Raw genomic sequence first — 57,020 nt, forward strand, 5'->3', positions numbered from 1 at the left:
GAGCGGTACTGGGAGCTGTCGTTGCACACGGCCGAATTTGCGCGAACCCTGGCGCGCTTGCTCGATCTGGATCAGGAGCGCTGCTACTGCGCCGGCATGCTGCACCGTCTCGGTGATCTGGCGCTGCTTCGGTGTTTGCAGGAATGGAAGCAGGCCGGGGGTGAGCTGGATGAATTGGAGGAGGTCGGCGAGTCGCTGGCCAAATTCGGCGCAGCCTATGGTTCGGCGCTGCGCACCCGTTGGCGTCTGCCGTTGGAGTTGCGCGAGTTGATTGCAGCGGCCTACCAGCTCGGTGGCGGGGTTTACTCGCGCGAAGCGCTGGTGATGAACATGGCGGCGCAGCTGGCGCGTCTGACCGAGCACGAGGGCATCGAGGCGCTGGCGAAGAGCCGGACGGCGCGGTTGCTCAAGATCGGCTTGCCGGAGTTGATGCGGTTGCGCAAGAAGTAAGTTTCACGCGAATTTTTGTGGGCGCGAGCCTTGTGGCGAGGGGCCTTGCCCCCGTTCGGTTGCGGAGCAGCCGTAAAACCAGCAAATGCGATTGTTCTGAAAATACCGGATCGCTCCCTCGCCACAGGTGTGAATCTTCAAAAAACAGTCAGGCCGTGACAATCCGGTTCTTGCCCTCATGCTTGGCCTGATACATCGCGGCATCGGCACGGGCAAACAGGCTCTCCACGTTCTCATCCTCGGCAATGAGGCTGGTCAGACCCTGACTCACGGTAATGCCGAATGTCTGGCCCTCATGACTGAAGCTCAATCCCTGAATCTCCCGTTGCAGGCGTTCGGCGACGTGCAGGGCCATCTGAGGCGTGCAGCCGGGAAACACCGCAGCAAACTCCTCCCCGCCAATGCGCCCGAACAAATCGCCACGCCGCAGGGCTGCACGGCCACTCTCGGCAATGCGTTGCAGCACGTTGTCGCCTTGCTGATGGCCGTAGGTGTCGTTGATCGTTTTGAAGTCATCGATGTCGAGCATCAGAAACGACAAGGGTTCGCCCTGTTGCCGTGCGTGCTCGAACGCTCGGTGGGCGCACTCGAAGAAGTGCCGGCGGTTGCTGCTTTGGGTCAGGTCGTCGGTGGTCGCCAGTCGATGCAGCTCGGCTTCCATCTGCTTCTTGTCGGTGATGTCTTCGGCGATGCCGACGATGATCACCGGTTGCCCGGGTTCCGGCTGGCGATTGATGAAGCATTTGTCGCTTATCCAGCGGACCTGGCCGTCGGGGGCGACAATTCGATATTCGCGATCTTCGACAGCGCCCCTGACCAGAACATCGGCCAGGCTGCGTTCTGCATAGTCCAGGTCATCGGGGTGGATGCTGTCGCGCCATTGATTGCTGTCGGCCAGCAGCAGATCGGCCGAGCGCCCCACGATCCGCTCGTAAGCGGGGCTGACATACAGCACCTGGCGGGTTTCCCAGTCAAACGCCCAAAGTACCGCGTTGACGCTCACCATCAGCGTACTGAACAGCTGCTCACGTTCGTTCAGGCGTGCGACTTCACCTTCGGCATGCATCAATGCCATGAGGGTTTGCGCAGCCTCGGGCCATTGCGAGGGGGATGGGTCTTTCAGGTTGTTTTTGACCATCGACACAAATCTCAAAGGACGTGCGCCGCTTGAGGTTCGACAGCGGCTACAACGAAGCCCGCCTGGAGGGCGAAGTGTTTTTGAGATAGGGGATTTGAAGCGAAGTTCCCGCTTGTTGTGGCGAGGGAGCTGGCTCCCGCCGGGCGGTACTGATGGCGGTTTCAGTCAGGTCGCAAACCAATGTGGGAGCGAGCAGGCTCGCTCCCACAGGTTTTTTGGCTCAGACAGCAGCAGGGCGCAGGGAGTAGGTTTTCAACTGGTCGGCAAAGTCACGCAGGGATTGAATCCCGCTGGCTTCTGCCTCGTGAATCCATTCCTTGATGGCGGCCAGCATGTCGTGACCATTTGAGCTGGTCTTGACCCAGATCTGCTGCAAGGCCAGGCGTTTCTCGTAAATTACCGTCAGTGCCTGGCTGTGTTCGAGCATGTTCTGAATGCGCGCATGGTGTTTGTCATCCAGCAGGCTGGTTTCACGCGAGAGCAGGCGTTTGGCCCGGCGGAACTGGTGACGGACCGAGTGATCGACCTTTTCCAGCTCTTGCTTGACCAGTGGGCCGATCACCAATTTGCGGTACTGGGCCATGATCTGGAAGCGGTTGTTGAGGATCGCCATCGCGGTGTCCATGTCCAGGTTGCCCTTGCCTTCGACGCGGTGGGCAATCGGCGCGACCCGCTGGACCTTGGCCAGACGCAGGAAGCTGAACACTTGAATCCAGGCCCAGCCCAGGTCGAATTCCCACTTCTTCACCGACAGTTTTGCCGAGTTAGGGTAGGTGTGATGGTTGTTATGCAGTTCTTCACCGCCAATCAGGATGCCCCACGGCACCAGGTTGGTCGCGGCGTCGCGGCATTCGAAGTTGCGATAGCCAACGGCATGGCCCAGGCCATTGACCACGCCGGCGGCCCACACCGGGATCCACATCATCTGGATGGCCCAGATGGTGATGCCGATGGTGCCGAACAACAACAGGTCGATAACGCCCATGATGGCGATGCCCAGCAGCGGAAAGCGGCTGTAGAGGTTGCGTTCGATCCAGTCTTCGGGGCAGTTCTTGCCGTAGATGCGCAGGGTCTCGGGGTTTTCCGCTTCGGCGCGGTACAACTCGGCGCCTTTGCGCAGGACCGTGGACAAACCCTTGATGACCGGGCTGTGCGGGTCATCGACGGTTTCGCACTTTGCGTGATGCTTGCGGTGGATGGCCGTCCACTCGCGGGTGTTCTGCGCCGTGGTCAGCCACAGCCAGAAACGGAAAAAGTGCTTCAGGCCGGCATTCAGCTCAAGGGAGCGATGGGCTGAGTAACGATGCAGATAAACCGTGACGGCAATGATCGTGACGTGGGTCATCAGCAGGGTGACTGCCACCAGTGACCAGGGCGACAAGCCAAGAAAACCTTCGTACCACATAGGCTGTAGGGCCCTCGATAAAGAAAAAACAGCCGTTGCATTATCACTAAGCCCACAGAGAAAACCAGTCGCCCTTTCAGATAAGAGTGGCTGGATGTGTCTTTAAACTATAATTCCAACCTTTTTGTAGGGACATGGATCGCCTAATGTCTGTCACCTATCGCGATGCTCTGCGTGCAGCGCTGCTTTATCTAGTGTTTTCTGCTGCCTGGCTGCTGCTGAGTGGCTATTTATTGAACAATTTCTTCGATGATTCTCTCGAGCGTCTGCGATGGCAACTGATCAACGGTTACGTTTGGGTGCTGCTCAGCGCCGGCTTGATCTTTATCGCCCGGGCGCGGCTGCTCCGCTGTCTGGGCATCGGCGCCAAGCTGCGTGAGCGTAACGCTGATCGCGAGCGTCTGCGCCAGGCTGCTGCGGTGTTCGATTGCACGCGCGAAGGGGTGTTGGTCACCAACCTCGAAGGCTTGATCGTCCACGTGAACCGGGCATTCATCGACATCACCGGTTACCACTGCAAGGACGTGCTGGGTCAAAGGCCCAGTCTGTTCAAGTCGGGGCGGCATCCCCCTACTTTTTATCAGGCCATGTTTGCCGCACTCCACAGCGTCGGAGAGTGGAGCGGGGAAATCTGGAACCGGCGCAAGAGCGGCGAGATTTACCCGCAATGGCAGACGATTCGCCTGACTCACGACGACGAAGGTCGCCCCAGTCATTACGTGGCGGTGTTTTCCGACATCAGTGCAATCAAGAAATCCGAGCACGAACTGATGCACCTGGCGCACCACGACCCGCTGACTGACTTGCCAAACCGTCTGCTGTTCACCGACCGCGCCGAACAGGCCTTGGCGTCGGCGCAGGTTCACAAGCGCGGCTGTGCGCTGCTGATGATCGATCTGGATCATTTCAAAATGATCAACGACAGCCTCGGGCATACCATCGGCGATCAATTGCTCAAGGCCGTGGCCGAGCGCCTGAGCGCCATGTTCGGTCCGGGCATTACCCTGGCGCGGCTGGGCGGTGACGAGTTCGCCGTGCTCGCCGAAAGTTGTCCGCAACTGGTTCAGGCCGCCGCGCTGGCTCAGCGAATCATCGATGGGCTCAAGAAGCCGTTCGTTATCGATCGCCATCAGTTGTTTATCAATACCAGCATCGGCATCAGTCTGTTTCCCGGCGATGCGCTGAGCGTCGAGCAATTGTTACGCAACGCCGACTCGGCCTTGTTCAAGGCCAAGAGCGCCGGCCGCAACGGCTATGCCCTGTACACCGAAGAGCTGACGGCCCACGCTCAGCAGCGGGTCGAAATCGCTTTCGAGCTGCGTCGCGCCCTGGACCAGCAGGAGCTGCGGGTGTATTACCAGCCGGTTCACGACCTCAAGACTTCTCGCCTGATTGGCGTCGAGGCGCTGGTGCGATGGGAGCATCCGCAGCGGGGTTTGGTGTCGCCGGCGGAATTCATTCCCGTCGCCGAGCGTACTGGTTTGATTGCCGAAATCGATGCCTGGGTCATGGGGCAGGCGTGTCGGCAGATGTGTCAGTGGCATCAGGACGGAGTGGCGTTGTCGTTTGTGGCGGTCAACGTTTCGTCGCGCCTGTTCGCCCGCCGCGAGCTGTACCAGCAGGTGGCGCAAGTGCTGCATGAAACCGGACTGGATCCGGCGTATCTGGAGCTGGAAGTCACCGAAAGCGCGGTGATGGAGGACCCGGAAGTCGCGCTGGAGCAGATGCATCGCCTGCGCGAGTTGGGTGTGCGCCTGGCCATCGATGATTTCGGCACCGGTTATTCGTCACTGTTGCGACTCAAGCGTTTGCCGGTGCAGAAGCTGAAAATTGACCAGGGCTTCGTGGCCGGATTGCCATGGGACGAGGATGACGCGGCCATTTCGCGGGTGATCGTCGCCCTGGCCCAGAGCATGGGCATGCAAGTGCATGCCGAGGGGATCGAACAGGTTGAGCAAGCGGCTTTCCTGCTTGAGCACAGTTGCGATCTAGGGCAAGGCTACTGGTTTGGGCGGCCGGTGCCGGCAGGGCAGTTGAATTGGACGCATGCGCCGATCATCGCCTGACTTACAAAATCCCTGTGGGAGCGAGTGTGCTTCCACAGGTTTTTTGTGTGCTTGAAAGTGGGCGGTTCATCTCAAGTCCTTGTCCCGTCAAACAATGTTTTTTGGTTATATAAACATTCTTAAATAGTCTTTTTAAGAATATCCGCGCCTCTCTACTATTGGCTTCACGCCGCAAGCAGTGCCGCCACTGCCAGGCAAACCTCTCAGTTGAAGGAGCAGCCCCATGAGCGCATCCCTGCGTAGTGTCGACGGTCAAGACGAAACCACCATCCTGCGTGAAATCCAGAGTGCATTGCGCGACCTGCGCTTTGGCGCCGTGGAAATCACCGTGCATAACGCCCAGGTGGTGCAGATCGAGCGCAAAGAAAAATTCCGTCTGCAGCAGCCGGCCCACAAGCCGGGCTGAAGAAGTTCGCAGCCTGCGCCAGCTCCTGCAGAACACGCGATCACCTGCAGGAGCTGCCGAAGGCTGCGATCTTTGAACCGGCAACGCGATTCCAGAAATCCATAAAAAAAGCCAACAAACCAAGAATTCCAGGAGCTTTCACCATGTCGTCGATTCGTCATTTCGCTTTGGCCGCCCTGGCCAGCGCCCTTTTTGCCGGCTCCGCTGTTGCCAAGGACTACGAGCTGCTCAACGTCTCGTATGACCCGACCCGTGAGCTGTATCAGGACTACAACGCTGAGTTCATCAAGTCCTGGCAGAAGGATCATGCTGGCGACACGGTGAAGATCCAGCAGTCTCACGGCGGTTCGGGCAAGCAGGGCCGGGCGGTCATCGACGGCCTGCGTGCCGACGTCGTAACCCTGGCCCTGGCCGGTGACATCGACGAAATCGCCAAGCTCGGCAAAACCCTGCCGGCGGACTGGCAAAAACGCCTGCCGCAAGCGAGCACGCCGTACACCTCGACCATCGTGTTCCTGGTGCGCAAGGGCAATCCTAAAGGCATCAAGGACTGGGGCGATCTGGTCAAGAACGACGTCTCGGTGATCACCCCGAACCCGAAAACCTCCGGTGGCGCTCGCTGGAACTTCCTCGCGGCCTGGGCTTATGGCCTGAAAGCCAATGGCGGCGACGAGGCCAAGGCCAAGGAATACGTGCAGACCCTGTTCAAGCACGTGCCTGTGCTGGACACCGGTGCGCGTGGTTCGACCATCACTTTCGTCAACAACGGTCAGGGCGATGTATTGCTGGCCTGGGAAAACGAAGCCTTCCTGGCGCTGAAAGAAGAGGGCGGCGCCGAGAAGTTCGACATCGTCGTGCCTTCGCTGTCGATCCTCGCCGAGCCACCAGTGGCCGTGGTCGATAAAAACGCGGAGAAAAAGGGCAACACCGAGATCGCCGAGGCATACCTCAAGCACCTGTACAGCCCGGCTGGCCAGGAAATCGCGGCGAAAAACTTCTATCGTCCACGTGACAAGGATGTGGCCGCCAAGTACGCCCAGCAGTTCCCGAAACTGGAGCTGGTGAGCATCGACAAGGACTTCGGCGGGTGGAAAACCGCGCAGCCGAAATTCTTTAACGACGGCGGTGTGTTCGACCAGATCTACCAGGCGCAGTAATCTTAAATAGCCATCAACGAGCCCCGGATACGACTCCGGGGCTTATTGCGTTCTCAACCAAGGACTTTTATGTCGCGTCGTATCTCCCCCGTCATACCCGGCTTCGGGCTGACGCTGGGCTACACCTTGGTGTACCTCAGCCTGATTGTGCTCATACCCCTGGCGGCGATGTTCGTGCACGCCGCTCAACTTACCTGGGAACAGTTCTGGGCAATCATCTCGGCGCCCAGAGTGCTGGCGGCGTTGAAGCTCAGCTTCGGCACCGCCCTGTGTGCCGCGATCATCAACGGCATCATCGGCACGCTCCTGGCCTGGGTATTAGTGCGCTATACCTTCCCTGGACGAAAAGTGATCGATGCAATGATCGACTTGCCGTTCGCATTGCCCACTGCCGTCGCGGGTATCGCACTGACCGCGCTGTACACACCTACCGGTCTGGTCGGTCAATTCGCAGCGGATTTGGGTTTCAAGATTGCCTATGCCCCCTTGGGCATCACCCTTGCCCTCACTTTTGTGACACTTCCATTCGTAGTACGTACCGTACAGCCAGTATTGGCCGATATTCCCCGTGAAGTGGAAGAAGCGGCCGCGTGCCTCGGTGCCAAACCGTTGCAGGTATTCCGCCATATTCTGGTTCCGGCACTGCTTCCGGCGTGGCTGACAGGGTTCGCCCTGGCCTTTGCCCGCGGGGTCGGCGAGTACGGTTCGGTGATTTTCATCGCCGGCAACATGCCGATGAAAACCGAGATCCTGCCGCTGCTGATCATGGTCAAGCTCGACCAGTACGATTACACCGGCGCTACCTCCATTGGTGTACTGATGCTGGTGGTTTCTTTCATTCTGCTGCTGCTGATCAACTTGCTGCAGCGACGCATCGAAACCCCATAAGGAGGCGGCACCCATGTCCCAATCGTCTATTGCTGCCGCGTCCTCGAACGCTGCCCGTCGTGGCAGTGCAACGTCGCGGCGAGTCCTGATCGGTCTTGGCTGGCTGATTTTTGCGCTGTTCCTGTTGCTGCCGCTGTTCATCGTGGTGTCCCAGGGCCTGAAGCTCGGCCTCGGTGCGTTCTTTTCCGCGATCTTTGAACCGGATGCGTTGTCGGCACTGAAACTCACGGTGATTGCCGTACTGATCTCGGTGCCGCTGAACCTGGTGTTCGGTGTCAGCGCCGCGTGGTGCGTGAGCAAGTACTCGTTCCGCGGCAAGAGCATGCTGGTGACGCTGATCGATCTGCCGTTCTCGGTATCGCCGGTGATCGCGGGTCTGGTCTATGTGCTGATGTTCGGCGCCCAGGGTTTGTTCGGGCCTTGGTTGCAGGATCACGACATCCAGATCGTCTTCGCCCTGCCGGGCATTGTGCTGGCGACGATTTTCGTCACCGTGCCGTTCGTGGCCCGTGAACTGATCCCGCTGATGCAGGAACAAGGCACCCAGGAAGAGGAGGCCGCGCGCCTGCTCGGCGCCAACGGTTGGCAGATGTTCTGGCACGTCACCGTACCCAACATCAAATGGGGTCTGATCTATGGCGTGGTGCTGTGTACCGCGCGGGCCATGGGTGAATTCGGTGCGGTGTCGGTGGTGTCCGGGCACATTCGCGGGGTGACCAACACCTTGCCGCTGCACGTCGAGATCCTCTACAACGAATACAACCACGTGGCCGCGTTCGCCGTGGCGAGCCTGTTGCTGATCCTGGCGCTCTTCATCCTGCTGCTCAAGCAGTGGAGCGAAAACCGTATTAACCGCCTGCGCGCCAGCGCCGCGGAGGAATAATTCATGTCGATCGAAGTGCGTAACGTCAGCAAGAATTTCAACGCGTTCAAGGCGCTGGACAACATCAGCCTGGACATCCAGAGCGGCGAACTCGTCGCGTTGCTCGGCCCGTCCGGTTGCGGCAAGACCACGCTGTTGCGGATCATCGCCGGCCTGGAAACCCCGGATCAGGGCAACATCGTGTTCCACGGTGAAGACGTCTCCGGCCACGACGTGCGTGATCGCAACGTCGGTTTCGTGTTCCAGCACTACGCCCTGTTCCGCCACATGACGGTGTTCGACAACGTCGCGTTCGGCCTGCGCATGAAACCGAAAAACCAGCGCCCGAGCGAAAGCCAGATCGCCACCAAAGTGCACGAACTGTTGAACATGGTGCAGCTGGACTGGTTGTCGGATCGCTACCCGGAACAGCTCTCCGGTGGTCAGCGTCAGCGCATTGCCCTGGCCCGAGCGCTGGCGGTTGAGCCTAAAGTGCTGTTGCTCGACGAACCTTTTGGCGCCCTCGACGCCAAGGTCCGTAAAGAGCTGCGCCGCTGGTTGGCGCGCCTGCACGAAGACATCAACCTGACCTCGGTGTTCGTGACCCACGACCAGGAAGAAGCCATGGAAGTGGCCGACCGCATCGTGGTGATGAACAAGGGCGTGATCGAGCAGATCGGCTCACCGGGCGACGTCTACGAAAACCCGGCCAGCGATTTCGTCTATCACTTCCTCGGCGACTCCAATCGCCTGCATCTGGGTGGTGACGATCACGTGTTGTTCCGTCCGCATGAAGTGTCGCTGTCGCGGCATGAGCTGGAAGATCACCACGCCGCTGAAGTGCGTGATATTCGACCGCTGGGGGCGACGACGCGGGTGACGTTGAAGGTCGAAGGTCAAAGCGATCTGATCGAAGCCGAAGTGGTCAAGGATCACGACAGTCTGGTGGGGTTGGCGAAGGGCGAGACGTTGTTCTTCAAGCCGAAGGTCTGGCAGAAGGTTGCCAACATCTGACTCTGGTCGAAGGAAACCCTGTAGGAGCTGGCTTGCCAGCGATCAATGACAACGCGGTGTGTTAGATGCACCGCTATCGCCGGCAAGCCGGCTCCTACAGATCCGTTCAGGCCGCCGCATTTTTGCGACTGACCCGAACACCCCCTGCCCGCGCCTCGATCTGCTCTTTCAGCTCATGCCGCATCCCCAGCATGAACGCCAGTTCGGCCACCACAAACAACGGCCCGACAATCAACCCCGTCACGTCATCGACGAACGCCGGTTTGCGTCCTTCGTAATGATGGCCGACAAACTGAATCGCCCAGCCAATCACAAACATCGCCACACCGCTGCTCAGCCACACCAGCGTGCTTTGCTGTGCAAGCACATGGCCGGTCCACACGGACAACCCGAGCAACACTGTCATCAGCACGCCCAGGCGCAACTCCAGCCGCAGGTAAAACCACGCCGACGCCAGCGCCACCAGCACCGCGGGCGAAATCCACACGCCACCCAGCGACCATTCCGGCCGGGACAGCAACACCGCGACGGCCACCACGATCAGGGGAATACCAATGAAGTGCGTGGCAATGTTGCGCGGGTCGCGGTGGTACGCGGCGTATTGACTGAGGTGGTCGACGAGGCTTTTCATTGTTGTTCTCCTGTAGGGTGATGAGATCATGCCCCGGCGCCACGTTGCGCTCTGTCAGCCAGGCGACAATCTCTAGGAGTTTTCATGGATATGCAGGACTGGCGTCCACGCCTGATGCGCGGTCAGTGGTTCAGTCAATTGCCTGTTTCCCTACAGGATAGTCTGCTGTCGGCCACCAAGGTACGACGCCTGACGCCGGGCCAGCGGCTGTTCAAACGCGGCGATCCACCCTGCGGCCTGTATGCGGTGCTGGAGGGGGCGGTACGCATCGGCGCCGTGAACGAGCAAGGCAAAGAGGCGCTGCTGAGCCTGGTGGAAGCGCCGCACTGGTTCGGTGAAATCGGTTTGTTCGATGGTCAGCCACGGACCCACGACGCATTTGGCGTGGGCCAATGCACCTTGTTGCACATCCCGCAAAACGTCCTGCTGGCCTTGCTCGACCAACAGCCGCTGCACTGGCGGCCACTGGCGCTGCTGATGAGCCATAAGCTGCGCCTGACATTCATCAACCTCGAACAACTGAGCCTGATGCCAGCCCCGACCCGGCTGGCGCACCGCTTGCTGATGATCGCCGCAGGCTACGGCGGCGAAATCGACGAACCGCGTCGCATCCTGCAACTGCCGCAGGAACAGCTTGCCGCCATGTTGTCGCTGTCGCGCCAGACCACCAACCAGATCCTCAAGGATTTGCAGGGCCAGGGGATCATCGGGCTGAGTTACGGCGAAATTGAAATCCTTGATGCCGGGCGGTTGCGGGTGTTGGCGATGGTTTGATGCCTGATAACGCGTCAGAAAATGTAGCTGGACTTCAATCATGATCTGCACTAAATACAATGCATAATTGTCTTTTTTATAAAATATGCACTGTATACGATGCATGGTGGTGAAATGGAAAACCTTGGCAAGCTGATCCGAACGTTACGCAAGGAGAGAAAACTCTCCCAGCAGGCATTGGCACAGCAATACGGAATGAGCCGGGCAACGATCTCCGGCATCGAAAACAACACCCTCCCCGAAATTGGCCTGCGCAAGGTCGAGGCGATCCTCAATGGTCTCGGTTATGAGCTGACGGCTGTGCCGCGACAGTCGAAGCGGCCGACGCTGGACACCCTGAAAAAGGTGGATTTCCATGGATGAGCCGCAGGAAAAGGATCGACTGGCGATCAGTGTTTCCAACAGTGCAGTGGGAATCCTTGGTCGCGGTCAGCTTCCTGTTGATACCGTGTTTGCTTACGCCGAAAACGCGTCAGAGCAAGACGCCGTCTCGTTGACCATGCCGGTGCGGCTGGAGAGTTACGCGTGGGAATCGGGCGTTCCACCGGTTTTTGAAATGAATCTGCCTGAAGGCGCCCTGCGTGATGAATTGACTCGTCGCTTCAGCAAGGCCGTCCGAGGGTTTGACGATTTTTCGATGCTTGCCATCGTCGGCCCGCACCAGCTCGGAAGGGTCGGCATTTCAAAAGCCCAGGGTCCGGGTGACCAGCCACCTGAAACCAGCCTGGCGGACCTTCTTGTGCATGATGGTGCGCAAGGTCTGTTCGAAGACCTCTTGCAGACCTATGGCCAGTATTCGGGGGTTTCCGGAGTGCAGCCGAAGGTACTGGTACGTGACAGCGCGTCAACCATCGATCGGCTGTCCCATCGGGGGGCCACGCATTTGGTCAAGGCCTTTCGTCCTGAGCAATACCCGGAGCTCGCTGCCAATGAATACTTCTGCATGCGGGCGGCGTTGCATTCGGGTCTTGAAGTGCCGAAGTTTGAACTCAGTGAGCATGGCAAGTTTTTGATCGTTGAACGCTTCGACCTGAATGAAAAAGGTTACCTGGGGTTCGAGGACTTTTGCGTGCTCAATGCGTGGCCATCAAAAGCCAAATACGATGGTTCATACGAAGGTGCGGCCAAGCAGATCAAGGCCTTTGTTTCTCCTCCTTTGCTCAATCAGGCATTGGAGTCGTTTTTCAAAATCGTCGCGCTTTCATCGGGTCTGAAGAATGGCGACGCGCACCTGAAGAACTTCGGTGTTTTGTACGAAGATTGCGGTGTCGATGCGGCAATCAGCCTGGCACCTGCCTACGACATCATCACTACGTCGGTCTACATCAAGGCCGATAGCATGGCGCTTCTATTGGGCGGATCGAAGGCGTGGCCGAAGTACAAGATGCTGATGCGGTTTGGCCGTTCCGCCTGCAATTTGACCGAGGGGCGTTGCAATGAATTGCTGCAACAGGTCATGCATGGGATGGCAGTGGCGATGGGCGAGATGGGCCAATACATAAAAACAAGCAGTGCCTTTTCCAAGGTTGGAGAGGCAATGCTGGAGCAGTGGAACGAGGGTATGACAAGCAGCCTGGTCAAAGGCTGATCACCGCAACCCATCCCGAAACTGCCCCGGCGTCATTCCCGTCCAGCGCTTGAAGGCGCGGCTGAAGCTGCTGGTGTCGGCAAATCCGAGCAAGTAACTGATCTCGCTCAGTGACACCTGCAGGTCACGCAGGTGCAGCAGCGCGAGGTTTTCGCGGCTTTCGTTGAGCAGGGTGTCGAACCGGCAGCCTTCGTCGGCCAGGTGCCGTTGCAGGCTGCGCAGGCTCAGGTGCAACGTCTGGGCGATGTGTTCGGCGCTGGGTTCGCCTTCGGGCAGTTGTTCTTCAATGGCATCGCGGACTTTGCGTTCCCACGTCAACGGTTTGAGTTGCGCGAGGGTACGCCTGAGCACGGTTTCGTTGTGCTCGGCCAGTTCCGGGTTGGCGTCGTCGAGGTGGCTGTCGAAGTCGGTGAGGGCGAACTCCAGTCGGTCCTCATCGGCGCCGAAGTGCACAGGCGAGCGAAAGACTTTATGCCATTGCTGTGCATCCGCAGGCTCCGGGCGGCGCAGGTACGTCGCCAGTGGCGCATAGTCGCGGCCGAGGCGATTGCGGCAGGTGCGCACGTAAATCGCCATGAACGCATCGATGGCTTCGAAGGCCGGCGGTGGATTACCGATCGGCATCTTCAGGCGAAAGTGGTAGCGATCCTCGGCCCGGCTCAGCTCCAACTCCAAAGCATCGCTGACCACCTGGTGATAACGCACGATCCGCTCGAACACTTCTCGCAGGCTGCCGCTGGCCACCAGCGCATAACCCAGCGCATGAAACGTGGTGGGGCTGACAAAACGGGAAACACGCAAACCAATCGCCGGATCACCGCTGACCTGCACCGCCAATTCCCACAGGCGCGTGGTGCCCGACAACGGGTAACGGGCGTTCGGGTCGTCCATCAACTGCGGGTCGAGCCCCGCTTGCTGGCACAGGCTGGTGCTGTCGAGGCCCAGGGCGTCGAGTTGCTTGCGCAAGGCGCGGGTCCAGCTGGCGAGGGAGGTCGGTTCAGTCATGCTGATTGGCGCTTCCAGTCAACAGGTTGGCGTTCTCGGCTACCGCGTTGCGAGGCTTCGCAAGGCAGGATGCAACCATCAATAACCAGAGGATGGAAGCATGGACGGTACTTCTGCAAGTCCCCAGCGACTGAATGCAGCTCAGCGATCAGCACATATTCGCCAAGTGGTGCTGGCCAGAGGGGTTGAGCTGCGTGAGCGTTACCCGATTCTCAAACATCAGGATGCCCTCGGTGCGGGCATTCTGGCCTTGGCGCTGACCGGCATGATCGGTTCGGCGGCGCTCTACATCACCGGGCACATGGCCTGGTGGGCGTGCCTGTTGCTCAACGCTTTTTTCGCGTCGTTGACCCATGAGCTGGAGCACGACCTGATTCACAGCATGTACTTCCGCAAACAGAAGGTGCCGCACAACCTGATGATGGGGTTGGTATGGCTGGCGCGACCGAGCACGATCAACCCGTGGATTCGCCGCCATCTGCACCTCAATCACCACAAGGTTTCCGGTACGGAAACCGACATGGAAGAGCGGGCGATCACCAACGGCGAGCCTTGGGGAGTCGCCCGTTTGTTGATGGTCGGTGACAACATGATGTCGTCGTTCATCCGCATGCTTCGCGCAAAAACATGGGCGCAAAAGTACAGCATCATTTACCGCACGCTGAAGGTCTACGCGCCGCTGGCGCTGGTGCATTGGGGCGCGTGGTACGTGTTTCTCGGTTTCCACGCCGCGAACGGCATCACGCATCTGATGGGCACGCCAATCGAATGGTCGGCGACCACGTTGTCAGTGATGCAGGTGATCGATATCGCGGCGGTGGTGATCATCGGCCCGAACGTGTTGCGCACGTTCTGCCTGCACTTCGTCAGCTCGAACATGCACTATTACGGCGACATCGAGCCGGGCAATGTGATGCAGCAATGCCAAGTGCTGAACGCATGGTGGTTGTGGCCGTTGCAGGCGTTCTGCTTCAACTTCGGCAGCAGCCATGGCATCCATCACTTTGTGGTGAAGGAACCGTTTTACATCCGCCAGTTGACCGTGCCGGTGGCGCACAAGGTGATGCGCGAGATGGGCGTGCGGTTTAATGATTTTGGGACGTTTGCGCGGGCGAACCGGTTTGTGCGCAGGGAAGAAGTACAGGGGCAGACTGTGGAGAGTGCGCGCGCTTGATGGCCGCATCGCTGGCAAGCCAGCGCCTACAGGGTTTGTCGGTGTGAATGCGATCGTCGTATCACATCGATCATTGTAGGAGCTGGCTTGCCAGCGATGGCGGTAGATCAGGCTGAGTCAATCCGGCTGAAACGGCGACTCGCTCAAGATCACCCCGGTCTCATCCACATACCGCTGCCAATGCTCGATCAGGGCACTGAGCTTTTCCGGCTGACTCAATGCCAAGTCATGAATTTCCCCCGGATCACTGTCCAGGTCATACAACTGCCAGGTCGCCGGCCCTACCGGTCCCGGGATGTAGACCGCCTTCCATTGCCCCTGCCGAATGGCCCGCCGCCCAAACAATTCCCACCCGGTGACGGTGTGCTCGTCATGCACCTGTGCGGTCTCGCCCGACAGGAACCCCAGCCACGATTTCCCGCGAACTTGCGCCACGGGTTTGCCGTGCCATTGCTTGCCAGGATGGCGCACACCGGCCAGGTCCAGAATGGTTGGCGTGATGTCCATCACCGTACCAAATCCATGGCTGATCTGGCCCTTGAGCGGCAGTTGCGGATAGTGCACCAGCGCCGGAACACGGATCCCGCCTTCGGTGGTGAAGGCCTTGAACAGCCGCGACGGTGCAGTGGCGACCTGCGCCCAGTTCGGCCCGTACCAGACGTAGGAATTGGCGCGGCCAATGTTGTCCAGGCTGTTGTCGTAATGCTGGTTGAGGTAGGTCAGCAATTGCGGGCCGAATTTCGGGAAAGCCTCCAGCAGCGCGCCTTCGGCACCGTTGTCGGACATGAACAGGATGAACGTGTTGTCCAGTTGACCTTGCTGGCGCAGGTAATCGACGACGCGCCCGATGTTCCAGTCCATGCGCTCGACCATCGCCGCGTAAACCTCCATGGCCCGGGCGGAAATCTGCCGCTGCTCATCGCTCAGGGCATCCCATTGCGCGGTCAGCTGGATCAGTGGATGTGGCTCTACGTCGGCCTCGATCAACCCCAGTTTCTTGAGTTTTTCCAGGCGCTCCAGGCGCAGCACTTCGGGGCCTGCGTCATAACGGCCCCGGTATTTTTCGACCACATCGGCCGGCGCCTGCAATGGCCAGTGCGGCGCGGAAAACGGCAGGTAGGCGAAGAACGGCCGAGTCTGGTCGCGCTCCTTGAGGTATTGCAGCAGCTTGTCGCCGAAGGCGTCGGAGGAATAGAAATCCTTCGGCAGTTCATCGATGAATTGGTCGTCTTCGATGTACAGCGCCGGGGTGGATTTCAGCAGGCGTGGCGTTGTTTCATCGTAGGTCGGTTCGAAGCCGTAATGGTTGGCGGCGCCGGGCAGCAGCGAAAACGAACGCTCGAATCCCCGGGCGTGAGGCGCCAGTTCTGCGGTCAGGCCCAGGTGCCATTTGCCGCTCATCAAGGTTTGGTAACCGGCCTCGCGCAACAGCTCGGGCAGGGCGACGACGCGGTCGTTCAGGTGCCCTTCGTAACCCGGTTTGCCGATCAGGTCCGGGGTCAGTGCTTCGGCCATGGTGCCGATGCCGGCGATGTGATGATCGGTGCCGGTCAGCAGCATCGAACGGGTCGGCGAGCAGGTTGGCGCGGTGTGAAAATCGGTCAGACGCAGGCCGTTATTGGCCAGGGCATCGAGGTTTGGTGTGTTGATCTCGCCACCGAAGGCACCGAGATCGGAAAAGCCCAGGTCATCGGCCAGAATCACCAGAAAGTTGGGACGTTGCGGCATCAAAAATTTCCTTTTTCAGTAGGCAATGAAAGACAGCGGCAGGTCGCGGACCTGCACCGGGATGGGCGGCTGGTAGTGATCGTCGCTGGTGAGTTCGTGCAGCAGTTCTTCGCGCAGTTGGTGGAAGTCGAAACTGCTGCGCTGGCGCGGATGGGGCAGGGCGATGTCGACCACTTGCTTGATCCGCCCCGGACGCGGCTCCATCACCACCACGCGGTCGGCGAGAAAGATCGCTTCCTCGACATCGTGGGTGACCAGGATGGTGGTGATTTTTGCCCGGGCGCGGATCGCCAACAGTTCGTCCTGCATCTGCTGGCGGGTCAGCGCATCGAGGGCGCCGAAGGGCTCGTCCAGCAGCAGAATCCGTGGGCTCGCCACCAGACCGCGAGCAATCGCCACGCGCTGGGCCATGCCGCCGGAGAGCTGATGCGGATAGGCGCGGGTGAAGTCGCTCAGGCCCACCAGGTCGATGAAATCATCGATGCGTTTTTTCTTTTGCGCGGCACTCAACGGCTCATTGACCAAACCCAGGCCGATGTTGTCGGCCACGCTCAGCCACGGGAACAACCGATGCTCCTGAAAGACGATGCCGCGTTCGCCGCCGATGCCGCTGACGGCTTTTCCGTCCACGGTGATCTGCCCGCGAAACTGCGTATCGAGGCCCACCAACAGCCGCAGCAAAGTGGATTTGCCGCAACCGCTGGAGCCGACGATGGCGACGAACTCGCCCTCGGCAATGTCCAGGTTGAATTCGCGAATGGCTTCCAGTTCGAAGCCGTCGACGTCGAAGGTTTTGCCCACGTGATTGAAACTGACAATCGGTGCGTTCATGCGTGTCTCCAGCGGGTGGCGCGGATTTCCAGGCGTTGGCCAATGAGGTTGAGCAGGGCGCCGGTTAGGCCCACCAGCAACATGCCGGCCATGATCAGGTCCATGCGCAGCAGTTGTTGAGCGCCGATCATCTGGCTGCCGATGCCGCCGTTGGATGGCATGAAGTATTCGGCGCCGATGGTGCCGAGCCAGGCGTAGATCAGGCTCAACCTGAGCCCGGCGAAAATCCCCGGCGCGCTGCCCGGTAGCACCAATCGGCGCAGACGTTGGCGCAGGTTCAGACGCAGCACCTGAGCGGCTTCGTTGAGTAGCGGTGAGAGGTTGGCGACGCTGCGTTGAGTGGCGATAAACAACGGGAAAAAAGCGGCAAGGGCGACGAACACCCACTTGGCCAATTCGCCGAGACCGAACCATGCGGTGAGCAACGGCACCCAGGCGAAAATCGCAATCTGCCGGATGGCGGCGAGGGTCGGGCCGAGCACGCGTTCACTGATGCGCGACAGTCCCAGCAGCAGTCCAAAGGCAAAGCCGAGCCCGCCACCGAGCAGTAATCCACCAAGGGTTCGGCCCAGGCTCAGGGCCATGCCACCGATCAACGTGCCGTCGAGCAAACCGCTCCAGGTGGTCTGCAGGACCGCCAGCGGGCTGACCAGAATGTTTGCATCGACCCACTGCTGATCCGAGGTCAATTGCCACAACGCCAACAGCGCCAGCGGCAGCAGCCACGGTTGCAGGCGTTGCCAGCCTTGATAACGCGGGCCGCGACGGATCTCGGCGGTGGCCGGGTGCGGCCAGTGCACCAGTTTCCTGTCCAGCAGGCCGATGCCACGGTCCATCGCCACGCCGATCACACCGATCACCACGATGCACACGAAGACAATGTCGAGCATGAAAAGCTGTCGCGCCCAGACCATCAGGTAGCCGATGCCTTCGCTTGAGGCGAGCAGTTCCACGGCGAGCAACGACGTCCAGCCCGCTGCCAACGCAAGTCGCACACCGGCCATGAATGCCGGCAAGGCCGCAGGCAGTACCAGTCGCCGGATCAGCAGTCGCGGCGGCAAGCGCAACACGGCGGCGGCCTCGCGCAGTTTCGGTTGCGCATCCCGCACGCCGACCAGCGTGTGCAAGGTCACCGGCACTACGATGGCCTTGATCAGTACCACCAGTTTCAGCACTTCGCCGATGCCGAAAAACACCATGAACAATGGAATCCAGGCCAGCGTCGGGACCTGCGCCAACCCGGCGAACGTCGGGAACACCAGGCGCTCCAATCGAGGACTGAAACCCAGCGCCGCACCCAGCACAGCGCCGGCGCTGATCCCGGCCAACAGCCCCCAGAACAAGCGTTGCAGGCTGATCCATAAATGGCTCCACAACTCGCCTTGGGACAACTCAACGGCGCTGCTCCAGACCAGTGACGGTGCGGGCAGGATCTGCTCGCTCATCCAATGATTTCGACTGGCCAACCACCACAGGCTGAACAGGGCGGTTGGCAACAACCATGGCAACAAACGTTGGCCCAGGCTCGGCCACGTTCGCTGGTGTTTGAGCGATGGCGCAGGCAGCGGCAGGCTGAGAAGAGAAACACGGGCCATGGGTGACCTCCGTTGTCGGGTGAAGATCAAAAGATCGCAGCCTTCGGCAGTCCTACAGCGATCGACACCCCCTCTGTAGGAGCTGCCGAAGGCTGCGATCTTGGCGATTTCGTTTTTGTTTAACGGTTATATAAATAATCTTATCAATGCTATTTGGAGATAAGAGAGCCCATTTATGGCTTGCCATTACGCTCGTATCCAATGCATTCGAAGAATATTTTTAATGCCGGTTACGCATACCTGGTCGAGAGGCCCGGAAGCATTGATATAGATCGTAATGATCTAAAAATGTGAATTATTAGTATTTTAGTGTGTGGTTCATATCAGCCTAGTTTCAGCTCCTCAACGCCCGTTGCCCCAAGGAGCTGCACCCATGAACCTTCCTTTCAAACGCGTTATCAGCCTTTTCGCCGCACCGGCCCTGGCGGGTTTACTGGCCTTCACGGCCAATGCCGGCGAACTCAAGGAAATCCGCATCGCCGTGCCGGACCTCAGCGCCGGTACCCAGCACAGCGGGGGTGGAGTCGTGGACGTTTTGCGAGATCAACAGATCTTCGAAAAGGCCTTCGCCGAACAGGGCATCAAGATTCAATGGAGCTTCTTCAAAGGCGCGGGACCGGTGATCAATGAGGCGTTCGCCAACGGCCAGGTCGATCTGGCGTACCTCGGTGATCTGGCGGCCATCATCGGCAAGTCCAATGGTCTGGACACCCGGTTGCTCAGTGCGACCGCTCGGGACGTGAAGCACTATCTGGGCGTGGTGCCGGGGTCGGGGATCAAGACCCTGCAAGACCTCAAAGGCAAACGTGTGGCGATTTTTCGTGGCACCGCCAGCCAGCTGTCGTTTGATGCGGCGCTGGCCAGTCAGGGCTTGAGCGAGAAAGACGTGAAAGTCATCAACCTCGATTTCAATGCAGCAGTCGCGGCACTGGCGGCGAAGCAGATCGATGCGTCCTGGAGCGGTTCGGGCCTGACGGCGCTGCAAGCCAAAGGCCTGGCGGAACTGCCGCTGAACACCAAGGACCTCGGCGGTGCCGGCAGTGTGCAGGCGGTTTTGTTGGGCACCGGGAAGTTTGTCGATGCACATCCTGAGGTCGTGGCGAAACTGCTCAAGGCTCAACAGCAAGCGGTGGAGTGGCTGACCCAGGACAGCAACAAGGATGCCTACATTCAGTTGGTCTCGGGATTGGCGAGTTATCCACCGGTCATTCTTTCTCAGGACTTGAAGGATCAGAAACTGAGCGAGGTTTTCCAGTCGTCGCTCGATCCGGTGTTCCTCGGCAAATTGCAGGATTCGGTGGATTTGGCTTCGCAGCAGAAGTTGATTCGCAAGCCGTTCAAGGTCAGTGATTGGGTGGCGCCGGAGCTGGCGGCGGCCAAGCTCTGAATCTTTAGCGCCCATTCGGCCGCTTTCGCTGGCAAGCCAGCTCCCACAGGTGTTTCTGGTGTTCACAAAATTTGCGCTCACTGGAGCTCCCTGTAGGAGCTGGCTTGCCAGCGATGAGGCCCTAAACCGCAACAGCCATCTGCTGCCGATCCACCGCCACCAACGTCTCAATCATCGCCCGCGCCGCCGGCGACAACCGGAACCCGGAGCGGCTGACGATCCCGCAACGCGCATTCATGCTCTCAATGTTCTGCGGCAGATTGCGCCAGTGCAGCAACACCAGTGAACCCTGGGCAATGTCCTCGACAAACGCCTCTTCGGTGCCCACGCCAATCGCATTCGATTGCAGCACGATTTTCACCAGTGCCGGGAAGTGCTCGGTCTCGATGCTCGGGGAAAAATCCACCCGCCCACTGAGGTTCGCCAGCAACTTGCGAATGCCCGGCGGGATCATCGTGGCCGCCAGCGGATAGTCGAACATGTCGTTGGTCGACAGGCTCTCCTTGGCCAGCAGCGGATGCCCCGGCCGGCAGAAAAACACCCCGCGCTTGGGCGTCAGTGCCTGGGTCTGGAAGTTCGGGTCGGACTCGAAATGGCGGATGTCGGCGATGAAGAATTCGATCTCCTCGCGGCTTAGGGCACGGCTGAGTTTTTCCCAGTTATCCACCTCAAAACAGGTGCGCACTTTCGGGTGTGCATTGATGAACTGCGCCACGGCATCCGGTACCAGTTTGACTGCCGGCGCCGGGCCGCAACCGAAGCGCAGTTCGCCGGCATCGAGCTTGGTCATCTGCGTCACTTCAGCGCTGAGCAGCGCCGCGCCTTGCACCAGGCTGCGGGCGTGTTGCAGCACCATCAAGCCTTCGGGCGTGGGTCGCAAATCCTTGTTGCCACGGTCCACCAGGACGCAGCCGAATTCGTGTTCAAGCCCTTGAATGGCGCGGCTGAAAGCGGGCTGTGTAATGCCCATGGCCTCGGCGGCCCGAACAAAACTGCGGTGTTCGTCGAGGGCGATGAAGTAACGCAACTGGCGAAGATCCATATGCTTTTCCGGCATCCTAAAAATAGCTCGAAGGCATTTGCGACGAGGGTTGACTGAGGTTTTAAATGCAACCTCTTATTCCGTCAACGAAGCATGTAGTTATCTATTAGATCTAAATAGAATATAGATAGAGCAGTGTTTCGCGGCCGGTCAACCGCAAGCAGTCCGATGAGGGTCTACCCATGAGCAATGCCGCTTTAGCTGTAAAACCCGCTGTTCACGCGCTGGAAATCCATCCGGTGGCCGGCCGCATCGGCGCCGAAATTCGTGGCGTACACCTGTCGGGCGAACTGGATGCCGCCACGGTAGAAGCCATTCAACAGGCGCTGCAGCAATACAAAGTGATCTTCTTCCGCGAGCAGACCCAGCTCGACGATCAGCGCCAGGAGGCGTTCGCCCACTTGCTCGGCGAGCCGGTGGCGCATCCGACCGTACCGGTGCGTGAAGGCACGCGTTTTCTGCTCGAGTTGGACGGCGCTGAAGGCCAGCGCGCCAGCTCCTGGCACACCGACGTGACCTTCGTCGAGGCCTACCCGAAAGCGTCGATCCTGCGCTCGGTGGTCGCCCCGGCTTTCGGCGGCGACACCCTGTGGGCCAACACCGCCACCGCCTATGACGGGTTGTCGGCGGAGCTGCGGGAGCTGGCCGACAAACTGGTCGCCGTGCACAGCAACGAATATGACTACGCGGGGGGCAAGCCAGACGTCTCGGCCGAGAAGCTGGAGCGCTATCGCAAGATCTTCACCTCGACCGTCTACGAGACCGAGCACCCGGTGGTCCGCGTGCACCCGATCAGCGGCGAGAAAAGCCTGTTGCTGGGGCATTTCGTCAAACGCATCAAGGGCTATTCACAAGCCGATTCGGCGCACCTGTTCGGGCTGCTGCAAAGCCATGTGATCCGCCAGGAAAACATCGTGCGCTGGCGCTGGCAGGCCGGTGATGTGGCGATCTGGGACAACCGCTCCACCCAGCATTACGCGGTGGATGACTACGGGACCCAGGCGCGCATCGTGCGCCGCGTAACGCTCAAGGGTGAAGTGGCGGTGGGAGTGAATGGGCAGGTCAGTCAGACCGTGAAAGGGCCGGATATCGGCGGCGTCTGAGCTGACGCTATCGCCAGCGGGCTGGCTCCCACTGGGGATTTGTGGCGTACGCAAAACCAATGTGGGAGCCAGCCTGGCAAGCAATACAGAATTTCTTTTGATCGGGAACCCCGCCTTATGAGTCCGTTGCACTTCGCCTCAACCTCGTCACCCCAACGGCTCAAACGCCTGCCACTCGCACTGTTGCTGGCTGGCAGCGCCAGTTGGACCCAAGGCTACGCAGCCGACAGCACCACCCCTGAAACCACCCCGAAAAAATCCGCCACGGCTGACAGTGCACAACTGGAAACCGTGACGGTCACCACTCGCCGCCGTGAGGAAAGCTCGCAGGATGTACCAACGCCAATGAGCGTGGTCAGCGGCCAGAATCTGGAAGCCCAGCGGGTCTATCGCATCCAGGATTTGCAGCAACTGGTGCCCAGCGTCAACGTCGCCTACATGCATGCGCGTCAGTCCAGCGTGTCGATCCGCGGGTTGGGCAATAACCCGGCCAGCGATGGCCTGGAAGGCAGTGTCGGCCTGTACATCGACAACGTTTATCTCGGTCGGCCAGGCATGGCCGTGTTCGACCTGATGGACATCGAACAGCTCGAAGTGCTGCGCGGTCCGCAAGGCACTTTGTTCGGTAAAAACACCACGGCCGGCGTGATCAACATCAGCACCCGCGCACCGACGTTCACCCCGGAGCGCAGCATCGAAACGTCGGTGGGCGAAGACGGCTACTTCCAGACCAAGGGCACGATTTCCGGCCCGTTGAATGACGAACTGGCGGGACGTTTTTCCGCGTATCGCACCCGCAGCGACGGCGACATCAAGAACGAATACGACGGCAACGAGTTGAACGGTGGCTCGCGCGAAGGCTTCCGAGGGCAGTTGCTGTTCAAGCCCAACGAGGCGTTCAACCTGCGTTGGATCGGTGACTACAACGAGGAAGATTCCAGTGCTGGCACCCGCGTGTTGTACAACACCGGCCCGACCATCAATGGCACCAACCTTTATCAGGCGCGGGCCAACGCAGCGGGCGCGACACTGGTCGATGGCACGCACCGCAAGGTCAACCTGAACAACGAACAGCACGTCACCGTGCATCAGGGCGGCACGTCGGTCGAGGCCAACTGGGCGTTGCCAAGTGACTTCACCCTGACCTCGATCAGCTCCTATCGCTGGTGGAATTTCACCCCGCGCAATGACGATGGCCTGAACGTATCCGCCTTCTACAACGCCGGCGTTTCGGTGGAGGATAAGCAGTACTCCCAGGAGTTTCGCCTGGCATCGCCCTCGGGCGGTTTCTTCGACTACGTGGTCGGTGCCTACTACTTCGGCTCCGACCTGGACAATAAATCCTTCACCTATTACGGACCGCAAGCGGACATCTGGAGCGGCACGCCCAACGGCGCGCTCAACAACATCAACAGTGTCGGCAACGGGCACATCAAAACCGACAGCTTTGCGCTGTTCGCCCAAGGCACCTGGCATCTCACCGAACGTCTGGATTTCACCGCCGGGGTACGCGGTACCTATGAAGAGAAAAATGCCTGGGTCACCCGTGATGCACCTGTGGGGGGCGTGGCCGTCGCAGGCGCGGCGGCCGCAGCCAGACGTGGTCGTGCCGGTGTTTACGATTCCGGCGATCTGAATCAGTACAGCTCCAGCCCTTCGGGTTTGTTGAACCTCAGCTACCGACTCACCGACGACCTGCTGACCTACGCCACGCTGTCCCACGGCGAGAAATCCGGCGGGGTCAACCTGGCCGTGGGCACGGCGCCGGTGGCCGGTGCGGACTCGTTGCTGATCGGCACCGAGCGCGCCAACAACGCCGAGCTCGGTTTCAAGAGCACGCTCTGGGACCGTCGCCTGCAACTCAACGCCAACGTGTTCTGGACCCAGGTCAACGGCTACCAGACCAACGCCTACGACGACGCCAACCGCGTGCAATACCTGACCAACGCCGGTTCCGTGCGCTCGCGTGGTGTGGAATTCGAAAGCACCCTGATTCCGTTGCGCGGCCTGACGTTGAACTTCAACGGTTCGTACAACGACGTCAGCTACCTCTCGTACAAGGACGCACCGTGCCCGCCGGAAGTCAGCCTGGCGCCAGGGGCTCCAGCGTCTTGCGATCTCACCGGGCATCAAGTGGTCGGCGCTTCGAAATGGATCGGCAACGCCAACGGCGAATACAAATGGAACCTGAGCAACGGCTTCGAAGAGTACGTCACCGGCAGTTACGCCTTCCGCTCCAAAGCGGTGGGCACGGTGGAGGATTCCGACTACGGGCAGATCCCGAGTTATGCGGTGGTCAACCTGTCCACAGGCCTGCGCGGTGACTTCAAACAGGGTCAATGGGACGTGTCGCTGTGGCTGAAAAACGCCTTCGACAAAACCTACTACACGACGCTGTGGACGGCTGCCAACGGTGGTTACGAAGGCCTGCTGGGCACGCCGCGCACGTTGGGTGTGACCGGTCGATACGACTTCTGACGGCGAAACACCATGCCTTGGAGGAATACTTTTAATGCAGACAAGGCATTGGTTTTTCGCCTTCGGGCCAGAGCCCTTGAACGACGGGGGCTGGCGCTGGAACGACATTCTCAATATTCGATATCGATCTAACCATAACTTTAAAGATTACTTTAAGAGCTAAGCGATCCGGCCAATGATGGGTTCACCGAGGCGTCGTCGGGGGATGTACAGCACGACGTTTCGGTGATTCGCAAAGAGACCGCAGGGAGTCAAGCAATGGGCAATGTTCAGACCGCCGCCAGTGCACACGAAGTGTTGTGGCGCCAGGCACAGGGTGGCGAGTTGGTCGACCTCGGTCGGCCGCACCGTGTGCCCCTGGGTCAGTTGCGTTTGCAACGTGCACCGAAGGGAATCCTGAGTCGTCGGGAAACGATCCTGCTGGGCGTGCTGGCGTTGCTGGTGCATGGCGCGGTGATCTATTGGGTCAATCAGCAGCCGACCCCGGCATTGCCGATCGTGCCGCCGGAAATTCCGCCGATGACCATTGAGTTTTCGCGTCCGGCGCCGCCCGTGGTCGAGCCACCGCCGCCGCAACCGGTTCAGCCAGTGGTCGAACCGCCGCCACCCGTGCAGGACGAACTGGCCGTAAAACCGCCACCGCCCAAACCGGTGCCCAAACCGAAACCTGTTGCCAAACCGATCGCAAAACCGGCCCCGAAAGCCGCAGAGCAACCTCCGGCGCCGCCGCAACCGGCAGCACCCGTTGCGGCCCCGGCGCCACCGGCTCCGCCCGCACCGGCGCCCGTGACACCGGCCTCCGCGAGCGCGGGCTACCTGAAAAATCCGGCGCCGGAATATCCGTCGCTGGCCCAGCGTCGCGGTTGGGAAGGCACGGTGTTGCTGCGGGTGCATGTACTGGCCAGCGGTAAACCTGGCGAGATCCAGATTCAGAAAAGCAGCGGCCGCGATGCCCTCGACGAAGCGGCCTTGAGCGCGGTGAAACGCTGGAGTTTTGTGCCGGCCAAGCAGGGTGATGTTGCTCAGGACGGCTGGGTCAGCGTGCCCATCGATTTCAAGATTCATTAAACCGAAACCAAATTCGCGCGAAACGTTTACACGAGGACTTCACCATGACGTTACTGGCATCTCCACTTGAATCCATCGAAAGCGCGGTGATCTGGCTGCTGGTGGTTTTTTCCGTCGCGACCTGGGGCTTGGCATTGCTCAAGGGTGTGCAGTTCGGTCGCCTCAAGGCGCAGGATCGCAGGTTTCATAAACAGTTCTGGGCGGCGTCGAGTCTCGATTCGGCCGCCGAGTTGAGCGAGACCCATCCCGGCGCTGCGGCGCGGGTGGCTCAGGCCGGTTATGCCGCGATCCAGGTCGGCGAGGCGCCGCAAGCAGCGGATCTGAGCCAGGCGATCAATCACCAGGACCGTCTGGAGCGAGCGTTGCGTCAGCAGATCGTGCGTGAGCGCCGGTCACTGGAAACCGGGCTGGCGGTGGTCGCGAGTATTGGCAGTACTTCGCCGTTCATTGGTTTGTTCGGCACGGTGTGGGGAATCATGGAGGCGTTGAAAGGCATCAGTGCAGCGGGTTCGGCGAGCCTGGAAACGGTGGCCGGACCGATTGGTGCGGCGCTGGTTGCTACGGGCGTAGGGATCGCCGTCGCAGTGCCCGCAGTGCTGGTTTACAACTACTTTTTGCGTCGTTTGAAACTGACGGCGGCGGACCTGGATGACTTTGCCCATGACTTCTACAGCCTGGCGCAGAAGAGTTCGTTCCGCGTGTTGATTCACCCGACGGCGCACAAGGTTGTGGCCCAGGGCGGCGCGCAGAAAGTGAAGGAGGCGTCCTGATATGGCCTTCTCCACGCAAGACAGTGATGAGGTGCTGAGTGAGATCAACGTAACGCCGTTGGTGGATGTGATGCTGGTGCTGCTGGTGGTGTTCATCGTCACCGCGCCGCTGCTGACCAACGCGATACCGATCAACCTGCCCAAGACCGAGGCGGTGGCACCGGTCGAACAGAAGGACCCGCTGGTGGTGAGCATCGACGGCGCCGGCAAGCTGTTTATCAACAAGGATGAAATCCAGCCCGACTTGCTGGAGTTCAACCTCCAGGCGGCCAAGGCCAAAGACCCGGACGTGCGCGTGCAATTGCAGGCCGATGACGGGGTGAATTACGGCGAAGTGGCGCGGGCCATGGCGTCGATCGAGCGGGCAGGGATTACCAAGCTGTCGGTGATTACCGCGCGTTAACAGAATTTTGCTTTCCGGGGCCGTCTCCTTGGCAGGGTGCGGCCCCTTTTTTTATGTCCGGCAAACTCTGTAGGCGCTGGCTTGCCGGCGCTGGCGTCCTTCCAGCCGGTAAATTGCTGCCTGACCTACCGCATTCGCTAGCAAGCCAGCTCCTAAAAATCATTAATCTAATATTCCTTTAAGATCTTAATAAATAGCTTCTTATTCCTTAACGAATATAACTCTCCTCCTTATACTCGACCGGGAACAGACACGCAGCAGGAGAGCTCCCCCATGCGCAACGAATCCATTCGCTACCTGATTGTGCCGGGCTGGCAAGGATCGCCAGACGATCATTGGCAAAGCCACTGGCAAAACAGCCTGCCGAACAGTGCGCGGGTGGAGCAGGCCGACTGGCTGACGCCGCGTCGTGAAGACTGGGTGGCGGCTTTGGCCGAGGCGATTGCTGCCGACAGCACGCCGGTGATTCTGATCGCCCACAGCCTGGGTTGCATCACCGTCGCGCACTGGGCGGCGACAGCGCCAGTGCAGTTTCTGCGTCAGGTACGTGGGGCGTTACTGGTTGCACCGGCGGACGTCGAACGCCCGGCCTGCGCACCGGCCTTGCGCAATTTCGCGCCGATTCCAACCGATCTGCTGCCCTTCCCGAGCCAGGTCGTCAGCTCCGACAACGACAGCGCCGTCAGCGCGCCGCGCGCGCTGGAACTGGCACGCAACTGGGGCGCCGAGGCGGGGATTCTGGCAGGGGCGGGGCACATCAACGTCAAGTCCGGCCACCAGCGTTGGGAGCAGGGGTTTGCCTATCTGTATCGCCTGCAAAACCGCATGGAACATCACGCTCTGCGCCGCGCTTGAGTCTTTCTTTTCATTGAATCGCCCCCGTCTCCCGGCGGTTTTGGGCGGGAGTCTGCCATGAGTTTTGAAACGTTCGGTCAGCCCTTGCTGACCTTTCCCGATGCAGAAAAAAGTCCCCTGAGCATTCGCGCCAAGGCGCTGGTGTTCGTCGATCCACGTTCCCGCCAACTGCGCGAGGACCTGGAGCAATTGGCACCACGCTCGATCTCGGTACTTATCCGTGGCGAAACCGGTACCGGCAAAGAGTTGCTCGCACGGCATATCCATCGCGCCAGCGATCGCGGCGGTTTGTTCGTGTCGGTCAATTGCGGCGCCATCAGCCCGACGTACGCCGACGCCGAACTGTTTGGCTACGCCGGGGGCAGCTTCAGCGGTTCGGCGAGCAGCCGCGCCGGGTGGTTTGGCTCGGCCAATGGCGGCACGCTGTACCTGGACGAAATCGGTGACTTGCCGCTGCCGATCCAGATCAAGTTGCTCGCAGCCCTGGAAAACCACGAGGTCACCCGCGTCGGCGCCCATCAGCCGAGCCCGGTGGACGTGCGCCTGGTCGCGGCCACCAGTATCGATCTGGCCCAGGCCGTCGCTGCCGGAAAATTCCACGAGCGGCTTTTTCACTACCTCAGCGAAGGCCAACTCGAACTGCCGGCGCTGCGCGAACGCACCGGCGATATCCTGTCGCTGGCCGAGTATTTCCTCGGCATCTACAGCCAGCGCCTCGACTTGCCGGTGCCGCTGATCAGCGAGGCGGCGCAACGGGTGCTGGAGCGCCACAGTTGGCCGGGCAACACCCGGGAACTGGAAAACATCATTCACTTTGCGCTGCTGGTAAGCACCGGGGATGAGATTTTGCCGGAGCATTTGAATTTGCCGGAGCTCTCGATTTCTCTGGAGCAGATCGAGAGTCAGATCCGGCAGATTCTCGACAATGGCTCTGTCGCTGACCAGGCAGCCTTGAAACAGTCACTCAAAAACATCGGGCTTTCGTAGGAGCAAGCTTGCTCGCGATCGCGGCGACGCGGTTTTTTTGAACTGACGCCATCGCCAGCAAGCCGGCTCCTACAAAGGAAGATGTGCGAGTTAGAGTTTTATGAACAAAATGGAATATGAAGCTGAATAAACGTTATTGTTCGGGAATAAAAAATCCCGGTATTGTCCGCATCACGCCAGCGATAGCACTTCACTGGCACTCTCATCTTCAAGCCGTCGCCACAAGCGACTGTGATTTTCGATAAGGACACTGCATGAAAAAGGTTCTGTTGTTCACCGCACTGGCGGCCGCCCTGACCTCGGGCCTGGCACAGGCCGGCGAGAAACTGGTGGTTGCCGCGACCCCGGTGCCACACGCCGAGATCCTCGAGCTGATCAAGCCAGCCCTCGCCAAAGAAGGCGTGGACCTGGAAATCAAAGTCTTCACCGACTACGTCCAACCGAACGTGCAAGTCGATCAGAAGCGTCTGGACGCCAACTACTTCCAGACCCTGCCGTACCTGAAAAGCTTCAACGAAGGCAAAGGCACCCACCTGGAAACCGTGATCGGTGTTCACGTGGAACCATTCGGTGGCTACTCGAAGAAAGTCAAAAGCCTGGCTGAGCTGAAGGACGGCGCGACCATCGCCATCCCGAACGAAGGCAGCAACAGCGGCCGCGCCCTGATCCTGCTGCAGAAGGCTGGCCTGATCGAATTGAAAGACCCGAAAAACGCCCTGGCCACGCCGAAAGACATCGCCAAGAACCCGCACAACTTCAAGTTCAAGGAACTCGAATCGGCCATGCTGCCGCGCGTGCTGGATCAGGTCGACCTGGACATGATCAACACCAACTACGCGCTGGAAGCGGGTCTGAACCCGGCTAAAGACGCTCTGGTGATCGAAGGTGCCGATTCGCCTTACGTGAACTTCCTGGTGGCCCGTCCGGACAACAAGGATAGCGTTGCCATCCAGAAACTGGCCAAGGCCCTGACCAGCCCGGAAGTGAAAGCCTTCATCGAGAAGAAGTACAGCGGCGCGGTTCTGCCGGCGTTCTGATTCGCGAAGCAAACCCCTTCAAGGTTTCAAACGCCGACGGCTGATTTAGCGTCGGCGTTTTTTATGGGTGTTTGATTTAATGGTGGCGTGAAGCTTTTGTGGCGAGGGAGCAAGCTCCCTCTCCACAAAAAACAAACATCAGATCCTGCAACAAATATTTCAGACCGCCCTGGTCTTCATCGCCCTGCGCAACGCCATCAATAATTTCACAACATCTTGCGGATCCAGCCGTTGCGGCACGGTTGCCTCTGCCATTTCTCTCATCCTTGTGATTGCCCGGCCGGGGAGTCTGGCCAAAAGCGGTCCGTCCTTGGAGTGGCATCTCGAAAAAAAGATCCTTCCTACGGTGCGAGGGAAAATAGTCGTCTTCCATCGTTCCGGCAAATCGCTCAGGCCGGCGACACCTAGCAGTTCTGCTAGGTGTCGACATGGCGGTGAGGGTGCAATCTCTGCTCAAAGACAGGAGGACTCATCCGATGAACGCTACGGAAAAGACCACATACCGCTACGACGCTCTGGATCGTCTGGTTGAACTGGCACCGTTTGGGCTGGATAACGTGACCCGTTTCTACCGCGGTGAACATTTGGCAACGCAACTGCAAGGGAACGGCGGGCATAGTGTTTTTCAACACGGCACGCAGTTGCTGGCAGTGCAATCGCGTGAGGGGCCCAGCATCAACAGCCAGTTGTTGGCCACGGATCAGCAGCGTTCCGTACTGCGGGCAGGTCCCGAGTCTCAAACCTTTGCGCCTTACGGTCATCGTCGGGTCGAGGGTGGTCCAGGCAGTCTTCTGGGCTTTACTGGCGAAGTGATCGACCCGATCACTGGCGATTACTTGCTGGGCAACGGGCTCCGAGCGTTCAACCCGGTACTGATGAGGTTCAACAGCCCGGACAGCTTGAGCCCGTTTGGGCGGTGCGGGTTGAATCCGTATGCGTATTGCTTGGGGGATCCGGTGAATTTCAGTGATCCGACGGGGCGGTTTGCCGATATTTTTCGCTTGCTCACAAGCTTCATCGGTTTCTCGAACACAAGGTTGGGTATGTCCCGCACAATCCCCGCCTTTAACTTGGCCAAGGATGCCTTGAGATTGGGGGCCGCCAAGAAGCTACCCTTCAGGCAGGCCTTTGCGGCAGGAAGCACGGTCTCGGCCAGTAGATTGCTACTTGCTGCAAGTCTGGTTGGGGTTGCCGGTGGCGTTGCGAAACTCGCCGGTGAACCTGAGGTTGCCGATGTACTGTGGTATGTAGGTGGAGGGCTCTCAGGGTTGGCGTTTATGTCGAGAGTAGGTACTTTCTGGGCGGCGAGTAAGCCCGGGACTGAGGCTGCCTTGGTGAGTTTTGTGAAGAACAAGGGGCGGGTAGTATCCGCGACACCGCTTGCTATACCCCGTCCTTCTCTGGTGCCTCCGCACCGTTCGATCCAAAGTCGAACCCCTTCTGCGTCGGACATATCACAGCTCACACCAAGTACTACTGCACCGTCATCGGGGGACTTTGATGGCGTACGTTACAGCTGGATGACACCAGAAATCGACGCTGCGTTGAACAAACGAGGAAGTGCGTCCCCTCGTAGCTCCATAAGCAGTATTCGTAGCACCTAACCCTGTTGAGCGCCCCGCAGGATTGCCTGACTTCAATCCGGCCAATTCCACGCCGGCTCATCCAACATCCGTTGCCCCACAATCCCGGTCTGCCCAAGGTTCTTCTCCAGCACGATGCAGTTGCAGTCCGGGTCTTCCTGCAACGCCGAAATCAACCGTCGGGCATGGGACACCACCCACACCTGGCACTGCTCGGACGCGCGAATGATCAAGCGCGCCAACGCCGGCAGCAGGTCCGGATGCAGGCTGGTTTCCGGTTCGTTCAGCACCATCAGCGTCGGCGGGCGTGGCGTCAGCAAAGCTGCGACCAGCAGCAGATAACGCAACGTCCCGTCCGACAATTCTGCCGCCGACAACGGGCGCAACAACCCCTCCTGATAAAACTCGATAGCGAAGCGCCCGCCCGGCAGAGGTTCGATGGCCAGCCGTGCACCGGGAAACGCATCACTGATCGCCACCCACAACGCCTCCGGATCGCCGATTTCAATAATGGTCTGCAAGGCCGCCGCCAGATCACGCCCGTCGTGGTGCAGCACCGGTGTGCGCGTGCCCAACTGAGGTTGTCGCGCGGGCGCATCGGCATCGCTGCGAAAGTGATCGTAAAAGCGCCAGCGGCGGATGAACTCGCGCATCTCCAGCACTTCCGGCGAAGTCCGCAGGCTGCCGACCTGATCGAACAGGCTGTCGAACGCCGGCGTGTGTTGCGCCAGCACGTCCCAACTGCGATTGGCGCGGGCGCGGATCATCGGGCCGTCGCGATCCACCAGCAGGCTCGCAGGGCGATAGAACGCTCCGGCCCACAGGCATTCGCGCTTGATTTGCGGGTCGAGGCTGAAGCGTGACGGGATGGGTAACGTGTGGTTGGGCAGCATGAAATGCCCATTGGAATCGGGTAGGCCCAGGCTGATCGAATAGCCAAAGTCTTCACCGGCAAAACCCAGGCGCAGGCGTTTCACACCTTGGCGCACCGAGGCTTCGATCGGTACTTCGCCATTGCGCATGCGTCGGGTGATGGTTTCCGGCCCGGCCCAGAACGTCGAATCCAGGCCACCTTCGCGGGCCAGCGCATTGACCACGCCGCCCTGAGCGGTTTCCGCCAGCAGTCGCAAGGCGCGGTAAAGGTTGGACTTGCCGCTGCCGTTGGGGCCGGTGATCAGATTCAGCCGGCCCAACGGGATCACCAGTTTGTTGATCGAGCGGTAATTGGCCACGGCGAGCGTCTGGAGCATGTGGATTCCTGAAACGGTATCAAACGAGGCGTTCATTGTCGGGTAGGCGCAGGCGTCTATGGCAAGTGTTTTCGGCAGAACCTGCTTCGAACTTTTTCTTAATAAGACGCTCGTGCAAGGTCCATAGTCTGTTCTAAGCTCTGTGTCGTGTTGTATCTGAAAAGGCCAAGGAGTGTGCATGGTGGTTCCCGGATTGAAAGTGGTAATGGCCTTGAGTGTCGTCATGCTGCTGACGGCTTGCGAAGAGAAAAAACCGGTGCAGGAGTACCTGCCACGGGTGTTCGTGCAAGTCGTCAAGCCGGAAGATTTTGCGGCCTCGGTCACCCTCACCGGTGACATTCAGGCGCGTGTCCAGACTGAGCTGTCGTTTCGCGTGGGTGGCAAGATCATCCAGCGCTCGGTCGATGTGGGTGACCGGGTGACCGCCAAGCAAGTGCTGGCACGGCTCGACCCCAAGGATTTGCAGACCAGTGTCGATTCGGCCCAGGCGCAAGTCGTCGCCGAACAGGCGCGGGTGACGCAAAGCGCGGCGGCGTTCGTGCGTCAGCAAAAGCTCCTGCCCAAGGGCTACACCAGCCAAAGCGAATACGACTCGGCCCAGGCCGCCTTGCGCAGCAGTCAGAGCGCATTGAGCGCAGCGCAGGCGCAACTGGCCAATGCCAAGGATCAGTTGAGCTACACGGCGCTGATCGCCGATGCGCCGGGTGTGATTACCGAGCGCCAGGCCGAAGTCGGCCAAGTCGTCCAAGCGACCATGCCGATCTTCAGCCTGGCCACTGACGGCGACCGCGATGCGGTGTTCAATGTCTATGAATCACTGCTGGCCGAGAAGCCGAAGGACCAGACCATTGTCCTCAGCCTGCTCGACAACCCGGCCATCAAAACCACCGGTACCGTGCGTGAAATCACGCCGGCGGTGTCGGCGCAGTCCGGTACCGTGCAGGTGAAAGTCGGCCTCGATAAATTGCCCGAGGGTATGCAATTGGGTTCGGTGGTCAGCGCCACGGCCCGGGGATCAGGCAAGTCGGTCGTGGAATTGCCGTGGTCTGCATTGACCAAGAACATCAGTGAACCGGCCGTCTGGATTGTCGACGACAAGGGTCAGGCACAGTTGCACTCGGTCACCGTCAGCCGCTATCTGACCGGCAAGGTCATCATCGGTGATGGTTTGAAGGGCGGTGAAAAAGTCATTGTGGCGGGTGGGCAATTGTTGCACCCAGGCATGGAAGTCGAGATTGCCGAAAACACTTACAAGGATTTGAGCTGGGAGGCCAAGCCATGAAGCCTTTATGGGCGTTGTCCATCGGGCTGCTGCTGAGCGCCTGTTCCGAAAGCAAGCCGCCACCGGAGCCTGTGCGCCCGGTGCTGTCGATCAAGATCAAGGCGTTGAACGAAGAGGATCTGGGGCGCTTCGCCGGCAGCATTCAGGCGCGCTACGAAAGCAACACCGGGTTCCGCGTGGGCGGTCGGATCGCCAGTCGTAATGTCGATGTGGGAGCCGAGGTCGAGAAGGGCACGCTGCTCGCCACCCTCGATCCATCCGACCAGCAGAATCAGTTGCGTTCGGCCCAGGGCGACCTGGCGAAAATCCAGGCGCAACTGATCAATGCCAAGGCCAGTGCCATGCGCCAGCAAGCCCTGTTTGATCGTGGCGTTGGCGCACAGGCGCAGCTGGATGACGCCATGACCAACCTGAAAACCACCCAGGCGTCGCTCGATCAGGCCCGCGCGGCCGTCAATCAAAGCAAGGACCAATTGAGCTACACCGAGCTGCGTGCCGACCATAAAGCCGTGGTCACGGCGTGGAGCGCCGAGGCCGGGCAAGTCGTCTCAGCCGGGCAACAAGTGGTCACCCTGGCACAACCGGATATCAAAGAGGCGGTGATCGACCTGCCGGATACGCTGGTCGATCAGCTGCCCAGTGATGTGGTGTTTCTGGTCGCGGCACAACTCAATCCAGGCATCAACACCACCGCGACCATTCGCGAAATCGAACCCCAGGCGCAAAGCGCCACGCGCACCCGGCGTGCCCGTCTGACCCTGGCCGAAACGCCAGAAGGCTTTCGCCTGGGCACGGCGATCAGCGTCACCTTGAGCACGGCGATCAAGCCGCGCATCGAACTGCCCGCTTCCGCGTTGCAGGAGGTCGATGGCAAACAGCGCATCTGGGTGATCGATGCACAGAACAAAACCGTCTCCCCCCGGGATGTCAGCGTGATCAGCCGCACCGCCAGCACTGTAGTGCTGGCCGGCGGGGTGAAGAACGGTGAACGGGTGGTGAGTGCCGGTGTACACAGCCTCAAACCAGGGCAGGCAGTTAAAATCGACGAGGACAGTCAATGAAAGGGCCTTTCAACCTCTCCGAATGGGCTCTCAAGCATCAGTCGTTCATCTGGTATCTGATGTTCGTCGCATTGCTGATGGGTGTGTTCTCTTACTTCAACCTGGGGCGTGAGGAAGATCCTTCATTCACCATCAAGACCATGGTGATCCAGAGCAAATGGCCGGGGGCGACACAGGAGGAAACCCTCAAGCAGGTCACCGACCGAATCGAGAAAAAGCTCGAAGAGCTCGACTCGCTCGATTACGTGAAAAGCTACACGCGCCCCGGCGAATCGACGGTGTATGTGTACCTGCGCGACACCACCAGTTCCAAGGACATTCCGGAGATCTGGTACCAGGTACGCAAGAAGATCAACGACATCAAGTACCAGTTCCCGCAAGGCATACAGGGGCCGTCGTTCAACGACGAGTTCGGTGATGTCTTCGGTTCGATCTACGCCTTTACCGCCGACGGCCTGACCCAGCGTCAGTTGCGCGACTACGTCGAACAGGCGCGCATGGAAATTCGCGGCGTGCCGGGGCTGGGCAAGATCGAAATGGTCGGCCAACAGGACGAAGTGCTGTACCTGAACTTCTCCACGCGCAAACTTGCAGCGCTGGGCATCGATCAGCTTCAAGTCGTGCAGAGCCTGCAAACCCAGAACGCCGTAACGCCGGCGGGGGTCATCGAGGCCGGGCCGGAGCGGATCTCGGTGCGCACTACAGGGAAGTTCGCTTCGGAGAAAGACCTGGCCGAGGTCAACCTCAAGCTCAACGACCGCTACTATCGACTGGCGGACATTGCTGAAATCAAACGCGGCTACGTCGATCCCGCCGCGCCGGAATTCCGCTTCAACGGCAAACCGGCCATCGGGCTGGCCATTGCCATGCAGAAGGGCGGCAACGTCCAGGCGTTCGGCAAGGCCTTGCACGCCCGTATCGACCAGCTGACCGCCGACCTGCCTGTGGGTGTCGGCATCCACAACGTTTCCGATCAGGCCGTGGTGGTGGAAGAAGCCGTCGGCGGCTTTACCAGCGCGTTGTTCGAAGCGGTGGTGATCGTGCTGTTGGTCAGCTTCGTCAGCCTTGGCGTGCGCGCCGGGCTGGTGGTGGCGTGCTCGATCCCGCTGGTGTTGGCGATGGTGTTTGTGTTCATGGAATACAGCGGCATCACCATGCAGCGGATCTCCCTCGGTGCACTGATCATCGCCCTCGGCCTGCTGGTGGACGATGCGATGATCACCGTGGAAATGATGGTCACGCGCCTGGAAATGGGCGAGACCAAGGAGCAGGCAGCGACGTTTGCCTACACCTCCACGGCGTTCCCGATGCTCACCGGTACGCTGGTGACGGTGGCGGGTTTCGTGCCGATCGGCTTGAACGCCAGCTCGGCGGGCGAGTACACCTACACGCTGTTTGCGGTGATTGCCTGCGCGATGCTGGTGTCGTGGGTGGTAGCGGTCTTGTTTGCGCCGGTCATCGGCGTGCACATCCTCAGCACCAAGGTCAAATCCCACGAAGGCGAACCGGGACGCATCGGCAAGGCCTTCAACGGCGGGCTGCTGTGGTGCATGCGCAATCGCTGGTGGGCCATCGGCTTTACCTTGCTGTTGTTCGCGTTGTCGGTGTTCAGCATGCGTTTTGTGCAGAACCAGTTCTTCCCGTCCTCGGACCGCCCGGAAATCCTGGTGGACCTGAACCTGCCGCAAAACGCCTCGATCGACGAAACCCGCCGGGCCGTCGATCGCCTCGAAGCCACGCTCAAGGACGATCCGGACATCGTGCGCTGGAGCACCTACATCGGTCAGGGCGCGATCCGTTTCTACCTGCCACTGGACCAACAACTGCAAAACCCGTTCTACGCGCAGTTGGTGATCGTCAGCAAAGGCGAGAGCCGCGAGGCCATGATGCAGAAGCTGCGTGAGCGTCTGCGCAACGACTTCGTCGGCATCGGCGGTTACGTGCAGGCACTGGAAATGGGCCCGCCGGTCGGGCGTCCGATCCAGTACCGAGTCAGCGGCAAGGACATCGACCAGGTGCGTCGACATGCCATCGACCTCGCCACTGAGCTGGACAAGAACCCGCACGTTGGCGAGATCATCTACGACTGGAACGAACCGGGCAAAGTCCTGCGCATCGACATCGCACAGGACAAGGCGCGACAGTTGGGGTTGTCTTCCGAAGACGTGGCCAACCTGATGAACGGCATCGTCAGCGGCCATGCGGTGACTCAGGTCGACGACGACATCTACCTGATCAACGTGGTCGGTCGTGCGGTGGATTCCGAACGCGGTACGCCGGAAACCCTGCAGAACCTGCAAATCGTCACGCCGAGCGGCACGTCGATTCCATTGCTGGCGTTTGCCACCGTGCGTTACGAGCTGGAGCAGCCGTTGGTGTGGCGACGTGATCGCTTGCCGACCATCACCATCAAGGCGGCGATACGCGACGAGATCCAGCCGACGGACCTGGTGAAAATCCTCAAGCCGTCGATCGATGCTTTCGCCGAAAAACTGCCGGCGGGCTACAAAGTCGCCACGGGCGGTACGGTGGAGGAAAGCGGCAAGGCCCAGGGCCCGATTGCCAAGGTTGTGCCGTTGATGCTGTTCATGATGGCGACCTTCCTGATGATCCAGTTGCACAGCGTGCAGAAGCTGTTCCTGGTGGCCAGCGTCGCACCGCTGGGGCTGATCGGCGTGGTGATTGCGCTGGTGCCGACCGGTACGCCGATGGGCTTCGTGGCGATCCTCGGGATCCTGGCGTTGATCGGTATCATCATCCGTAACTCGGTGATTCTGGTGACCCAGATCGATGAGTACGAGAAGAAGGGCTATGCGCCGTGGGATGCGGTGGTGCAGGCCACCGAGCACCGACGTCGGCCGATTTTGCTGACCGCTGCGGCGGCGAGCCTGGGGATGATCCCGATTGCCCGGGAAGTGTTCTGGGGGCCGATGGCCTACGCGATGATCGGCGGGATCGTCATCGCCACCTTGCTGACGCTGCTGTTTTTGCCGGCGCTGTATGTGGCCTGGTACAAGATTCGCGAGCCGAAGAAAGAGGTGCAGTAAAGGCGAGCGCTTTGCGCTCATCGCGAGCAGGCTCGCTCCCACAGGTTGACCGCGTCGCTACAGACAACGCGATCCACTGTGGGAGCGAGCCTGCTCGCGATGGCGTCCGAACTGACTACACAGCTTTACGCCAGACACTCGCCAACCAAGGCTGCTGCTCCCGCGGCAGCCCCGCTGGCCGGTAGTAATGTTCCAACTCCACAAACCCCGCCTCGGTCAGCAACTGCTGCCAGGTCGTCAGGTCGTGATACGACCCATAACGCGGCCCGTTCCAGCCTTCCTGATTCTCGCCACGAGGATTGGAGCTGAACAACACCCCACCCGGTTTCAGCGCCCCGCGCAATTGCTTCAACACTCGAGGTAATTCCTGACGCGGAATGTGAAACAGCACCGCATTGGCAAAAATCCCGTCGAAGCGTTCGGCCGGCAGATCAAGCTTCAGGAAATCCTGCTGCCAGACTTCGCAACCGCTGTCCTCACGGGCCATCTGTGCAAATTTTTCCGAACCGTCGAGGCCGACGGCCCGATGGCCCATGCGGGTAAAGGTCTGCAAATCGCGTCCCGGCCCGCAGCCAAAATCGAGAACGTCGAAAGGCGCCTCGCCTTGAATGTGCCGCAACAGGGCATCGATGTTCTGGCTGACGTCGTGATCGCGGGTGCCTGCACGGAAGTCTTCGGCGACTGCGTTGTAATGACCCAGAGTGGTGGAGGTGATCTGTTCGAGGTCGTCGGGTGTTTGCTTCATGGTCGGCTGCGCAGGCAATTTGGATTCACCAAATATACGCCATGGCGCCGGGGGCTGCTGCGCAGCCCATCGCGGGCAAGCCCGCTCCCACAGGTACCGCGGCGTTAGAACCGGCTCGCTATCCTGAGGGAGCAACTGTCTTCACCATGCCATTCGTCAGCGCCATTCAGTACCGTTCCGTAGCATGGCATTCAGTCTGATCAGCAGTATCCGCATGCAGGCAATGAGCGCGACTTTTGCGCTCTTGCCTCGTTCCCGAAGCGCGTCATAGCGTGCTTTAAAGCCAACCGATATCGCGACTAAACGAACAGGGGTGGCGGCTGCACACAGGTTAGTCGACCGGCCTCCAGGCATACCGGCGCACCCGAGGGTGCCCTGCGCACAGCCACCATAGTTCAGGCAATGAAAAACACCTGAGATGAGGTGACGCCGTGCGCCTAGAGAAATCCGGGCGACTAAACCCGATCACTGATAAGCAGTGACGGACCGAGACTAGCCACCGGATTTGGCAGGCGCAAGCGAGCGAAATGATCTAGGAAATGTCCTGCAAAGGAAAGGGAACAGGCCTTCGGAATCGCTGATTTTCCTGTACGAAAACTTCCCGCTGGAAGTATGTGATCACCTGTGGCGAGGGGGCTTGCCCCCGTTGGGACGCGAAGCGGCCCCAAAACCATTCAATGAGGTGTGTCTGCAAAAGCGGAGTAACTGTTCTTGCGACTGCTGCGCAGTCGAACGGGGGCAAGCCCCCTCGCCACAAAGGGTGTTCGCAACGTGCTTAGCGCTTGTTCAACCCCCGCGCCAACCGATCCCCACCCAACTGAATCGCCGCCACCAACACCACCAGCAACACAATCACCGTCAACATGATCTGGCTATCAAAGCGCTGATACCCATACCGATAGGCAATGTCGCCCAACCCGCCCGCACCAATCGCCCCGGCCATGGCTGAGGAGTTGATCATCGTCACCAGCGTGATGGTGAACCCACCAACAATCCCCGGCAGCGCTTCAGGCAACAACACATGCCAAACGATGTGCCAACGCCGGCATCCCATCGCCTGCGCTGCTTCGACCAAACCGTGATCGACCTCGCGCAAGCTGACTTCGGCAATGCGCGCAAAGAACGGTGTCGCCGCAATGGTCAGCGGCACTACCGCCGCCCACACGCCGTAAGTGGTGCCGACGATCAACCGCGTGAACGGAATCAGCGCCACCATCAAAATCAGGAACGGAATCGAGCGAAACAGGTTCACGAACGCGCCCAAGGCCCGGTTCAGCGCTGGCGCTTCATAGATGCCACCCTTGGAACTGGTGACGAGGATCACCGCCAGCGGAATACCCGCCAACAGCGCGATCAACGACGACACGCCGACCATCAAAAACGTGTCGATGAAACCCTGCAACAAGCGATCAAACCACATAACCCAGCACCTCCACCTGTTGCGCCCACTGGCCGGCGCGCTGACGCAATGCCTCGGCACCCAGCGGCGAGCCGCTCACCGCCAACAACAACTGCCCGAGGGCATGCCCCTGAATCCGTTCCACTCCCCCTTGCAGCAGTCGCACGCGACCACCGAGTGCGCTGAACAACGCGGCCAGGTCCGGCTCGTCGCGTTGGCTGCCGGTGAACTGCAAGCGCAGGACCACGGCGGCATCGGCGGTTTTTGGCTGCGGGTGCAAACGACTTTGCAGCTCCTCTGGCAACGCGTGTTGTAACGGCGCGAGTAGCGTCTTGCTGACGTCATGTTGCGGATTGCCGAACACTTCCCACACCGGCCCTTGCTCGACAATGCGCCCGTGTTCCAGCACCACGACGCGATCACAGATATCGCGGATGACCGCCATCTCGTGGGTGATCAACACAATGGTCAGGCCCAGGCGCTGGTTGATCTCGCGCAGCAGGCCGAGGATCGACTGTGTGGTCTCCGGGTCCAGCGCCGAGGTGGCTTCGTCGCACAGTAAAATGTCCGGATCATGCACCAGCGCGCGGGCGATGCCGACACGCTGTTTCTGTCCGCCGGAAAGTTGCGCCGGGTAGGCCTTGTGCTTGGATTGCAGACCCACCAGTTCCAGCAGCTCGCGGACTTTCCGGTCGCGTTTTTCCTTGGGTACGCCCGCGACTTTCAACGGCAATTCGACGTTCTGCCAAACCGTCTTGGCCGACATCAGATTGAAGTGCTGGAAGATCATGCCGATGCGCCGACGCAGCGCCACCAAGCGGTTTTCGTCGAACTCGCCGATGTCGACCTGATCGATCAGCACCCGACCACTGCTCGGTTGTTCCAGGCGGTTGATGGTGCGGATCAGTGACGACTTGCCGGCGCCGCTGCGACCGATGATGCCGAACACTTCGCCGCGCTGGATCGCCAGGTCGATGCCATGCAACGCGGCCACCGGGCCTTGCTGGCCGCTGTAGGTTTTGCCCAGATTGATGAAGCGCACATGGGCGCGATTGAGCTCGGGATGCAGCTCCGTTTGTGCAGCGCTTGCAGGCTCTGGAATTTCCAGTCGCCGTTGGATCGCGGCGGTCATGCTCAGCTTTCCCAACCGGCTTGATAGAGTTTGCCGTGGGCCTTATCCAATGCTGCGCGAACGGCTGGGGAATGTTGGTAGATGTCGACGAACTTGATCAGGCGCGGGTCGGTTTTGCTTTTCGGCTGGATCACGAACTGGATCACGTATTCCTTGTGATCGAGACCGTCGAACAGCAGCGCGGAACCGGCATCGAAGGTCTTCGAAAGGCGAATGTAGGCCGGGTAACCCTGGACCAGATCGGCGTCGTCGTAAGCACGCACCAGTTGCACGGCTTCGACCTGGAGGATTTTGATTTTCTTCGGGTTGGCGATGATGTCTTCTTCGGTGGCTTTGTAGCCGACGCCGGGTTTAAGCGTGATCAGCCCCGCCTTGGCCAGCAACTGCAAACCGCGACCGCTGTTGATCGGATCGTTGGCGATGGCCACGCTCGCGCCTTCTGGCAGCTCGTCGAAGCTTTTGTATTTCTTCGAGTAGAGACCGACGTTGTTGATGATCCCGGGCGCGAACGGCACCAGGTCAAAACCGGCGGCAGCCTTGGCGTTTTCCAGGAACGGGATGTGCTGGAAGTAGTTCACGTCGATATCGCCTGAGGCCAGGCTGACGTTCGGTGCGATCCAGTCGCTGAACTCCACCAGTTCGACTTTCAGGCCTTGTTTGTTGGCTTCTTCGACGGCGGCTTCCAGAGGAATGGCGAAAGCCGCGGTGGTGCCGATTTTCAATGGCGCGTCGGCGGCGAAGGTCACGGAGCTGAAGAGGCCGAGGGCCAGGGCCAGTGCTTTGACTGGGTGAGAGAAGTAGTTCTTTTTCATGATGAGTTATCCAGTCAGTGCATAAGGTTTGTGTTGTTTGGTCGGGCCTCATCGCTGGCAAGCCAGCTCCTACAGTGGATTTATGGCGTTCACAAAACCCTGTAGGCGCTGGCTTGTCGGCGATTCTTTTAACGGCGAAACGCCGAGCCGGTGTGTTGCTCAGGCAAATGCGCCCCTTCGTGAAACAGCTTTTGCCGCAAAGTGCCATTGTCATAAGCGGTCTTGTACGACCCGCGCCGTTGCAGCTCAGGAATCACCCGCTCAATGAAATCCACATAGCTTTCCGGCGTGACAATCCGTGTCAGGTTGAAGCCATCCAACCCCGTCTCGGCGATCCAGGATTCCAGTTCATCTGCCACCTGCTCGGGCGAACCCACCACGGTGATGTAGCGACCACCGAGGGCGTGTTGTTCGAGCAATTTGCGTCGGGTCCAGTCGTTGTTTTGCAGGTGTTTGGTTGCGGACTGGATCGCGTTGCTCTTCACGTACTGGATCGGCTCGTCGATGGCGTACTCGGAAAAATCGATGCCGGTGGAGGCCGAAAAATGCGCCACGCCGGCCTCGGCACTGGCGTAGCTCAAGTACTCGGCGTGCTTGGCCCAGGCCAGCTCTTCGGTTTCGCCAACGATGACGTTCAGGCCCATGAACACCTTGATGTCGTCAGGGTTGCGCCCCGCGGCGATGGCGCTGGCGCGGACCTTGTCCACTTGGAGCTTGGTCGACGCCTTGGTCTGGCCGCTGATGAACACGCACTCGGCATGTCGCCCGGCGAACTGCAAACCGCGATCCGAACTGCCCGCCTGAAACAGCACCGGCGTGCGTTGCGGCGACGGCTCGCAGAGGTGATAACCCTCGACCTGGTAGAACTCGCCTGTGTGCTCAACCTTGTGCACTTTGTCCGGCTGCGCATAGATCCGCTGCTGCGGATCGTTGAGCACCGCGCCGTTCTCCCAACTGCCTTCCCAGAGTTTGTAGAGCACTTGCAGGTACTCGTCGGCCTGGTCATATCGGCGGTCGTGCTCGACCTGTTCGCTCAGGCCCATGGCCTTGGCGGCGCTGTCGAGGTAGCCGGTGACGATGTTCCAGCCCACGCGGCCGCGACTCAGATGATCGAGCGTCGACAGGCGCCGGGCGAACAGGTAGGGCGGTTCGTAAGTGAGGTTGGCGGTCAGGCCGAAACCGAGGTTTTTCGTCACTGCCGCCATCGCTGAAACCAGCAACAACGGGTCGTTGACCGGCAACTGGATCGACTCTTTGAGCGGTACATCCACCGAGTTTTGGTAAACGTCGTAGACCCCGACGATGTCGGCAATGAACAGGCCGTCGAACAAGCCACGCTCGAGCAATTGCGCCAGTTCGGTCCAGTATTCGAGGGTGTTGTACCGGGTCGACGTGTCCCGTGGATGCGTCCACAAACCGTGGTTGATGTGCCCGATGCAGTTCATGTTGAACGCGTTGAGCAGGATCTTCTTTTTGGCCATCAGATGGTCCCCCGCAGTGGCGGGTTTTCATCGTTGAGGTAGTAGTTGCCGATGGCGTGATACTTCCAGCGCACCGGGTCGTGCAGGGTATGCACGCGGGCGTTACGCCAGTGCCGGTCCAGTCCGTGTTCGCGCAGCGTCGCCTGGCTGCCGGCCAATTCGAACAGCGTGCTGCCGGCAGCGAGCGAGATTTCGGTGCTGATGGCGCGGGCTTCGGCAACGGCAATCGACGCGGCGGCGACAGTGTCGGCGTTGGTGTCCGCCTGGGCCTTGTCGAGGAATTCGCCCGCACGTTCCAGCAGCGCTTCGGCGGCGTGCAGGCGAATGCTCAGGTGGCCGAAGCTCTTGAGGGTCAGCGGATCGTCCGTGGCGTTTTCGTGGGTGGCGTCGATCCACGGCCGGGTTTTCGTGCGCACGAAATGCAACGCATCTTCATACGCGGCGCGGGCGATGCCAGTGTCGATGGCGGCATGGAGAATCTGCGCCAACGGGCCGACCGGCGTCGGGCGCTCGAAAGCGCTTTGAAACGGGATGACGTCTTCGGCAGCGACATGGACGTCTTCGAACACCACCGAACCGCTGCCGGTGGTGCGTTGACCGAAGCCGCTCCAGTCATCAATCACGGTCAGGCCTTTGCTGTTACGCGGCACGAACGCCAGTTGCTGCACGCCGTTTTCATCCACCACTGAAGTCGGAATTCGCTGGGCGTAAATCGCTCCCGTGGCGTAGAACTTGCGACCGTTGATGCGAAAACGGTTGCCGTCACGCGTCAGGCTGGTTGTGCGGTCGTGGGCGGTTTTGGTGCCGAGTTCGGCCAAGGCATTGCCAAAGCGCTGGCCGGCCAGGACTTCTGCATAAAGACGTTTTTTTTGCTCGTGACTGCCGTTTACGCGCAGCACTTCCAGTGCATAGAAATGGTTCTGCGGGATCTGCCCGAGCGAACCATCGGCCTGTGCGATCAGGGCGATGACCTTGGCCAGGGTGACGTTGGAAACCCCTGCACCACCGTATTCTTTCGGTACGCTGATGCCCCACAGGCCGGAGCGCGAAAACACTTCCAGTTCCGGGTGTGGCAAACGACGCTCGCGGTCGCGCAGGGCGCTGTCACGCTTGAAATCGTCGGCCAGGTCGCTGGCGACGATCAGGGCTTGCTCATCGCTGGTGATGACCGCGACGTGGTGAGAACTTGTCATGTGTTTCTCCAGATGTCTGGTCGTCAGATCCAGGAATGACGGGCCGGCAACGTGCCGTTCAGGCGATAGGCGCCCACCGCGTAATACTTCCAGCGCACCGGATCGTGCAGCGTGTGCACCCGGGCGTTGCGCCAGTGACGGTCGAGGTTGAATTCGGCGAGGGTCGCGCGGCTGCCGGCCAGTTCGAAAAGCTTTTCGCTGGCCTGCAACGAGATCTCGGTGGTCAGCACTTTGGCTTCGGCCACGGCAATCGAGGCGCGGGCGGCGGACTCGGCGGTGAAGGGCGCGGCGCTGACCTGATCAAGCACCTGCCCGGCCTTGCGCAACAGGGCTTCGGCGGCGTGCAGTTCGATTTTCAGTTTGCCGATGTCGGCGATCACATACAGGTCATCGCTGGCCCGTTCGACCTTGGCGTCGATCCACGGCCGGGCGCGTTTTTTCACGAAGTCGATGGCATCGTCGATGGCGCCCCGGGCGATGCCAGCGTCGATGGCAGCCTGGATCAACTGCGAGACGGCGCCCTGGATATTCGGCGTGTCATTGATGCGCCAGTTATCCACCACCAATTCGGGATCGGCCTGCACGTTGTTGAGCAAAATCGTGCCGCTGGCGGTGGTGCGCTGACCGAAGCCCGACCAGTCATCAACGATGCGCAATCCCGGTGTGCCGCGACGGATGAACGCCAGCACTTGTCTGCCGTCCTCGTTCAATGCTTTGACCGCGACCCAATGGGCGAACAGTGCACCCGTGGAGTAGAACTTCTGGCCGTTGAGGACGCCGTCGGCGGAGATGCGCGCTTTCAGTTCCAAGGTGTTTTTGGTGCCGCGTTCCGGCCCGGCATTGCCGATGCGCCAGCCGTCGAGCACGCTTTTGAACAGCTGTTGTTTCTGCGCTTCGGTGGCGCTGCCAAGCACCAGGTTAAGAATGCCGAATTGGTTTTGCGGGATCTGCCCAAGCGCCGGGTCTGCCGCGGAAATGATCGCGAACACCTCGGCCAGGGTGACGAACGAAACCTGGGGGCCGCCATACTCACGGGGAATGGAAATACTGCCCAGGCCGCTGCGGGTGAACTGTTCGATTTCAGACCATGGCAGCTTGCGCTGCTGGTCACGTTTGGCCGCTTGCAGGCGGGCGACCTGCGCCAGCTCGTGGGCAGCCTTGATGGCTTGGGCATCGTTGCGCAGGACTTGTGCGGGCAACAACAACGGGATGATGTCCAGGTCACTCTGGACGATTGCATCTGCCAGACTGGACATCAGCGCCACTCCTTGGCAACACGCAATGCCCTGGCGATCTGCACTGGGGTGATTGTGTTACGGACCATACCTACCTCACATCTTATGAAAGCGCCGCTTGTGGCCGCGCATGAAAACAAGGATGTCCGGTGGTCCGGTTCATATACCCTAAACGTGTATAAATATTTTATGAACTAACTTTTAGGAATATAGATAGAAGGGTGTTCTCGGGGAGAGGGAGGCAATCCCTGTGGCGAGGGGGCTTGCCCCCGTTCGGCTGCGCAGCAGTCGCAAAATCTTTCTCCGCGATTTATTTGAATGGACTCAATTGCAGGGGGCAGGGGCGCTACGCACCCCAACGGGGGCAAGCCCCCTCGCCACAGGGGTTGTGATCATTTTTCGCGGGATTCGGCAGCCTTGAGGGGCTGTTTCTTCGGGACTTTCAGATAAGGATTGGCACAACCAATCTTCAGCACACGTGCCGGCGCCCAGCGAGAGTTATTGCCCACCCGGTCGAGGATGCAATACGTCACCTCCAGCCGCAGGTCTTCGCCGGCTTCGAGAATGATGGCCGGCGGCACCCAGACCTGAATGGGCTGGCCCACATCACTCGCCTTGAGCCTTGGCAGATCCATGCGCGCATCACCCCAGCGCAAGGTGATTTCGTCATCGATGGCCATGTTCAGGTACGGCTCAATGGTCAGTGGAACACCGCGTTTGATCTGATTGGCGTTGACCCCCTGACGGCGAATCGCCTCGGGAATGCTGACCGGCGCGAGGCTTTGATTTTCATCGCCGCACAATGGGGAGGGCTGGCCGCCAGGGCAGTCGAGTTTGATCTGCACTTGCCTGCTGGCTGATACCGCCGGCGCTTGGCCGACCTGCATGATCCGGTAGTGAATGCGCGAAGTCCCGTTGGTGACGAAGCTTTCAGGGACCCGTAGCTGCACCGATTGCCCGATATCGCTGGGTGTCAGGGCTCTGGAGGCCACATAGCAGTTATCCCAGAACAGTTCGATCAGATCCCCTTCGTCCATGCCGGGGTAGGGTGCCACGTCGATCAACAGATGTGCTGCGCAGGTGATGTTGATACCGGTCCTGTGAGATTGCGCCAGGGTCGGGGCCACGGGCCCGGGTTTGTTCGAGGTGCTTTTCATGGAGTCTCCTTGAAGTCTTGCAACGAAGTCCGTTTCTGGAAAAACAAAAAAAACGTAAGTATCGAACAGCAAAACATTTCATTACTTTGAGTTGGAATAATGATTAAGCGTTGTGAGTGTCGCGGCAGGAGACTAGATAAGAGTGTGCTGGAATAAGTGTCAATAAGAATTATGGGTTAAGGCGGGAGAGGGTAGTTATTCAGAAAGTTCCTACGTAGGAAGGTTAATAAGCCTTGGGTCTGTGTCGAATATGCCTGCTAAAACCCGCTGGAATCGGGTTTTTCATAGCAAAGCCTAAGCCCCTGTAGGGGCTCGTCATACAGCGATCAATAGCGTGATTGAATGGTTGTTTGAATATAAATATGTACCGCTTGCGCTGACAAAGAGTTGTCTGGCATTCGCGTACATTTATTTGGGTTTGAAAAGGTTTGTTGGCGGTGGGTGTAACTTCCATCCGTGGAAGTTATCCGGTGTTGCGCAGGTTTGTTAGTTGTGGGCGTTGTTCAAGAACTTGCTGAGGAACTGTTTTGTCCGTTCTTCTTTCGGGTTGGCAAACAGCGCCTTGGCTTCGCCTTGTTCGACGATGACGCCTTTATCGAAAAACACCACGCGATTGGCCACGTCCCGGGCAAAGCCCATTTCGTGGGTGACGATCACCATGGTGCGATTTTCTTCGGCCAGGCCACGAATGGTCGCGAGCACCTCGCCCACCAGCTCCGGGTCGAGCGCCGAGGTCGGTTCATCGAACAGGATCACTTCCGGTTCCATCGCCAGCGCCCGGGCAATCGCCACGCGCTGTTGCTGACCACCGGAGAGACGACGCGGGTAAGCGTCTTCCTTGCCGGCCAGGCCAACCTTGGCCAACAGCTTTTTACCCAGGGCAACGGCATCGGCGTGCGCGATCTTCTTGACGATGATCGGGCCTTCGATAACGTTTTCCAGGGCAGTGCGATGGGGGAACAGGTTGAAGTTCTGGAACACGAAGCCCACATGCTGGCGCAAACGACGCACCAGGCTCTGCTGCTGGTTCAGGGGGCGGCTGGTATCGATTTCGATATCGCCGACCTTGATCCGGCCGCTGGAAGGCTCCTCCAGAAAATTCAGGCAGCGCAGGAAGGTGGTCTTGCCCGAACCGCTAGGGCCGATGATCGCGACCACCTCGCCTTCCTTGACCTCAAGATCGATGCCGTTGAGCACCACTTGACCCTTGAACTGTTTTGTCAGTTTTTCCACGACAATCATCGGGTCAGGACTCCTGGTCGTGCCGATTGACCCGCGCTTCCAGCTGGTTCTGCAGGTGCGATAGCACGGTTGCGAGAACCCAGTAGATCAGTGCGGCGGCAAGATACATGGTGAAGATTTCGAAGGTGCGGGCGGTGATCAGTTGCGCCTGGCGGAACAGTTCCGGCACCTGGATGGTGGCGGCCAGCGCGGTGTCCTTGACCAGCGAAATGAAGCTGTTGCCCAGCGGTGGCAATGCCGTGCGCATGGCTTGCGGCAGGATGGCCCGACGCAACGTCTGTGCACGGGTCATGCCGATGCTGGCAGCTGCTTCCCATTGGCCGCGTTCGATGGAGCTGATCGCGGCACGCAGGATTTCACAGGTGTACGCGGCCATGTTCAGCGAGAAGCCGATCAGGGCCGCCGGCAGCGGATCCAGTTCCACACCCAACTGCGGCAAGCCGTAATAGATCACGAACAATTGCACCAGCAACGGCGTGCCACGAAAGAACGACACGTAGATGCGGGCAATCCAGCTCACCAGCTTGAAACGCGACAGGCGCATCAGCGCCAGGCCAAACCCCATCACCAGGCCGAAGAACATCCCGCCCAGGCTCAGGATCACCGTGTAGTACGCGCCCTTGAGCAGAAAGGGCGCGGAGTCCAGTGCGAGTTGAAAAGCTTCTTCCATTATTGAGTGACGTCAGCGTTGAAGTATTTTTCCGAGAGCTTTTTCAGGGTGCCATCGGCACGCAGCTTTTCGATTGCCTTGTTCACCGCGGCCAACAGTTCTGGCTCGCCTTTGCGCAGGGCGATACCGGCTTCCTGACGGGAGAACGCTTCACCGGCGGCGGTGGTGTCCTTGGCTTTCTTGGCGTATTCGAGCGCGGCGAGGCGGTCGATCAGAATGGCGTCGATGCGGCCGACACGCAGGTCCTGGAACTTGGTCGGATCATCTTCGTAGGTGCGGATGTCAGCCGTCGGTACGTTTTCTTTTACCCACTGTTCGTAGTTGGTGCCCAGGCCGACGCCGACTTTTTTGCCACCCAGGTCGGCGGCAGTCTTGATGTTCAGCTCGGCGGCCTTCTTCGTCAGCACCAGCGCCTGAATACCGGAAACGGTGTAAGGCACGGAGAAGTCGTACTTCTTCTTGCGCTCTTCGGAGATGGTCACCTGGTTGATCACTGCGTCCAGACGCTTGGATTCCAGCGCCGCGAGGATGCCGTCCCATTTGGTCGGTTGCAGTTTGACTTTAACGCCCAGCTCTTTGGCCAGGGCTTCGGAGAACTCGACTTCGAAGCCGGCCAGTTTGCCGTCGGCATCGACGAAACTGAACGGTGGATAAGTGCCTTCAAGGCCGACGTTGATCACGCCTTTGTCCTTGATTTGTTGCAGCTGCTCACCGGCAACCGCCTGGCCAATCAGGCCGGCGCTCAGTGCCAGGCCGAGTGAACCCACCAGCAGATTTCGACGTAGTGCGGAAAAATTCATGACAAGCCCCTGTGTTTTCTTATGGAAGACGCATTAGGAAAGTTGGCAAATTCGGGATTTGGACGACTGCGATATCGTGCCCTAAAGCAGCTTATGCGTCTCGCTGCAAATTCGCCTGCGGCGTGACTATAAGATGACGTGGTTAGATTGGAAAATAATAAATATTCTATTTGTTATGCGTTAAATGAATATATGGGTAGTCCATTGTGGCGAGGGGGCTTGCCCCCGTTCGGCTGCGCAGCAGTCGCAAATAACCTACAACCGAGACTTAACTGAAACACCGCATCGCAGGTTTCAGGGGGGGCTTTGCACCCCAAAGGGGGCAAGCCCCCTCGCCACAAAAGCCCCACTCCACAAATGTGCGTCAACCCGTCAGAAAATCCTTATAGGCAAACAACGCCGGTGCGCCACCGGTGTGCAGGAAGATAATCGGACCTTCATCGAAACGCTGACGTCCGATCCCGTCGAGCAACCCGGCCATCGCCTTGCCAGTGTAGACCGGGTCGAGCAACAGGCCTTCCTGGCTTGCCAAAAGCTTCAACGCCGCCAGTGTCCCGGCATTCGGCTCGCCATAGCGCGGGCCGAAGTACTCGTCCCACAACTCGACGTTGAATGCAGCCGACAGGCTCACGCCCAGCAGTTCGGCAGTGCGCTCAGCCAGGCCCTGGACCTTCGGTCGCTGGTCTTCTTCGCTGCGCGAAACCGTGACGCCAATCACTGGCAAGTCCGGCAGTGCTTCGCTCAAGGCCAGCGCCAGACCGCTGTGGGTCCCGGCGCTGCCCGACGCCAGGACCACGGCGGCGAAGGTCAGGCCGGTGTCCTTGATCTGTTCGGCCAGTTCCAGCCCCGCACGCACGTAACCCAGCGCACCCAAGGCATTGGAACCCCCGATCGGCACCAGATACGGTTTTTTGCCGTTGCTGCGCAGCCGATTGGCGAGGGCCTGAAGTTGCTCGTCAGCGTTGTCGAGATTTTCCACCAGCTCGACCTTGGCAGAGAACAGGTCGAGCAGCAGGCGGTTACCGTTGCCGGTGTAGTTGCTGTCGTCGGTGCCGAGCGGGTTTTCCAGCAGGGCCACGCAGCCGAGGCCAAGTTTTGCGGCAATCGCGGCCGTCTGGCGCACGTGATTGGATTGCAGTGCGCCGGCGGTAATCAAGGTGTCGGCGCCTTGGGCGAGGGCGTCGGCGGCCAGGTATTCGAGTTTGCGCAGCTTGTTGCCACCCATGGCCAGCGGCGTCAGGTCATCGCGTTTGACGTACACATCGCGGCCCAGCCACGTCGACAGGCGTTCGAGTTTTTCCAGGGCGGTGGGCTGACCGAGCAGGTCGAGACGATTAAAACGGGCGAGCTGTTGTTTGATCATGGGTCCGTACTGGCGGTGAAAGATCTCAGGACTATAGGCACGCCGATTTGTCGCGGCAACCGTCAATCACTTATAGCCAAACGAACTGACCACAGCACAATTGGTTCTTAATTTGCCTTGCGACCCTTGCCGTAAAGTAGGCGCCGTCAGTGCGGCCAGACAGTCCGGCCGCCCGTAAGGAGTCTTTTACCGTGAGTGAGCGATCCAGCCATTGGCAATTGCAGACCATCGTCAGCCAGCTGCGCACGGCACGTGAACAGTGGCGAGCACAAAACGGCCGGGCCAGCGGCGAGCAGGGTGGTCGCGAGTTGCCCTCCCGGGCGGCCATGGCGGAGATTCTCGAAGCTTTGTGTGGTGCATTGTTCCCGATGCGTTTGGGGCCGGTGGACTTGCGTGAGGAAAGTGAAGACTTCTATGTCGGCCACACACTGGATGTGGCGCTGAATGCCTTGTTGGCCCAGGCGCGACTCGAACTGCGTTATGCCGCGCGCCACAGTGCCCAGGCCGAGACGGAAGTCGAAGCCAGGACCATTCAGATCATTCAGGATTTCGCTCTCGCGTTGCCGGGGTTGCGCAGCCTGTTGGATACCGACGTGCTGGCGGCCTATCACGGTGACCCGGCGGCGCGCAGCGTCGATGAAGTGCTGTTGTGCTATCCGGGCATCCTGGCGGTGATTCACCATCGACTGGCTCACCATTTGTATCGCGCCGGTTTGCCGTTGCTGGCACGGATCAGCGCGGAAATCGCCCACTCAGCCACTGGCATCGACATTCACCCTGGCGCGCAGATCGGCCGCAGTTTCTTCATCGATCACGGGACCGGCGTGGTGATCGGCGAGACCGCGATCATCGGCGAACGCGTGCGGATTTATCAGGCGGTGACGTTGGGCGCCAAGCGTTTCCCGGCGGACGAGGACGGCCAATTGCAGAAGGGGCAGGCGCGACATCCGATTGTCGAGGATGACGTGGTGATTTATGCCGGCGCGACGATTCTGGGGCGGATCACCATCGGCCAGGGTTCGACCATCGGCGGCAATGTCTGGTTGACCCGCAGCGTGCCGGCGGGCAGCAACCTGACCCAAGCGAATCTGCAGCTCGATGATGGGGCGCAGAAGTAAGGATGTAACAGCTGTAGGAGCTGTCGAGTGCAACGAGGCTGCGATTTTTTCCAAGCACGCCGCGAACCAAAATCAAAAGATCGCAGCCTGCGGCAGCTCCTGCAGAACACCTCTAAATTCCGCGTAATGCCCTTCTTTGAGCTAGCGTTCAACCAGTACCGCCGAGCCCTGCGATTAGTCCTTAGCCCCCTATGTATGTTTAACTTGAACGTTCATTCAAGTTAAACCGGTGGTTCGCCGCCCGCTCACAACAGGAGGCTTGCCTTTGCTGAGTCCGATTTCTACAGCCACGTTTTATCCCCCCGAGGTGCACCGCTCATGAGTGCATCGTCCCTCCCACCAAGCGGCCTGGTCCGCATGAATCCGCCGGTTTTCTACTTCTCGGCGAGCTTCATTCTGTTGTTTGGCGTTGTTGTCATCGCCATGCCCGAGCAAGCCGGGGCCTGGTTACTGGCGGCGCAAAACTGGGCGGCCAACACGGTCGGCTGGTATTACATGTTGGCGATGACCCTGTATCTGGTCTTCGTGGTGGTCACCGCGTTATCGGGCTACGGCAAGATCAAACTCGGTGCCGACCACGACGAGCCCGAATTCAGTTACCTGTCCTGGGCCGGCATGTTGTTCGCCGCCGGGATCAGCATCACGCTGTTTTTCTTCTGCGTGTCCGAACCGCTGACCCACATGCTCCAACCGCCCCAAGGCGAGGCGGGCACGGCGGATGCGGCGCGACAGGCGATGCAGATCCTGTTTCTGCACTGGGGCCTGCATGGCTGGGGTGTGTTCGCCTTTGTCGGCATGGCGCTGGCGTATTTTGCCTATCGACATAACCTGCCATTGGCCCTGCGTTCGGCGCTGTACCCGCTGATCGGTAAACGCATCAACGGCCCCATCGGTTACGCCGTGGACGGTTTCGGCATCATCGCCACGGTGTTCGGTCTTGGTGCCGATATGGGCTTTGGCGTACTCCATCTCAACTCGGGTCTGGACTACCTGTTCGGCATCGCTCACACGCAGTGGATTCAAGTCGGGCTGATCACACTGATGATGGGCGCAGCGATCATCGTTGCCGTATCAGGCGTCGATAAGGGCGTGAGGGTCATGTCCGACATCAACATGCTGCTGGCCTGCGCACTGCTGCTGTTCGTGTTGTTCGCCGGGCCGACGCAGCATTTGCTCAACACGTTGATCCAGAACCTCGGCGACTACCTCGGCGCGTTGCCGATGAAGAGTTTCGATCTCTACGCCTACGACAAACCCAGCGACTGGCTGGGTGGCTGGACAGTGTTCTACTGGGCCTGGTGGATTGCATGGTCGCCGTTCGTGGGCCTGTTCATCGCACGGATTTCCCGTGGCCGCACCATCCGTGAATTCGTCTTCGGCGTGCTGCTGATCCCGCTCGGCTTCACCCTGGCGTGGATGTCGATCTTCGGCAACAGCGCCATCGATCAGGTGCTCAACCACGGCATGAGCGCGCTGGGCATGTCGGCCATCGATAACCCGTCGATGACCCTTTACCTGCTGCTGGAAACCTACCCGTGGAGCAAAACGGTCATCGCCATTACGGTGTTCATCAGTTTCGTGTTCTTCGTGACCTCTGCCGATTCCGGCACTGTGGTGCTGTCGACGCTGTCTGCCAAGGGCGGTAATCCGGACGAAGACGGGCCGAAATGGTTGCGGGTGTTCTGGGGCGCAATGACTGCGCTGGTGACCAGTGCGCTGCTGTTCTCCGGCAGTATCGATGCGCTGAAGTCGGCGGTGGTTCTGACGTCGCTGCCGTTCTCGCTGATCTTGCTGCTGATGATGTGGGGACTGCACAAGGCGTTTTATCTGGAGTCGCAAAAGCAGATTGCGCAGATGCACTCGCTGGCGCCGGTGTCCGGCTCACGGCGTGGCAAGGGCGGCTGGCGTCAGCGCCTGAGCCAGGCGGTGCATTTTCCGTCGCGTGATGAGGTTTATCGTTTCCTCGATACGACGGTGCGTCCGGCCATTGAAGAAGTGTCTGCCGTGTTCATCGAAAAAGGTTTGCACGTAGCGACACACCCGGACCCGGCCAACGACAGCGTCAGCCTGGAAATCGGCCATGGCGATCAGCATCCGTTCGTCTATCAAGTGCAGATGCGCGGCTACTTCACGCCGTCGTTTGCCCGTGGCGGCATGGGTTCCAAGCAGCTCAACAATCGCCGTTACTACCGCGCCGAAGTGCATTTGAGCGAAGGCAGTCAGGACTACGATCTGGTCGGCTACACCAAGGAGCAGATCATCAACGACATCCTCGACCAGTACGAACGGCACATGCAGTTCCTGCATCTGGTGCGCTGATCGGGGGGCAGGGCGTCGAGGCCAGTCAGGTCTCGGCGCTCAGCACCATGAACAACACCAGCGCCGCCACCGGAATGCTGAACACCATTGTGCCGATCCCCAATTCCGTGCTCAGCGACTGGCCGGCCGTCACCATGCCAATGGCACCATTGATGACCGTCAACGCCAGCCACAGGACGACGAAACTGTAGGTCAGGGTCTGCCGGCTGAAGCCGAGTTTCTCGCCGATGAACAGCATCATCGCGAGCAGGGCCAGGCCGAAGGTGATGATGATCGTCGTGTGCATGCTTGCTCCATCCTTGCGATAGGTATCGCCGGTTTGATGCCATGGCAACTTTGTGCCTGCCGAGTGCGATTGTGCAAGTGCGCCGTCGGTCTGGGGTGAAGGTCAGGCTCGGCTTGTTCGGCCAATATTTTACTGAGTGTGTATGGTGTGTATTGTCGTCAAGCCTTGGCGCTTAAAGTAGACAGCCGTTGATGTCGAAAAAGGCGAAGGACATGCGAAGTCGGGAAATGATCAGGATGATCGAAGAAGATGGTTGGTATCTGGTGGCGGTGAAAGGTAGTCATCATCAGTACAAACATCCTGATTCGGAGCTGCCAAAAGGAACGATCAACAGCATATTGAAACAGGCGGGGCTGAAATGACACCCGTCAACGGATATGAAAGTCCCGACAGGGACACATCACAGGAAGGAATCATCGAGATGAAATTTCCGGTTGTTCTGCACAAGGATGCCGACTCTGATTACGGAGTAATCGTCCCGGACGTGCCGGGTTGTTTCTCGGCGGGTGGCACGGTGGCGCAGGCGCTCGAAAACGTGAAGGAAGCGCTGTCTCTACATTACGAGGGTTTGGTTGCCGACGGTGATCCGTTGCCGCAGGTGCAGGAAATCGACGCGCACCTTGATAATCCCGATTTTGCTGGTGGGGTTTGGGCAGTGGTCGATTTTGACATCACGCCCTATTTCGGCAAGTCGGTGCGCTTCAATGCCACGCTGCCAGAGCAACTGCTCGAGCGTATCGATCAGACCGTCAGACGGGATCAACGGTACAGTTCAAGATCTGGCTTTTTAGCCGCAGCGGCCCTGCGGGAATTGTCGGCATAGCGGTTGGGTAAAGCCGGTTTACCCAGGAAGCCGGCTCAATATTCACCTGAAAAACGGCACATCCCCCAACACCGTCGCCCGCTGCATCACCCGCCGCGCCGGGCGGTAGTCGTCTACCGCGTAATGCTGGGTTACGCGATTGTCCCAAAACGCGATGTCGTCCTGCTGCCAACGCCAACGAATGGTGAATTCCGGGCGAGTTGTATGGGCGAACAGGAACTTCAGAATCGCTTCGCTCTCGGTTTCCGACAGCTCGTTGAGCTTCGAGGTGAAGCCTTCGTTGACGAACAACGAGCGGCGTCCGCTGACCGGATGCGTGCGGATCACCGGGTGCGACAGTGGCGGGTTCTTGCGCCGGGCTTCTTCCCATTGGGCCAGCGCCTCTGGCGTGTTGCCGTAGCGCTCCAGCGGAAATGAACGGGTGAAGTCGTGGGTGGCGGTGAGTCCTTCGAGCAGGTTTTTCAACGGTGCCGACAAGGCTTCATACGCTGCGATACCGCTGGCCCATAACGTGTCGCCACCGAACTCCGGCAGCAGTTTGGCGCTGAGTACCGCGCCCATGGCCGGGGTCGGCAGGAAGGTTACGTCGGTGTGCCAGATGGCGTTATCGCGCACGTCGGTGACGGCGGTGTCGAGGATCAGCACTTCGGGTTGCTCAGGCACGTTCGGGTAGATCGGGTGAATGTGCAGGTCGCCGAAATTGGCGGCGAATCGTGCCTGTTGCTGTGGGGTGATTGGCTGATTGCGGAAGAACAAAACCTGATGTTTGAGCAGTGCCTGTTCGATGGCATCGCGCTGTTCCACATTCAGCGGCTGACTGATGTCGATGCCACTGATCTGGGCGCCGAGGGCGGAGCTTAAAGGGGTGATGGACAACTGACTCATGATGATTCTCTTCAATCCGGTTTACCAACTGTAGGAGCGAGCTTGCTCGCGATCGCGGTGCATCAGTCAAAGCATCGTCGTCTGATGATTAGCAATCGCGAGCAAGCTCGCTCCTACAGGGTTGTTCAATTTTCAGTGAGCCTGGCCGTGCCACGGCACCAGTTTGCGTTGCAAGGCGCGCAGGCCCATTTCCATGGCGAAGGCAATCAGTGCGATCACCAGAATGCCCAGCACCACCACATCGGTGACCAGAAACTGCGCGGCCGACTGCACCATGAAGCCCAAGCCGCTGGTG

52 protein-coding genes and 1 pseudogene (2 of these 53 cut by a window edge) are annotated in these 57,020 nt (G+C 59.6%); 28 read left to right on the forward strand and 25 right to left on the reverse strand.

The window, feature by feature from the left end; all coding sequences use genetic code 11:
* A protein-coding gene (locus tag CKW15_RS04420; RefSeq protein ID WP_095060569.1) for a response regulator crosses the window boundary here: on the forward strand, nt 1-450 show its final stretch. The gene continues 765 nt to the left of window position 1, outside the view; the window shows 450 of its 1,215 coding nt (coding positions 766-1,215); its start codon lies beyond the left edge, outside the window; it ends in the stop codon at nt 448-450.
* Nucleotides 451-598: 148 nt separating this feature from the next.
* Here the strand turns inward: CKW15_RS04420 and CKW15_RS04425 are convergent, their stop codons facing one another.
* Nucleotides 599-1,588, reverse strand: coding sequence for a sensor domain-containing diguanylate cyclase (locus CKW15_RS04425; RefSeq protein WP_095151706.1), 990 nt, complete (start codon nt 1,586-1,588; stop codon nt 599-601).
* Nucleotides 1,589-1,808: 220 nt separating this feature from the next.
* Complete coding sequence (gene desA / locus CKW15_RS04430) at nt 1,809-2,993, reverse strand: delta-9 fatty acid desaturase DesA (protein ID WP_095060573.1); 1,185 nt, start codon at nt 2,991-2,993, stop codon at nt 1,809-1,811.
* 146 nt (nt 2,994-3,139) lie between these two features.
* On the opposite strand from desA, the gene dibA reads away from it, so the two are divergent.
* From dibA to CKW15_RS04460, 6 genes are all read left to right on the forward strand, one after another.
* A complete protein-coding gene (gene dibA, locus CKW15_RS04435; protein ID WP_095151707.1) occupies nt 3,140-5,059 on the forward strand; it encodes a phosphodiesterase DibA in 1,920 nt (639 codons plus the stop codon).
* Between the two features lie 223 nt (nt 5,060-5,282).
* Nucleotides 5,283-5,465, forward strand: coding sequence for a sulfur starvation response protein OscA (gene oscA / locus CKW15_RS04440; RefSeq protein WP_095060577.1), 183 nt, complete (start codon nt 5,283-5,285; stop codon nt 5,463-5,465).
* Nucleotides 5,466-5,608: 143 nt separating this feature from the next.
* Nucleotides 5,609-6,622 (forward strand): sulfate ABC transporter substrate-binding protein, encoded by a 1,014-nt coding sequence (locus tag CKW15_RS04445; RefSeq protein ID WP_095060579.1) that lies wholly within the window; start codon nt 5,609-5,611, stop codon nt 6,620-6,622.
* A gap of 69 nt (nt 6,623-6,691) precedes the next feature.
* Nucleotides 6,692-7,510 carry a sulfate ABC transporter permease subunit CysT gene (cysT, locus tag CKW15_RS04450; protein ID WP_095060581.1) on the forward strand — a complete coding sequence of 273 codons (819 nt, stop codon included), beginning with the start codon at nt 6,692-6,694 and terminating at the stop codon, nt 7,508-7,510.
* A gap of 13 nt (nt 7,511-7,523) precedes the next feature.
* Nucleotides 7,524-8,393 carry a sulfate ABC transporter permease subunit CysW gene (gene cysW, locus CKW15_RS04455; protein ID WP_095060583.1) on the forward strand — a complete coding sequence of 290 codons (870 nt, stop codon included), beginning with the start codon at nt 7,524-7,526 and terminating at the stop codon, nt 8,391-8,393.
* Nucleotides 8,394-8,396: 3 nt separating this feature from the next.
* Nucleotides 8,397-9,386 carry a sulfate/molybdate ABC transporter ATP-binding protein gene (locus CKW15_RS04460; protein WP_095060585.1) on the forward strand — a complete coding sequence of 330 codons (990 nt, stop codon included), beginning with the start codon at nt 8,397-8,399 and terminating at the stop codon, nt 9,384-9,386.
* A 106-nt stretch (nt 9,387-9,492) separates the two neighbouring features.
* Here CKW15_RS04460 and CKW15_RS04465 read toward each other — a convergent pair whose 3' ends face one another.
* Nucleotides 9,493-10,017 (reverse strand): DUF962 domain-containing protein, encoded by a 525-nt coding sequence (locus tag CKW15_RS04465; protein WP_095060587.1) that lies wholly within the window; start codon nt 10,015-10,017, stop codon nt 9,493-9,495.
* Between the two features lie 84 nt (nt 10,018-10,101).
* On the opposite strand from CKW15_RS04465, the gene CKW15_RS04470 reads away from it, so the two are divergent.
* The 3 genes from CKW15_RS04470 to CKW15_RS04480 all read left to right on the forward strand — a co-directional run bounded on the left by CKW15_RS04470 (nt 10,102) and on the right by CKW15_RS04480 (nt 12,379).
* On the forward strand, nt 10,102-10,791 hold the full coding sequence (locus CKW15_RS04470; protein WP_095151708.1) for a Crp/Fnr family transcriptional regulator: 690 nt from the start codon (nt 10,102-10,104) through the stop codon (nt 10,789-10,791).
* Nucleotides 10,792-10,905: 114 nt separating this feature from the next.
* Nucleotides 10,906-11,154, forward strand: coding sequence for a helix-turn-helix domain-containing protein (locus CKW15_RS04475; RefSeq protein ID WP_095060602.1), 249 nt, complete (start codon nt 10,906-10,908; stop codon nt 11,152-11,154).
* Nucleotides 11,147-12,379, forward strand: a complete 1,233-nt coding sequence (locus tag CKW15_RS04480) for a type II toxin-antitoxin system HipA family toxin (protein ID WP_095151709.1) — start codon at nt 11,147-11,149, stop codon at nt 12,377-12,379. Before CKW15_RS04475 ends, CKW15_RS04480 begins: the two co-directional genes overlap by 8 nt.
* Here CKW15_RS04480 and CKW15_RS04485 read toward each other — a convergent pair whose 3' ends face one another.
* Nucleotides 12,380-13,384 (reverse strand): AraC family transcriptional regulator, encoded by a 1,005-nt coding sequence (locus CKW15_RS04485; protein WP_095151710.1) that lies wholly within the window; start codon nt 13,382-13,384, stop codon nt 12,380-12,382.
* Nucleotides 13,385-13,484: 100 nt separating this feature from the next.
* On the opposite strand from CKW15_RS04485, the gene CKW15_RS04490 reads away from it, so the two are divergent.
* Nucleotides 13,485-14,558 carry a fatty acid desaturase gene (locus CKW15_RS04490; RefSeq protein WP_095151711.1) on the forward strand — a complete coding sequence of 358 codons (1,074 nt, stop codon included), beginning with the start codon at nt 13,485-13,487 and terminating at the stop codon, nt 14,556-14,558.
* A gap of 117 nt (nt 14,559-14,675) precedes the next feature.
* Here CKW15_RS04490 and CKW15_RS04495 read toward each other — a convergent pair whose 3' ends face one another.
* Genes CKW15_RS04495 through CKW15_RS04505 form a run of 3 tightly spaced genes read right to left on the reverse strand, consistent with a single transcriptional unit; the run spans nt 14,676 to nt 18,712 of the window.
* On the reverse strand, nt 14,676-16,286 hold the full coding sequence (locus tag CKW15_RS04495; protein WP_095151712.1) for an arylsulfatase: 1,611 nt from the start codon (nt 16,284-16,286) through the stop codon (nt 14,676-14,678).
* 15 nt (nt 16,287-16,301) lie between these two features.
* Nucleotides 16,302-17,117: an ABC transporter ATP-binding protein gene (locus CKW15_RS04500; protein WP_095060598.1), complete on the reverse strand. Its 816-nt coding sequence runs from the start codon at nt 17,115-17,117 to the stop codon at nt 16,302-16,304.
* On the reverse strand, nt 17,114-18,712 hold the full coding sequence (locus CKW15_RS04505; protein WP_095060600.1) for an ABC transporter permease: 1,599 nt from the start codon (nt 18,710-18,712) through the stop codon (nt 17,114-17,116). The genes CKW15_RS04500 and CKW15_RS04505 overlap by 4 nt, the downstream gene beginning before the upstream one ends.
* Before the next feature lie 373 nt (nt 18,713-19,085).
* On the opposite strand from CKW15_RS04505, the gene CKW15_RS04510 reads away from it, so the two are divergent.
* Nucleotides 19,086-20,099 carry an ABC transporter substrate-binding protein gene (locus CKW15_RS04510; RefSeq protein WP_095058189.1) on the forward strand — a complete coding sequence of 338 codons (1,014 nt, stop codon included), beginning with the start codon at nt 19,086-19,088 and terminating at the stop codon, nt 20,097-20,099.
* Nucleotides 20,100-20,220: 121 nt separating this feature from the next.
* On the opposite strand, the gene CKW15_RS04515 is transcribed toward CKW15_RS04510, so the two are convergent.
* Nucleotides 20,221-21,141, reverse strand: a complete 921-nt coding sequence (locus CKW15_RS04515) for a LysR family transcriptional regulator (protein WP_095058190.1) — start codon at nt 21,139-21,141, stop codon at nt 20,221-20,223.
* 182 nt (nt 21,142-21,323) lie between these two features.
* Between CKW15_RS04515 and CKW15_RS04520 the strand changes: the two genes are divergently transcribed.
* From CKW15_RS04520 to CKW15_RS04560, 9 genes are all read left to right on the forward strand, one after another.
* Entirely contained in the window at nt 21,324-22,244 is a 921-nt protein-coding gene (locus CKW15_RS04520; protein ID WP_095151713.1) for a TauD/TfdA family dioxygenase, read from the forward strand.
* A gap of 117 nt (nt 22,245-22,361) precedes the next feature.
* Entirely contained in the window at nt 22,362-24,722 is a 2,361-nt protein-coding gene (locus CKW15_RS04525) for a TonB-dependent receptor (RefSeq protein ID WP_095151714.1), read from the forward strand.
* Between the two features lie 258 nt (nt 24,723-24,980).
* A complete protein-coding gene (locus CKW15_RS04530) occupies nt 24,981-25,790 on the forward strand; it encodes an energy transducer TonB (protein ID WP_095058193.1) in 810 nt (269 codons plus the stop codon).
* A gap of 44 nt (nt 25,791-25,834) precedes the next feature.
* Nucleotides 25,835-26,560: a MotA/TolQ/ExbB proton channel family protein gene (locus CKW15_RS04535; protein ID WP_095058194.1), complete on the forward strand. Its 726-nt coding sequence runs from the start codon at nt 25,835-25,837 to the stop codon at nt 26,558-26,560.
* Between the two features lies 1 nt (nt 26,561).
* Nucleotides 26,562-26,963 (forward strand): biopolymer transporter ExbD, encoded by a 402-nt coding sequence (locus CKW15_RS04540; RefSeq protein ID WP_010565408.1) that lies wholly within the window; start codon nt 26,562-26,564, stop codon nt 26,961-26,963.
* 273 nt (nt 26,964-27,236) lie between these two features.
* Nucleotides 27,237-27,818 (forward strand): alpha/beta hydrolase, encoded by a 582-nt coding sequence (locus CKW15_RS04545; protein WP_095058195.1) that lies wholly within the window; start codon nt 27,237-27,239, stop codon nt 27,816-27,818.
* 57 nt (nt 27,819-27,875) lie between these two features.
* Entirely contained in the window at nt 27,876-28,805 is a 930-nt protein-coding gene (locus CKW15_RS04550) for a sigma 54-interacting transcriptional regulator (protein ID WP_095151715.1), read from the forward strand.
* Nucleotides 28,806-29,059: 254 nt separating this feature from the next.
* The gene (locus CKW15_RS04555) at nt 29,060-29,842 is read left to right on the forward strand and encodes a MetQ/NlpA family ABC transporter substrate-binding protein (protein WP_095058197.1); all 783 of its coding nucleotides are present in this window, start codon (nt 29,060-29,062) and stop codon (nt 29,840-29,842) included.
* Between the two features lie 476 nt (nt 29,843-30,318).
* A complete protein-coding gene (locus CKW15_RS04560; protein WP_095151716.1) occupies nt 30,319-31,446 on the forward strand; it encodes an RHS repeat-associated core domain-containing protein in 1,128 nt (375 codons plus the stop codon).
* 32 nt (nt 31,447-31,478) lie between these two features.
* Here CKW15_RS04560 and CKW15_RS04565 read toward each other — a convergent pair whose 3' ends face one another.
* A complete protein-coding gene (locus CKW15_RS04565; RefSeq protein WP_095058199.1) occupies nt 31,479-32,675 on the reverse strand; it encodes an AAA family ATPase in 1,197 nt (398 codons plus the stop codon).
* Between the two features lie 178 nt (nt 32,676-32,853).
* On the opposite strand from CKW15_RS04565, the gene CKW15_RS04570 reads away from it, so the two are divergent.
* Genes CKW15_RS04570 through CKW15_RS04580 form a run of 3 tightly spaced genes read left to right on the forward strand, consistent with a single transcriptional unit; the run spans nt 32,854 to nt 38,065 of the window.
* Entirely contained in the window at nt 32,854-33,957 is a 1,104-nt protein-coding gene (locus CKW15_RS04570) for an efflux RND transporter periplasmic adaptor subunit (RefSeq protein ID WP_095058200.1), read from the forward strand.
* Nucleotides 33,954-35,018, forward strand: coding sequence for an efflux RND transporter periplasmic adaptor subunit (locus CKW15_RS04575; RefSeq protein WP_095058201.1), 1,065 nt, complete (start codon nt 33,954-33,956; stop codon nt 35,016-35,018). Before CKW15_RS04570 ends, CKW15_RS04575 begins: the two co-directional genes overlap by 4 nt.
* Nucleotides 35,015-38,065, forward strand: coding sequence for an efflux RND transporter permease subunit (locus CKW15_RS04580; RefSeq protein WP_095058202.1), 3,051 nt, complete (start codon nt 35,015-35,017; stop codon nt 38,063-38,065). Before CKW15_RS04575 ends, CKW15_RS04580 begins: the two co-directional genes overlap by 4 nt.
* Nucleotides 38,066-38,180: 115 nt before the next feature.
* On the opposite strand, the gene CKW15_RS04585 is transcribed toward CKW15_RS04580, so the two are convergent.
* The 13 genes and pseudogenes from CKW15_RS04585 to CKW15_RS04655 form a co-directional block, all read right to left on the reverse strand.
* A complete protein-coding gene (locus CKW15_RS04585) occupies nt 38,181-38,810 on the reverse strand; it encodes a bifunctional 2-polyprenyl-6-hydroxyphenol methylase/3-demethylubiquinol 3-O-methyltransferase UbiG (protein ID WP_095151717.1) in 630 nt (209 codons plus the stop codon).
* 156 nt (nt 38,811-38,966) lie between these two features.
* Nucleotides 38,967-39,092, reverse strand: a pseudogene (locus tag CKW15_RS28660) (IS110 family transposase); the annotation flags it as partial.
* 493 nt (nt 39,093-39,585) lie between these two features.
* On the reverse strand, nt 39,586-40,230 hold the full coding sequence (locus CKW15_RS04600) for a methionine ABC transporter permease (protein ID WP_095058205.1): 645 nt from the start codon (nt 40,228-40,230) through the stop codon (nt 39,586-39,588).
* Nucleotides 40,220-41,341: a methionine ABC transporter ATP-binding protein gene (locus tag CKW15_RS04605; RefSeq protein WP_095058206.1), complete on the reverse strand. Its 1,122-nt coding sequence runs from the start codon at nt 41,339-41,341 to the stop codon at nt 40,220-40,222. The genes CKW15_RS04600 and CKW15_RS04605 overlap by 11 nt, the downstream gene beginning before the upstream one ends.
* A 2-nt stretch (nt 41,342-41,343) precedes the next feature.
* Complete coding sequence (locus CKW15_RS04610) at nt 41,344-42,153, reverse strand: MetQ/NlpA family ABC transporter substrate-binding protein (protein WP_053160708.1); 810 nt, start codon at nt 42,151-42,153, stop codon at nt 41,344-41,346.
* Between the two features lie 128 nt (nt 42,154-42,281).
* Nucleotides 42,282-43,634: an LLM class flavin-dependent oxidoreductase gene (locus CKW15_RS04615; RefSeq protein ID WP_095151718.1), complete on the reverse strand. Its 1,353-nt coding sequence runs from the start codon at nt 43,632-43,634 to the stop codon at nt 42,282-42,284.
* Nucleotides 43,634-44,827, reverse strand: coding sequence for an SfnB family sulfur acquisition oxidoreductase (locus CKW15_RS04620; protein WP_095058208.1), 1,194 nt, complete (start codon nt 44,825-44,827; stop codon nt 43,634-43,636). Before CKW15_RS04620 ends, CKW15_RS04615 begins: the two co-directional genes overlap by 1 nt.
* Before the next feature lie 23 nt (nt 44,828-44,850).
* Nucleotides 44,851-46,083: an SfnB family sulfur acquisition oxidoreductase gene (locus CKW15_RS04625; RefSeq protein WP_095058209.1), complete on the reverse strand. Its 1,233-nt coding sequence runs from the start codon at nt 46,081-46,083 to the stop codon at nt 44,851-44,853.
* Nucleotides 46,084-46,454: 371 nt separating this feature from the next.
* Complete coding sequence (locus CKW15_RS04635; protein WP_095058210.1) at nt 46,455-47,219, reverse strand: hypothetical protein; 765 nt, start codon at nt 47,217-47,219, stop codon at nt 46,455-46,457.
* A gap of 486 nt (nt 47,220-47,705) precedes the next feature.
* The gene (tcyN, locus tag CKW15_RS04640) at nt 47,706-48,461 is read right to left on the reverse strand and encodes an L-cystine ABC transporter ATP-binding protein TcyN (protein WP_095058211.1); all 756 of its coding nucleotides are present in this window, start codon (nt 48,459-48,461) and stop codon (nt 47,706-47,708) included.
* Between the two features lie 4 nt (nt 48,462-48,465).
* Nucleotides 48,466-49,131, reverse strand: coding sequence for a cystine ABC transporter permease (tcyL, locus tag CKW15_RS04645; protein ID WP_095151719.1), 666 nt, complete (start codon nt 49,129-49,131; stop codon nt 48,466-48,468).
* Nucleotides 49,131-49,931 carry a cystine ABC transporter substrate-binding protein gene (gene tcyJ, locus CKW15_RS04650; RefSeq protein WP_095058213.1) on the reverse strand — a complete coding sequence of 267 codons (801 nt, stop codon included), beginning with the start codon at nt 49,929-49,931 and terminating at the stop codon, nt 49,131-49,133. Before tcyJ ends, tcyL begins: the two co-directional genes overlap by 1 nt.
* A gap of 364 nt (nt 49,932-50,295) precedes the next feature.
* On the reverse strand, nt 50,296-51,294 hold the full coding sequence (locus tag CKW15_RS04655) for a D-cysteine desulfhydrase (RefSeq protein ID WP_095151720.1): 999 nt from the start codon (nt 51,292-51,294) through the stop codon (nt 50,296-50,298).
* Nucleotides 51,295-51,485: 191 nt separating this feature from the next.
* Between CKW15_RS04655 and epsC the strand changes: the two genes are divergently transcribed.
* Both epsC and betT read left to right on the forward strand, forming a co-directional pair.
* Nucleotides 51,486-52,412: a serine O-acetyltransferase EpsC gene (epsC, locus tag CKW15_RS04660; RefSeq protein WP_095058215.1), complete on the forward strand. Its 927-nt coding sequence runs from the start codon at nt 51,486-51,488 to the stop codon at nt 52,410-52,412.
* Nucleotides 52,413-52,769: 357 nt separating this feature from the next.
* Nucleotides 52,770-54,731, forward strand: coding sequence for a choline transporter BetT (betT, locus tag CKW15_RS04665; RefSeq protein WP_177408810.1), 1,962 nt, complete (start codon nt 52,770-52,772; stop codon nt 54,729-54,731).
* Nucleotides 54,732-54,756: 25 nt separating this feature from the next.
* On the opposite strand, the gene CKW15_RS04670 is transcribed toward betT, so the two are convergent.
* Nucleotides 54,757-55,017, reverse strand: a complete 261-nt coding sequence (locus CKW15_RS04670) for a hypothetical protein (RefSeq protein ID WP_095058217.1) — start codon at nt 55,015-55,017, stop codon at nt 54,757-54,759.
* A 212-nt stretch (nt 55,018-55,229) separates the two neighbouring features.
* On the opposite strand from CKW15_RS04670, the gene CKW15_RS04675 reads away from it, so the two are divergent.
* Both CKW15_RS04675 and CKW15_RS04680 read left to right on the forward strand, forming a co-directional pair.
* Nucleotides 55,230-55,379: a type II toxin-antitoxin system HicA family toxin gene (locus CKW15_RS04675; protein WP_095058218.1), complete on the forward strand. Its 150-nt coding sequence runs from the start codon at nt 55,230-55,232 to the stop codon at nt 55,377-55,379.
* Nucleotides 55,376-55,840: a type II toxin-antitoxin system HicB family antitoxin gene (locus tag CKW15_RS04680; protein WP_371856282.1), complete on the forward strand. Its 465-nt coding sequence runs from the start codon at nt 55,376-55,378 to the stop codon at nt 55,838-55,840. The genes CKW15_RS04675 and CKW15_RS04680 overlap by 4 nt, the downstream gene beginning before the upstream one ends.
* A 42-nt stretch (nt 55,841-55,882) precedes the next feature.
* On the opposite strand, the gene tauD is transcribed toward CKW15_RS04680, so the two are convergent.
* On the reverse strand, nt 55,883-56,725 hold the full coding sequence (gene tauD / locus CKW15_RS04685; protein WP_095058220.1) for a taurine dioxygenase: 843 nt from the start codon (nt 56,723-56,725) through the stop codon (nt 55,883-55,885).
* A gap of 132 nt (nt 56,726-56,857) precedes the next feature.
* Nucleotides 56,858-57,020, reverse strand: the final stretch of a protein-coding gene (gene tauC / locus CKW15_RS04690) for a taurine ABC transporter permease TauC (RefSeq protein WP_095058221.1). It continues 674 nt past the right edge of the window; 163 of the gene's 837 nt are visible here — the last part of the coding sequence; its start codon lies beyond the right edge, outside the window — the gene reads right to left on this strand; the stop codon is at nt 56,858-56,860.

Source organism: Pseudomonas sp. Irchel s3b5, assembly GCF_900187435.1.
Taxonomy (GTDB): Bacteria; Pseudomonadota; Gammaproteobacteria; order Pseudomonadales; family Pseudomonadaceae; genus Aquipseudomonas.

Coding starts and splice junctions, on each gene's coding strand:
- CKW15_RS04425 (WP_095151706.1), bottom strand. CDS start 1,588: ATGGTCAAAAACAACCTGAAAGACCCATCCCCCTCGCAATGGCCCGAG.
- desA (WP_095060573.1), bottom strand. CDS start 2,993: ATGTGGTACGAAGGTTTTCTTGGCTTGTCGCCCTGGTCACTGGTGGCA.
- dibA (WP_095151707.1), top strand. CDS start 3,140: ATGTCTGTCACCTATCGCGATGCTCTGCGTGCAGCGCTGCTTTATCTA.
- oscA (WP_095060577.1), top strand. CDS start 5,283: ATGAGCGCATCCCTGCGTAGTGTCGACGGTCAAGACGAAACCACCATC.
- CKW15_RS04445 (WP_095060579.1), top strand. CDS start 5,609: ATGTCGTCGATTCGTCATTTCGCTTTGGCCGCCCTGGCCAGCGCCCTT.
- cysT (WP_095060581.1), top strand. CDS start 6,692: ATGTCGCGTCGTATCTCCCCCGTCATACCCGGCTTCGGGCTGACGCTG.
- cysW (WP_095060583.1), top strand. CDS start 7,524: ATGTCCCAATCGTCTATTGCTGCCGCGTCCTCGAACGCTGCCCGTCGT.
- CKW15_RS04460 (WP_095060585.1), top strand. CDS start 8,397: ATGTCGATCGAAGTGCGTAACGTCAGCAAGAATTTCAACGCGTTCAAG.
- CKW15_RS04465 (WP_095060587.1), bottom strand. CDS start 10,017: ATGAAAAGCCTCGTCGACCACCTCAGTCAATACGCCGCGTACCACCGC.
- CKW15_RS04470 (WP_095151708.1), top strand. CDS start 10,102: ATGGATATGCAGGACTGGCGTCCACGCCTGATGCGCGGTCAGTGGTTC.
- CKW15_RS04475 (WP_095060602.1), top strand. CDS start 10,906: ATGGAAAACCTTGGCAAGCTGATCCGAACGTTACGCAAGGAGAGAAAA.
- CKW15_RS04480 (WP_095151709.1), top strand. CDS start 11,147: ATGGATGAGCCGCAGGAAAAGGATCGACTGGCGATCAGTGTTTCCAAC.
- CKW15_RS04485 (WP_095151710.1), bottom strand. CDS start 13,384: ATGACTGAACCGACCTCCCTCGCCAGCTGGACCCGCGCCTTGCGCAAG.
- CKW15_RS04490 (WP_095151711.1), top strand. CDS start 13,485: ATGGACGGTACTTCTGCAAGTCCCCAGCGACTGAATGCAGCTCAGCGA.
- CKW15_RS04495 (WP_095151712.1), bottom strand. CDS start 16,286: ATGCCGCAACGTCCCAACTTTCTGGTGATTCTGGCCGATGACCTGGGC.
- CKW15_RS04500 (WP_095060598.1), bottom strand. CDS start 17,117: ATGAACGCACCGATTGTCAGTTTCAATCACGTGGGCAAAACCTTCGAC.
- CKW15_RS04505 (WP_095060600.1), bottom strand. CDS start 18,712: ATGGCCCGTGTTTCTCTTCTCAGCCTGCCGCTGCCTGCGCCATCGCTC.
- CKW15_RS04510 (WP_095058189.1), top strand. CDS start 19,086: ATGAACCTTCCTTTCAAACGCGTTATCAGCCTTTTCGCCGCACCGGCC.
- CKW15_RS04515 (WP_095058190.1), bottom strand. CDS start 21,141: ATGGATCTTCGCCAGTTGCGTTACTTCATCGCCCTCGACGAACACCGC.
- CKW15_RS04520 (WP_095151713.1), top strand. CDS start 21,324: ATGAGCAATGCCGCTTTAGCTGTAAAACCCGCTGTTCACGCGCTGGAA.
- CKW15_RS04525 (WP_095151714.1), top strand. CDS start 22,362: ATGAGTCCGTTGCACTTCGCCTCAACCTCGTCACCCCAACGGCTCAAA.
- CKW15_RS04530 (WP_095058193.1), top strand. CDS start 24,981: ATGGGCAATGTTCAGACCGCCGCCAGTGCACACGAAGTGTTGTGGCGC.
- CKW15_RS04535 (WP_095058194.1), top strand. CDS start 25,835: ATGACGTTACTGGCATCTCCACTTGAATCCATCGAAAGCGCGGTGATC.
- CKW15_RS04540 (WP_010565408.1), top strand. CDS start 26,562: ATGGCCTTCTCCACGCAAGACAGTGATGAGGTGCTGAGTGAGATCAAC.
- CKW15_RS04545 (WP_095058195.1), top strand. CDS start 27,237: ATGCGCAACGAATCCATTCGCTACCTGATTGTGCCGGGCTGGCAAGGA.
- CKW15_RS04550 (WP_095151715.1), top strand. CDS start 27,876: ATGAGTTTTGAAACGTTCGGTCAGCCCTTGCTGACCTTTCCCGATGCA.
- CKW15_RS04555 (WP_095058197.1), top strand. CDS start 29,060: ATGAAAAAGGTTCTGTTGTTCACCGCACTGGCGGCCGCCCTGACCTCG.
- CKW15_RS04560 (WP_095151716.1), top strand. CDS start 30,319: ATGAACGCTACGGAAAAGACCACATACCGCTACGACGCTCTGGATCGT.
- CKW15_RS04565 (WP_095058199.1), bottom strand. CDS start 32,675: ATGCTCCAGACGCTCGCCGTGGCCAATTACCGCTCGATCAACAAACTG.
- CKW15_RS04570 (WP_095058200.1), top strand. CDS start 32,854: ATGGTGGTTCCCGGATTGAAAGTGGTAATGGCCTTGAGTGTCGTCATG.
- CKW15_RS04575 (WP_095058201.1), top strand. CDS start 33,954: ATGAAGCCTTTATGGGCGTTGTCCATCGGGCTGCTGCTGAGCGCCTGT.
- CKW15_RS04580 (WP_095058202.1), top strand. CDS start 35,015: ATGAAAGGGCCTTTCAACCTCTCCGAATGGGCTCTCAAGCATCAGTCG.
- CKW15_RS04585 (WP_095151717.1), bottom strand. CDS start 38,810: ATGAAGCAAACACCCGACGACCTCGAACAGATCACCTCCACCACTCTG.
- CKW15_RS04600 (WP_095058205.1), bottom strand. CDS start 40,230: ATGTGGTTTGATCGCTTGTTGCAGGGTTTCATCGACACGTTTTTGATG.
- CKW15_RS04605 (WP_095058206.1), bottom strand. CDS start 41,341: ATGACCGCCGCGATCCAACGGCGACTGGAAATTCCAGAGCCTGCAAGC.
- CKW15_RS04610 (WP_053160708.1), bottom strand. CDS start 42,153: ATGAAAAAGAACTACTTCTCTCACCCAGTCAAAGCACTGGCCCTGGCC.
- CKW15_RS04615 (WP_095151718.1), bottom strand. CDS start 43,634: ATGGCCAAAAAGAAGATCCTGCTCAACGCGTTCAACATGAACTGCATC.
- CKW15_RS04620 (WP_095058208.1), bottom strand. CDS start 44,827: ATGACAAGTTCTCACCACGTCGCGGTCATCACCAGCGATGAGCAAGCC.
- CKW15_RS04625 (WP_095058209.1), bottom strand. CDS start 46,083: ATGTCCAGTCTGGCAGATGCAATCGTCCAGAGTGACCTGGACATCATC.
- CKW15_RS04635 (WP_095058210.1), bottom strand. CDS start 47,219: ATGAAAAGCACCTCGAACAAACCCGGGCCCGTGGCCCCGACCCTGGCG.
- tcyN (WP_095058211.1), bottom strand. CDS start 48,461: ATGATTGTCGTGGAAAAACTGACAAAACAGTTCAAGGGTCAAGTGGTG.
- tcyL (WP_095151719.1), bottom strand. CDS start 49,131: ATGGAAGAAGCTTTTCAACTCGCACTGGACTCCGCGCCCTTTCTGCTC.
- tcyJ (WP_095058213.1), bottom strand. CDS start 49,931: ATGAATTTTTCCGCACTACGTCGAAATCTGCTGGTGGGTTCACTCGGC.
- CKW15_RS04655 (WP_095151720.1), bottom strand. CDS start 51,294: ATGATCAAACAACAGCTCGCCCGTTTTAATCGTCTCGACCTGCTCGGT.
- betT (WP_177408810.1), top strand. CDS start 52,770: ATGAATCCGCCGGTTTTCTACTTCTCGGCGAGCTTCATTCTGTTGTTT.
- CKW15_RS04670 (WP_095058217.1), bottom strand. CDS start 55,017: ATGCACACGACGATCATCATCACCTTCGGCCTGGCCCTGCTCGCGATG.
- CKW15_RS04675 (WP_095058218.1), top strand. CDS start 55,230: ATGCGAAGTCGGGAAATGATCAGGATGATCGAAGAAGATGGTTGGTAT.
- CKW15_RS04680 (WP_371856282.1), top strand. CDS start 55,376: ATGACACCCGTCAACGGATATGAAAGTCCCGACAGGGACACATCACAG.
- tauD (WP_095058220.1), bottom strand. CDS start 56,725: ATGAGTCAGTTGTCCATCACCCCTTTAAGCTCCGCCCTCGGCGCCCAG.